Raw genomic sequence first — 56,995 nt, 5'->3', positions numbered from 1 at the left:
TTCGGCTCACCACCCGGTTTGGCCAGATTGGGCCGGTAGAACACGTCGTTCTTCTTGCGGAACACCTTGTCCGGCAGGTTGTCGCCGTTCACATCGGTCAGCGTCGACAGGCCATCGGATTGGCCCGCGCTGAACCCGACCTTCAACCCGACGGAACCCTCCTTGGTCGGCAGCCCCTGCACGTTGTAGCCCGCGAACAGGTGCGCGCCGAAGCCGACCGACGTGTTCGCCGAGATCGCGCTGGCCTCGCCTTCCCGGATGTTCACCCCGAGGTCGTCATCCGGCACCGACCAACCCGCGGCGTCGGCGAAAGCGTTGTAGTTGCCCGACTGGTCGCGCACGTCGTCGAAGTAGTCGAACGTGTGGGTGTTGAACAGCTGGTTGCTCTCGCTGAACTGCGACACCGAGGTGAGCAGCGTCTTGGCGAACGCGCCGGTCCGGTAGTTCAGCTCGTAGGCGCGGATCAGCTGGTCGTCCAGCTTGACCTCGACGCGCCGCAGCAGGTCGGCGGTGACCTTCTTGAGCCCGTACCTGGCGTCGATCCGCACGTCCGCCCGGCGCGGCTCGCCGCGCTCACGGTCCCGGATGAACGTCACCGAGTACCTGCCGTCGGTGTCGCCGCGGCCGGTGTAGGTGATCTTCTGCGGGTACAGGTCGCTGCCCGGCACCGCGGAGCCCTCCGTGCCGCCGTCAGCCACCTTGGCGTACCGGTAGCGCATGACGTTGTCGTTGCCGTCGCGGACCTCCCGCGCCGCCCAGGTGGCGACGCGACCCGTGCCGTCGGCCAGCGTGCTGTCGGCCGTGCCGCCGAAAAGCGTGCGGACACCCTGCTTGTCGGTGACCTCCCACCAGTAGTTCGTGGGGCTGTCGCCATGGCGCACGATCCGGTCGAAGCGGCCCTCCACCCGGGAGTGGAACACCTTCTCCGCAGTGCGCGCCCGCAACGCGCTCCGGTGCGCCACCGGGGTCAGCTGCTCGCCGTTGAGCAGGTAGGTCTCGGACTCCAGTCCGGCGTCGTAGCGCGGCACACCCCACCGCGTGTCGACCGTGACCACCGGGGTGGTGACGTCCCACCCGACGCCGAGCCACCCGTTCGTCCCCGACGAGTTGTAGGTGACGGCCAGCTTCGGCTCCAGGCCCGCGCGGCCCTTCGGCACCTCCAACGGGTACGACAACCGCGCCTCACCACTGTTGTTCGCCGAGGGCGCCTCGACCAGGTTCACCCCGGAGCCGGGGTCGGCCGCCTTGATGTCCTTGATCTGATTCGGGTTGAACGACGTGCCCTCGGGGTGCTCGGGGCCCTTCACCGCCGAGTCGGCACCCGCCTGCGGTCCCGCCGCCATGACCCACCCCGGCGGCGCCACCCCCAGCGCCGGCAAGGCGACGACCAAGGTCACCAGTAAGTTCTTGACGCGCGCACGAGCCGATGCGAGGACAGTCATGCCCCCGACCCCCTCTGGATACCGAATTCGACCTAGGACACGGCACTTTCCGTGGAATCGCAGCCAGTAGATCCACCCCGGCGACCGCTCGCTGAACGTACACGTTCAAAAAAATCACGAGTTAAGGACGGTGATCGACTCACGCCAGGCGGGGGCTCGATCGGCCGGTCCCTGGAATGTCGATGGGCGTGTCGTCACACGTGTGGGCTATCAGGAGTCTCCGGCGGGCCGGGCGGGCTTCGCCTGTCTGTGACGGCGGACTCTATCGGTGCCCGCCGAGCACCGGATCGTCCTGGACGGCTGCGCCGACGTGATCTGGCACCGCGAGAGCAGGACAGTCGCCAAGGAAGGGCCGGGGGTGACCTTCTCCACCAGGGCGGGCTCGGCGGCTCCCGGCAATGGGGCGGCTTGGACAGCACCAGCGGCGGAACTTCATCGACACTCCTCCGGATGGTCATCTCCGCGCAAACAACGGGCAGCGGCCGAGAGCGCAGCCGCCCGACCCCCGGCCCAGTGTGCGCGAGGGGGGCAAGCAATTGAAGCCTTTTTCTAGAAAAATTTTCTAAGCTTCCGCTAATGTCCCTGGTATGGATGACAGCTTCACGACGGTGGTGACAGGTGGTATCCGAGGCATCGGCTACGCAGTGGCCTCCGAACTCGTCAGGCGGGGCTGCCGTGTTGTGCTCGTCGCCCGGGACCGGGAACGAGGTGAGCGGGCGGCCGCGGCACTGGGCGGCTCCGTCGGTCTGGTGGTCGGCGATCTGTCCGTGCTCTCCGAGGTGCGATCGGTGGCAGACGAGTTGATGGAGCGGTACGAGCAGATCGACGTGCTGGTGCACAACGCCGGCGTGTGGCCTGCCCGGTTGGTACGCACCCCAGACGGGTTGGAGCAGGCGTTCGCCGTGAATCATCTGGCGCCGTTTCTGCTCAACCACCTGCTGGAGAAGCGATTCCTGGAGAGCCGTACCAGGGTCGTCCAACTCAGTGCCGGTCTGTACGTCAAAGGGCGGCTCGACATAGATCAGACGCCCGTGGGCGGCGACTTCCACCGGATGCGCACCTACTGCACCACCAAACTCGCCAACCTTCTCATGGTACCGCTGTTCGCCCGTCGTTGGCAGGGCACGGGCGTGACCATCAACGCGATCCACCCGGGCGTGATCAGGACCGACCTTGGAGACCCAGGCGGGATGCTGGGCCTTCTCCTGAAGGTGATGAAGCGTTCCTGGACTGCCCCTGAGCAAGGTGCCGCCCCCGTGACCCGGCTCGCGCTCGAACCCGGCGACGCCTCCGGTCGCTACTTCGATGCCGACCGGCACGTCGCCCTCGAACCCATCGCAGCAGACCAGGCCCTGGCGCAAAGGCTCTGGGAACAGGCCAAGACGCTGACAGGGGTGCGGGGTATCGCCTGAACAGCGGTCACTGGGTTCCGCTCGCCGGTTGGGCGGGGTGGCCCGATGGGGGGCGTATATGAAGCAGGATGCTGGTCTGTCGAACCCTACTGGGGGGAGAGATCGCGTCCGCCACGAAGAGACCTATTCCAAGTCCGGTCGCAGGGACCGCCAGATCCGGTCGGGAAGGATCCGCGCTGCCTGGGCGAGGTCGATGTCGTACGTGTTGGACAGCCAGCGACGCGCAGTCTCGGCAACCGGTCCGATGACCAGGGCCTCGATCAGAGGCTCGGGAGTGGGCAGGATCTCGCCGGCTTCGATCCGTGGCCGCATCCAGTCCACGATGCCTCCCAGCATGACGGCCTTGGCGGCGCGGATTCGGTCGGCGTGAGCCGCGAGATATCCGGAGTACGCGGAGGCGTGGATGAAGAGCGCGGCGGCGGGCCGCTCCTCGGTGAAGCGCAGGTAGGCCCTGACGAGCGCGCGGACACCGGTGTGGGCCGTGCGAGTACGGGTCACGGCAGCAGTCAACTCGTCGAACAACTCCTCCATGCACCTGATGTAAAGGGCTGCTGCGAGACCGTCGAAACTGCCGAAATGGTGGTAGAGGCTGCCGAGGCTGACGCCGCTGGCCTCGGTGACCGCGTTCACCGTGAACCCCTGCTGACCCGATGAGGCGTACACCTCGAGGGCGGCCGTCAAGAGACGGTCGACGGTGACCTCGCCTCGCTGCTGCTTAGGAGACATGGTTCGGTCTCGTTGACGTCATGCCAGACACCCTAATGCACCTGAAGTAGAGAAGTTTTCTAGAAGAGCGCCCTGTTCGTGACGAGCGTGAAATGGATTTCCTGCTGTGGATGGGGATCGAGGGAGGGTTCTGCTCGGCCGTTACCGGTGGACGGGACCGCCGAGCTTCTCCAGGCCGGGGATCGGGTTGCCGTCGGGCGACTGCGTCGGGTGCCGCAGCGTCCAGGACGCGGCGTTCGACGGCCTCACTCATCACGTGCTCTCAGCGGCAGGCCGCGGCGTGAACGTTCTCCCACTCCAGGCCGATGTACGTCGACGAGCAGGCCCTCCGCGAGACGGCGCTTGCGCATCACGCGTGTCGCCAGGTGGCGGCCCTCGCCCGTCAGCTCCAAGTGCCGGTCGCCGGCGACGGACACCAGACCGTCCCGCTCCGTCCGCGCCACCGTGGCTGACCGTCGGGCCGCTCTGGTTCAGGCGCTCGGCGATCCGGGCGGGCAGGGGGCAACATCTGGCCAGGCCGCTGACAGTCCCCGCTCCACCGCCGTCCTAGAGCACATCAAGGTCCGCGGTCCGGTCGGCCGGCCCCGGACCCGCCCTGACACCGTGGCCGCCGACAAGGCCTCCCACGCGGATAAGCGTCAAGCTGCTGCAGCAGTCAGTTGTGCTGTCAGCTGGTTCGGGAAGGCGGTCGTCTCGTCGGAGATCTGGCCGTTCTGAAGGCAGTGGAAGAGCAGCGCTCGCGAAGCGGGTTCGGTCGTCGCCGACCTCCGCCAGGGTGGCCGTGCGCGATGACAGGCGCTTCCGCCAGGCCCTGCGGCTGTCGAGGCTCCCGCACCACAAGACGCTGGACGAGTACGACTTTTCGTTCGCGGCCCTGCTCGGTCCGCCCGGAGTCGGCAAGATAGGTGTACGTAAACTCTCCAACAGCCAAGTGCGGTACGCGCGGGGGACGTGATGGTGTGGGCGGCATGACTCCGCTGGTGAGCCGGGCGGCAGAGCTGTCTCGCCTGGAGGCGGTGCTCGACCGGGTGCCCGGGAGTGGCGGCGGGCCGTCGCTGGTCGACCTCACGGGGGCTGCGGGGATCGGCAAGAGCCGAATCATGGCCGAGTTCTGCCGGCGGGCCGAGGACCGGGGCATGAACTGACCGCCGCACAGCGCCGTACCGCCGAGGCGGTGGCCGTCCTCGGTCACCATGCCACTTCAGCCCTGCTCGCCGTAGTGACCGGCCGGGAAGAGTCCGACGCCGACGGACTTGACGCCGACCTGGCGGTGCTGGCCGGCCGCGATCTGCTGCGCCCCGGCCACGGCGGGCGGTGGACACTGCGCCACCCGGTGCTGCGGGCCGTTGTGCACGAGAGCATGGACCCCGGCCTGCGGACCCGGATGCACCGCCTCGCCGCGGCCGGACTGGCCGAAGCCGGGGCGTCCGCCGCCGAACGCGCCCACCACGTCGAACGGTCGCTGACCGGATGGGACCCGGAGGCCGTAGCCGTACTTGCCGAGGCGGCCGACAGATCCGCCGCCACCGCCCCCGCGAGTTGCGCCCACTGGCTGAAGGTGGCGCTCCGGCATCTGCCGGACACACCGGAGTACGCCGCGCGGCGGCGTGAGCTGATGCTGTGGAGGGCGCGTGCGCTGGGTGTCTGCGGAGGCCTGCGCGAAAGCCGGGACCTGCTGCACGAGGTGATTGCCATGTCACCGCCGGGCGACGCGGGTGCTGCCGGTTTACGGGCTTCCGCCGTGACGCTTTGCGCTGTGATGGAGCGTCATCTCGGCCGCTACACAGAGGCGGTCGCGCTGCTCCGCCGCGAACTCTCCCGTACGCCCGGTCCATCCCCGGCCCAGGCCATCGAACTCGGTCTTGAACTGGGCTCCTCCGCGCCGCACGCCACCGACTACCGGGAGGTGCGTCCCGACCTGTTCCGCGCCCTCGAGCTGGCCAGGTCGCTGGGCGACGAGGTTGCTGAGGCGGGCGCCCTCGCGGTCGCGGCCCTCGGGGAGGCGCACGACGGCGTCATGCCGGCCGCCCGGGACGTCACCGATCGCGCGGCGGCGCTCGTCGACGCACTGACTGACCACGATCTCGCGGGCCTGTGCGAGCCACTGGCCCGCCTCGGCTGGGCGGAGACCTTCCTGGAACGGTACGCCGACGCGGAACGGCACGCCGACAGAGGCCTGGCCATCGCCCGGCGCGGTGGCCAACTCCACGTCCTGCCGCACCTGCTGCTGTGCAAGGCGCATGTCCACATCCAGACCCTCCGACTCACCTCGGCGGTAGAACTCACAGACGAAGCCGAGACCATCGCCCGTGGCATCGGCAGCGACGAACTGCTGGCACTGGTCCTGTCCAAGAAAGCCCATGCCCTGGTCCACACCCTCCCGCCCGGCGACCGGGCAGGACTGGCGGTGGCCGAGGAAGCGGTTACGGCGGCCGGAACGAGCACCAGTTGGTGGGCGTCCATCGCCTGGTGCCTGCTCGGCTACGCGGCGATCCACGTCGGCGATCCCGCGCGCACACGGGCGGCCCTGCTGCGTGCGGGCGGCGACGACCTGAACCGACTCCAGCCGTCCATGCGACCGCTGTTCATCGAGGCGCTGGTGGCTTCCACGGTCGTCTTGGGTGACCCGGCCGCAGCCGTGCCCTGGGCGGAACGTGCCCGGAAGGAGGCCGAGCAGTTGGGACTGCCTGCGCAGCGAGCCTCCGCCCTGCGCAGCGCCGCCCATGTCGCGCTCGGCCACGGTGACACGGCGGCGGCGGCCGAGCTGGCCGACCTCGCGGTGGCCGAGACGGCCCGTGGCGGATCGGCGCTCTGGGAGGCGCGCACCCTGCTGCTCGCCGCCCCCCTGGCAGCGGCCACCGGCCACCCGGAGCGCGCCCGCGTCATGTGGGAGCGCGCCCGGCACCTTGCCGTGGCAGGCGGGGCCCATCAGCTGGTCAACCTGGCGGACGAGGTCAGCGCCGCCATGTCCGCCGCCGCAGGCGACCGGCCGGGCGTCGTGTCCCTGTCCCCGCGCGAACGCGAGATCACCGCCATGGTCACCGAAGGCCTCACCACCCCCGCCATCGCCACCAGGCTCTATCTCAGCCCCCGTACGGTCGAGACCCATCTCGCCCGCATCTACCGCAAGACCGGTGTCACGTCCCGGGCCGCCCTCGCCGAACTCCGCGCCCGCGCCGAACTCCGCGACGAGATTACGTAGTCTCACCGATACCCCCACGACTCCCCGCCCGGAAAGATCGAACCAACGAATGCCGAGAGTTGGGAGTCAGCAAGTGCGGGTCAAGGCGACGATGTCAGTGCTCTTCACAGCGGCTCTCCTGACCGGATGCGGCAGCGGCGGGACCAGCAACGGCGGCACCGGTGCGAAGAGCAACCCTTCCTCCCCGCAGGCATCCGCGACGACCAAGCAGACTCAGACCCAGGCCCCCGCCGACGCCCTCAGCACCGACCGGTTGACGTCCGCCGCACTCTCCGGCGCTGACGCGGACGGCTTCCAGATCACCGACTGGCCGCCCGCGAAGCCCGACGGCGGCTCCATCGCTGAACCTGCCGTCTGCCAGCCGGTCGAGAACGTTCGTGTCGCCGACCTCGACCCGTCTCCCCAAGCCGTTGTCGGCAAGCTGGCCTACGCAACCTCCGGCCCCTCGGCCGGCTCCGCCACCACCATTGGCCTCATGGCATACGAGCAGTCCGACGCCGAGCGCATTCTCTCCGACCTCCGTACCTCTCTCAAAAGGTGCACCTCCTATGACGGCGGTGTGCCCGCCCGCACCGTCGTCAAAGCCATCACCGCCCCGACGCGGGCGACGACGCGGTGGCCTTCCAGCTGACAACCAAGGGCGAATCGCCGGAACCCATCGCGGTCGTACGCAGCGGTGCCACCATCGTGCTGTTCCTCACCGCCAGTGGCACCGGCGCGTCCGTCGAGTTGCCGGACAGCCTGGTGACCGAGCAGATCAATAAGCTGGAGAAGGTCTCCGGGGAATGACCGTCAGAGGACTGATCACCGCCGTTTGCGGCTGGGTTGGGTCGGGCCGGGGCGCGGTACTGGCCTTGCGACCAGCCCGTTTCCCCGACCCGCCCGCCGCACCCGCCGTGCGTGTCTCCACGCAACGGGCGCTCCACGTGCCTTGGCCGATGGTCAGTCGCCGGTACTGGCGACTGCCGGTCGTGGTGTCCACGGAGTCGGGATGTTGCTGCCGCGGTAGCGGTAGCGGATCACTTTGACACTGGGCGCGCCGGTGAACTCGACTCCGTCGTAGATGAGCTTCCAACGGCCCGGTCGGCAGAACCGACGGCGCAGTTCCCTCCAGCTGAGCCGGGAGTGCTTGTGGAAGATCCAGCGGACGATGCGATGCCACGCGTGGTCATCGACCGTGCTGAATACCGCCTTCGACACCCCGTGCCGGAAGTAGTTCGCCCACCCGCGCAAGGTGCGGTTGAGGCTGGCCAGCAGCTCGTCCAAGTCCCTGTGCAGGTCTGATCTGCGTGTTCTGTCTTCACCTTGTCCTTGATCGACTGGATCGCACCGCCGCCGCCTCGGCGGGCGAAAGAGGCCGTGGCGGCCTCCAGCAGGGCCTTGCGGCGGTCGGCGGGTGAACGGCAAGAAGTTCCTCCGGGCGTGGCGTCGGTTCCGGCGTAACGGCCGTACGCAGCTGAGGAGGGCCTCCGCCGTGTGGCGGAGGCCCTCTTTCTCATGCGGCCGGCTTTCTCACGCCGCCGGCTTTCGGACCGGTACCGCTCAGGCGGCCGGGTCCGTGCCGGACTTCGTCTCCGCCGCTTCCAGCCGTGCCCTCAACTCGGCGTTCTCCGCCTCCAGGTGGGCGATGCGCTTGCGGGCGAAGTACAGCTCCATGACGGCGTCGTGGAACTCGGAGATCAGCTCCTCGGGGGTCAGTTGCACTCTCGTCCTCCCCTTACGCCGGCGCGACTTCGGTGACGGTGCCGTTGCCGCCCTTCCAGAACAGCTTGCCGTCCTGGGAGAAGAGGGAGCCGCCGCCGACCGCGGCGGGCGCGTTGGTCGGTGCGGCGGGGACGTTGGCGAGCCGCACTGCGCCCTCGGCGAGGATGGCGGACGGGGCGTCGACCGCCGCGACCACGTGGAGCTGGGACTGGGGCGTGGCGCCGCGGGCGATGCCGATGCCGGTCCGGCCCGTGCCCTTGACGACGAGGTCCTCCACCCCCGGGTTGTTCCGCAGGACGATCAGGGCACCCTTGGTCGGACCGTCGGTCGCGGTGACGAAGATGCCCTGCGCGGCGGTCCCGGCGGTCCTGAGGTCGATCGAGAGACCGGAGGCCCCGGGGTCCGAGCCGTCGGCGTATCCCTTGTGGGAGATCTTCAGTGTGCCGCGCGAGGTCTCCACGCCGGTCAGGTACATGGCCGAGGTGGCCGGGTTGTCGGACGTGACGTTCAGCGCCGCGGTGTCCCCGGAAGGAGCCTTGTGGTTGATGGTGACGGTGTGCGCCGTCGTCGACGCCCCGTAGAACTGGGCCGGCGAGGTGTACAGGGTGTACTCGCTGTCGGCGGCCGCGGCCTCCGAGCCCGCGGCGACGGTGACCGCGCCCGCGGTGAAGGCACCGAGGAACACTCTTCGTCCCACTGCCATGGGTGAACTCGCTTTCGTTGTCGTCGGTTCGTGCCACCGATGCGGTGTGAAGACCATGTGATCATCCATCAGGAGCCGAGCACCAGGGAGTTCCGGACACGGCCGCGCCCCGGCCGTCGCATGTCCTCCACGACGCGGGCGGCCTGTGCCTGTGAGAGGACGGTTCGTTTCGAGGTGACGTTGGGGCAGGGCTGCTGGTCGCGGGCCTTGGTCGGATTACTGCTTCCTGACGAAGCTGCCAGTGTCGATCTCCACGAGGATGCCGAGCTTGACCGGGCGTTTCACCTTGGGGCGGGTGCTGATCCTCGCCGGAGCCGTCCTGGCCATCCTCGTGGTCGTCCCCCGGCTCCGCTCCCGCTCGGCTCTGGAACAGGAGGCCGGCCAGTCCTTCATCTACTTCGGCCACTTGCAGTTCTGGAAGCCGACAGATCTCGAGGCCGCCCTCCAGCAGCAGGACATCCTTCCCGTGCTGTCGAATCAGCTCATCAACATGAGCAAGATCGCGTGGCGCAAGCACCGCTTCGTGCAGCTCTCCTTCTTGCTTGCTGCGGTGGGCGGTGGCTTCGTCTTCCTTGCCGGCCTCGCAGCCTGAAGGTGCAGTGCAGCGCCCTGGCCAGACTCCGGAGGGGCGCTGCAGGGTGCGTTGTGCGGCATGGGTGGTGTCGGCTCAGTTCTTGATCGCGGGGCTCTTCGTGTGACTCCTGGAAGTGCCGGATCGGCTTTCCCGCCAGAGGTGGGTGCAGGATGCGCAGCGGAGCATCCACGGTCACCTGCCGGTGCATTCGGCATGCTGGACTTCTTCGCGGGGGGTGGCGGTCAAAGCCAGGACACGTACTCTCCGCCCGACCATCGTGGCCCCGGCACGTAAAGGGGAGCCCGAAGGTCATACCGAGCTTTGGCGGGCGGGGTACGGCCGAGGACTCCCCAGTGTCGCGCTGAGATCACATCCGCACAGCAAGCAGGCGCCTACTTGATCGGTCCGGCGATGAAACGACTGCCTGATTATGCGCGGCCGCCGGGGATAGAGTGATTCCGAGTAAGGGGGTCCGGGATTGAGCCCACGTGAGGTCGATCGAGAGCAGCCCAGTGGCCGACCGAGGTCCACCTGCACTTCAGAGCCCGCCCGCCCGACCGACTCTGGTGTTTGCGACCGTCAGTTGGTCACCCGGCTGCAGCGGCTGGTCGGCAACCGCAGTGTGGCCGCGCTGATGGCCGGACAGCCGGATGGGATCTTGCCGGTGCAGCGCGACGCCCGAACCCCTGGTGCTGTCGCGGCGATCACCAGCTTCGCTGGGATCGACGATGCGGAGCGGCTGCGGCTGATCAACGTGGTGCTGAACCAGACCTGGGTCGGTCCGAGCGACGAGGCCGCCTTGGAGCGAATTTGGGGCAGCCTGGACGCGGCCGGGCTGGTCCGGTTCGCGGACGCCAACCCGCAGCTCTGGGGCACCTGCATCCGGCGCGGTGCGCACCTGATCGGGATCCGGCCTTACCGGGACCTGCAGAACCAGTTCCGGGCCGACATCACCGCGCTCGGCCAGCACTACCTACGGGTCAACGAGGACCTGGTGAATCGGGAACTCAGCGCACTCGGCCCGGACCTGAGGCCACCGACCGGGGAGCAGGCCGGGCGGATCGCCGGACTGCAGGCGGCCGCCGCGGCGCTGTCCAACCTGCAGCGGGCACAGGACGCAGCCCGGCAGGCCCGGGTCGGCTGGCGGATCGGCGACGGCGGTGACGTCGACCCGGACTGGACCGGCCGCCCGGTCAAGTACCAGGTGCCGTTCCAGGCCGGCCAGCCGCCGCAGCTGACCGAGGAACCGGCCGACGTGCCGCACGGCGACATCCTGCTGCACCCCACCGTGCCGTACGCGGACGTGCATCAGGGCCGGGAGGCGGCCAGCCAGGCGATCGTGCGGCTGACCGCCGTCAACCCGGCGCTGTACGGGCTGGTCCGGGCAGGCTCCAGCATCCGCACCGAGGCCTTCGTCATCGACAACGACGCCGGCTCCGCCCGTACCCGGCTGACTGCGCCGCTGCGCCAGGCCCTGGCCGACATCGCCACCACTCGGGGCAACCTTGGCGCTGCCCTGGACCCTCTGGACCTGGAACCACTGATCCGGCAGCTCTACGCCGGGCAGGCATCGGTCGGCGGCACCCGCTGGGTCGGCGGCTTCGCGCACCGGGCAGCGGAGTCGGCCGCCGTCGGGCACGCCATCGAACGATCCCTGGCCCGGGCCGCATTGCAGAACGTACAGCAGATCGCGGCCCTGCTCGCGCCGTTCACCAGCGGCGCCTCGCTGCTGGCGCTGCTCGCCGTGGGCGCCACCGCGGCCGGCGTAGAGGCCTATGGCAGCCACCGCGAGGCCCAAGTGCTCGCAGCGGCTGAGGGCGCAGCGGTGAGCCCCGGCACCGAACTGGTCACGCCGGGAAGTGCCGAGCACGCCCGGATGAACGCCGAGGCCGACCTAGTCGCGTTCGGTCTGGCGCTGACGGCTCTCGGCGCCGAGGCATTCGCCGCATGGCGGGCCGGCGCGCAGGCCCGGCGGCTGGCGACGGAGGAACGCGTCCGGCTGCACCACGGCACCGATCAGACCGGCTACCAAGGAATCGGTCCCCTGGACCGGGGACGGATCGACGTAACGCACGCTGCCGGCGCGCACCAGGATCTCGGCCAAGGCTTCTACCTCACGCTGGAACAGGACACCGGCGCGGTCTACGGGCTGCGACGGGGCGCGCAGCGCGGCGGCGGGATGCAGCACGTGCTCACCTGGGATGTGCCCAAGGCAGACCTCGGCGTGATCGTGGACGTCCGGCGCGGTGGCCCCCACCGGGCGCAGTGGGAGGCGTTCCTGGCTGAACGCCCGCCGTTTCCCGGCAACCGGCCGTTGCCCGGGTTCGAGACCAACCGGGCGCTGCTGGCCCGGGCGCCGGAGCAACGCGGCGTGATCTTCGACCAGTTCCTGGAGCGGATCGGGATGCGAAGCAGCGCCGACACGGTATTCGCGCCGCTCGGCGACGATGTGTTCACCGGGATCACTGGCGGGTCTGAGGGCACCCAGGTCTGCATCCGCACCCAACGGGTGGCGGACCGGCTGAACCAGCAGATCCTAACCGGGCACTGAAACGGCACCGGGGCGGTCAAGTAGGTACCGAAACAGATGCCGACGGCGGCGCGGGCCGCACGGTGCTTGCGGATGTGGTCGAGGCGGTGCGGCTTCCAGCCGTGCCGTTCACGGTCGCTTTCCATCAGCGTCTACCCAGCTACGGTCGGGTAGCGATCAGCGCCTCGGTGTGGATGGTCTCCTCGTACCGGCCCGAGGAGTCGAACTTCAGCAGCGCCTCGCGCAGGTCCTCCTCGAACGCCTCCCGCCGCTCTCCGAGCTGGGCCGGGGTGGAGTAGGAGTTGCTCAGCTGCAGCCCGATCAGCTCCCCGAGGCTGCGCACCACGACCTGGTCGAACGGCACCACGTCGACGGCCGAGAACGGCGAGCGTTCCACCGTGGCTTGGTAGCTCTCCTCCGGCTCGGGGTACACCCCCCTCCCGGCCCGGCGCACGGCGCCGAGGTAGGCGGCGCGGACCTCGGCGACCACCGGCCCAGGCAGGGGCGTGGTGCCGGGCGGCCCGGCCGAGAGGATGACGACGCCGGCCCGCTCAATGGTGAGTTTGTTCAGGTCGTCCAGGACCTGGACGCGGTCCATCCAGTGGTAGGACTTGCCCATGACCGCTGAGTCGAGCGGCGGAAGGCCCATGGCAAGCAGGGTGCTTGAGTCGCCCTGCTGCCACCAGATGTTGCGCACGCCCCGCTCCTCGGCGAGAGCCCGGCCCTGCTCGAGCATCCCGGCCGCCGGGTCGACGGCGAACACGAAGCCAACCCGGCCGGCCAGTTCCAGGGCCACGGTGCCCGGGCCGCAGCCCACGTCGAGGGCGCGCTGCGTGCCGTCCAGCGCGAACCGGTCGGCGGGCAGCGTGTACAGCTCGGCGGGGTACTGCGGGCGCGAACCCGCCGACGTGCCCGGGGCCCTGGATGTGCACCAGGCGCCCGGAGAGGTGGACGATGTCGCCCTCGCGGAAGGCGCCAGTGTAGGCGCCGAGGTAGCTGCGCAGGGGCGCGATCCGGCGCGCGAACACCTCCGCCTCGTCGATGGTGGACGCGATGCCCGTCTCGACCTCGATGCCGTACAGCGCCGGCGTCGCCAGGCCCCCGCGGTGGTCGGTGATCCGGGCGGCCCGTCCCCTGGTTGTGTCCATCGCCCATGGGGGATCAAGTGTGCAGCAACCGTCGAACAGTCGCGCCCTACGACCAGTGACCAGAGGCTGGCCGTCCAGTACCGGACTTTCTGATCGCGCCATCACTGGTTCTCGAAGATCGACGCCCGGACGAAGCAGGCTCATGGGAAGCGCGCCCCGGACGTCGCGAAGAATCCGGCGACACGGCCGTTCATCTCATGCGGCTGCGCGCCGGAGCTGCCCCGGACGCTGCGCGGCTTCGACCACATCGACGACACATAATCCGTCGTTGGGTAGTGCGTGGATGCTTGCAATGGTGACACGAAGCCCTTGGCGGCCTTGATCAGAGCCTACTGGCCCCCACCTGAGTCTGATGATCACAAAGATGCCGCTGAGCATTGTCGCGCGGACGTGGCTGGTGTCATGCAACGGGCGGTCGGTGTCAGTCGACGTCGCGGTGACCACCGGGATCCTCGCGGTAGCGTCCGCTGTGGTGCTTGACCTCGCCAGGTGAGCGTCTTTGAGTTGTTCGGGGAACCAGTGGTGCGGTGCTGGCGCGCCGCTGCCGGCCGTCAACCGGATTGGCTGCAGGGTAATCACCCGGACGGGCCGGGGAGCAGGCCCGATTCCCCGCCGACGCCTGCGCTGCCTGCGCTGCCTGCGAATGGTGCACAACCTGCGGGATCACGCGACCGGCTCCACCCGTCTACCAGTGGTTCAGCCATGCGGTGTCCGTGCGCCGCATGTGCAGACGCCAGCCGCGATTCGTCAAACGCGCAACTGTCGCATCCCGATGCATGACCAGGCGGACTGCTCGGCTTCCGGATGCGGCGGGCACCGAGGCTTGCGACCGTATGAGTGAGGAGGCAGGTCCAAACGGGCGAGGATGGAGGCGGCCGTCATGCTGAGGGCGCACCCTTCGCTCCTGCGAGAGCTCGTCGAACGCTGCGAGACGCTCAGGCGGCGCGTGGCGTCCCGTGGCAATGCGGAGACCTGGCGCCAGTTTCAGGACGCGTCATACACGCTGTGCGTGGTAACAGGCACACGCCAGTTGGACACGGCACTGTACGTGGCCCGCCAGCAACTGGCCGACGCGATGCGGCGCGAGCAGCCTCTCCGTCACTGACCTGCCGGGCCCCGGGCACACGCCTGGCGGCCAGACCGCCGGCACCATCCGTGCCCGGCCAGGGCGCGGAAAAGCGGCCAGGCCGCGCACGGATGCATGCGGTCAGTCTCCGGCTGTGATCTCGATGCGGCGGAGCTTGGCGGCCTCGGCCTTGGGCACCTTCACGGTCAGCATGCCTTCGTTCAAGTTGGCGTCGACGCCTTCGGCGTTGATCTCGCCGGGCAGCATGGCGCGGTACTCGAACCGGCCGGTCCGGCGCGTGCGGCGGCGCAGGACGCCGCTGCGTTCGCACTCCTTGTACTCGATATCGACGTCAGGACTTCGAAAGAGGGTGAGCCTCCAATAGTTCCTCGATCCGCCCGGCCAGTAGTTCGCGCTGGTCAAGGACCTCGGTGAGCGAGGCGGCCAGGGTCGGGACGATCAACGCGGCCGCCTCGGTCCCCGGAACGATGACGGTCTGTTCGTCCAGGGCGGTGAAGAAGTCCTCGACCAGCCGCTCAGCCATCCTCGGCGCCTTCGGCCGCAGCAGCGTGACCAGCCGCCGCCTGCCGGCCTTGCGTGTCTGGGCCGGAGACCCGAACTGTTCCAGCAGCGTGAGGACGGCCGGGGTGCTGCAACCGCGGCCCCACCACCCATTCCAACGACGGATGGATCTGCGTCAGCAGGCCATGCGGCCGGCTCGCGACCCGGATGGCCTCGCCGGCCAGGTCGTCGTCGAAGCCCACGATCATCTCCAGTTCGGCGTTCGTCTCGTCCTCGCCCATCGATCGCCCGCAACGTGTGAGGCATCGCGCGGGCCGCCTTCGCGATGATGAACGCATCCCCTCGCGTCCGTCTTGGCCTCGCCCGGGTAGAGGTCCGCGATCCGCCGCATCGTCAGCCCCGGCAGAGGGCGACCAGACAGTCCATGTTCCTCGCGCCCACCAGCGGCAAGGCGCCGATCGAGGCCGGCTTGTCCACCACGACCAGCACCGTCCCGTGCTTGGCCTCGAGTTTCGCGAACAGCTCGCGGAGCTTGGGCTCGGTGTTGAGCAGCCGCTTGTGGCGTACTCCTCCCGCTCCATCCGCGAGCACCTGCGCACACGCGGCATCCCCACGGTCATCCCCGTGCCGGCCGACCAGCGGGGCCACCGCCTCCGCAGGGGCAGCCAGGGCGCAGGCCACCCGCCTTCGACCGCGAGACCTACAAGCAGCGGAACACCGTCGAGCGTTGCATCAACTGCCTGAAGCAGTGGCGCGGCATCGCCACCCGCTACGAGAAGACCGCCACGATCTACCTGGCCGGACTCCACATCGCAGGAATCTTCCTGTGGTCAGCCCGCTGATCCAAACGAAACCGCCCAGCCGAAGGAAACGTGATGGCCGTAGCTTCAGACATGCTCGTTTCGGCACTGCGTGAGGTCCGCAAGGCCGAAGCCGCGCTCGCCGACCGCTTCACAGCCCACATCGCGGGCACGCCCGCCGGGGAGTACCGGGAATGCCTGGAGCGCCGCGTCGGCGACGCCCGGGGGTACGTCTACCGCATCGACGAACGTCTCGGAACTATGCAGCCCCGCGGGATGATGGAGTCCGTTCTGGGAAATGCCTGGCGCCTGGCCGGGCAAGCCTCCCGGCTGTCCTTCGGCATGACCATGGCCGTCCCCACTGCCGTGTTCCGCAGCCGAGGAAGGGCAACTGAGCACCAGCTCCTGAAAAACGTCGAAGACGAGTACGCGATCACCGCGTACGCCGTGGCAGTCTGCCGGGCTGCCGAGTGCATCGCCCAGGAGGCCCAGGACGCCGTCAGCTCGGAGCTGCTCAGTTCGATCCGCCGCGATCACGAGGAGGCGCTGGAAGAGCTCGGCAACAGCCTCGAGCAGCGCGCTGAAGCAGCAATGCTGGCCGCCCAGACCACCGAGGGAGCGAAGGCCACGGGCGCCGCGCAGGCGGTCCGCGCCTGGAGCAGCTGGCTCCGGGAGACGGCCGAGCGCATGCCGGGTGCGGACCGGCTCCAGGGAGCATCCGAGGGGGCGTTCATCAGGGACTACGAGTTGCCCATCCCTGACTTCCGCAGGCTCAGCACCAGGGAGATCCTCGAGCGGCTACCGCACCTCTCGCAAAGGGATCTGGACACGGTCGGCGCCTATGAGCGCGCCCACGCCACCCGCCCCGCGATCCTGAACCGGATCGCTGACCTTCTCGGCCCGGAGCCCTGGCCCAGCTACGACAGCATGCACGAGGACGAGATCGTCAAGCGGCTCGCTGACGCCGAGGAGGGCCTCACCCGGCGGGTGCTGACCTACGAGCGTCGCCATCAGGCACGCTCCAGCATCCTCACTGCTGCCGAACGCATCCCTGCCTGACCAGCTTGTCACCGGCGCTTCAGCGGGGACACGTGGCCTTCCAGGGCCGCAGCCACACCCCCCGGCTCACGCGATAGGTTGCGAGACCTGGGGGTGTCGGACCAGCTAGCCAGTTGAAGAGCGGGGCGCGGCCTGGCTGTTCCGGCTGGGGTGCCGGGGGCATCGATCATGAGGCTGACCTCGGTGGCACTTTGCTCCGCCAGCAGGGCCAGGGCCTGGGCCGAGCAACTGGTTGCCCGAGCCACGGTCGCGGTGAGTGGGCCGTGTCTCGATCCAGTACACGGTCGCGGTGCGGTCGGGTCCTCCGCTGACCACGGCTTCTGCGACCGGCTCGGCCGCCTTGCGGACGATCAGCCGCTTGCGGAAGTCGCGGGAGACGACGTCGGACCAGCTTGGCCGAGGGGTGGTCGGCGGACGGCGCGCAGCGCCAATGGCCGGCTCTGGGCGCCGGCCCGTGAAGCCGTTGTGCGCTGGAGAGTCATGGGTGGCGCTGCGGTGGGAGCGGGGCAGGCCGCCCGGTTCTAGCAGACCTGGCGGACCGCCGACGAGTGCCTCGATCAGAGCGCGGCGAGGGCCTGTCCCATCAGGGCCACGCAGGGCAGGCGGATCCTCGTGGGCGTGGACCAGCAGCTCGCCCCTGGTCTGCATATCGGCCCAGGACAGATACGAGGTGACCCCTCAAGGCGGTCCTGGCACCGGCCAGAACACTGATAGGCCATAGGTGTCCCCCGCACAGGTGCTGACGTGTAGTGTTTACCGGCTCTCTTTCAGCGTCCCCCGTTCTGCTCATGCTGTAGGCCAAACGGCGGCCGTGCCGCAGTGCCCCGTCGAGCTATGGAGAGTCGCCTTCCGGGTGACGTGCGGCGAACGCGACCTCGGCCGCGGCCAGCAGCGTGCGCATCTCGTCGATGACCGGTCGGTGGAGGGGTAGCGTCAGATGGCCGACGCCCGGCACCAGTATGTTATGGGCCTTGAGGTCCGGATGGTCGATGCGGCCCCTGGCAGCGGGGATGACGGCCTCGTCCATGTCGCTGTAGAAGGCAACGAACCGAGTACGGCATCTTGCGGCCGGTTCGGCGAGTTCGGTCAGCAACTCGCTTCCTGGGCGCAGCTGGCGCAGTCGCCGATGGGCCGGGGCCAGCAGGGCGGTGGCGGTCCCGCCGTGGGGCGTCGCCAGCGTGATCACCAGCGGTACGTACGCGTCACCGCCGAGCCGCTGCACGTAGTAGCGGGCTATCAGCCCGCCCAGGCTGTACCCGATCACGACCGCGGCCCGTCCCGCACCCCCAGCACACGCCAGCTCCACCTGACGGCTCAGCGACCGGGCCGACTTGCGGATGTCCGGGCCGAACACGTTGCAGCCGATCTGGATGAACGGGCCCACGCCGTCCCCGCGCAGCTCGCGCTCCAACGGCGGGATAACTGACGCCCCGTCGGCCAGCCCATGCACCAACAACACCGGAATCTCGGCATCGGCGGGCAGCGGGTCACCCGGTCCTGCCGGCCGGCCGTATAGGGCACGACCCAACAGCCCGGTCAGCTGCCCCACGCCCTCCGCGGCCATGTCGAGCGGCAGCCGGGCCAGACGCACCACCGCCCTGCTCGCCTCGACACCCGCGCCGCGCGCCGGTGACAGCCCCGGCACCGTCAGCTGCGGACTGAGAGGAATGCCCGTAGCCGTTCACCTTCCCTCCACGTACCGCGCCTGTCCTGCCCGGCGCAAGAGCTGGCCATACAGACCTACACAGGATCCGCTCCGCAGAATTGCTTCGATTCCACCATCCGCTACGGTCCACTCTGGACGCTCCCCGTCACAGATGCACGTCGGCCCCCGCCGACGGCCCCCGAGTCAGGCCAGACGCTTCCAGCCAGGTCAGGATGGCCCGTCGCCCGCAAGGCCCTCGTCCCTGCCGAAGAGGCGGACTGCAGCAGCGCAGACAGCCGCGCAGGCGCCAGCGGCGCCTCGGGCCTACGGTGGTCCTTAAAGGCAGTCTCAAAGGCGGCCCGGCGTTGTGGAGGAGGCTGAGATCGAGATGGATGAGCACTTCGTCTGGGTAACCACACGCCGCCTTCGGCCAGGCACCCTGAAGGAGTTCGAGAGGGCATGGCGTCCCGACCCCTATCCACAGGGATTGCGCCGCGCCTTCGCGTACTGGTCCGAGGACGGACAGGAGATCACCGGGGTGTCCTTCTGGGACTCCAGGGAGTTGTGCGACTCCTGGCGGGACTCCGAGGCTGAGAAGCAGCGGCGTGCGGCCATGGCCCCGCACGTCGTCGAGGAGAGGGAGGCTTTCTACCGCGGCCGCGAACTCGCTGTCCCTCAGCGATAGGTGCCGGTAAACGGGCATGGCCCCGAGTCGCCGCAAGACATGGTGGGCGTCCTACGGCCGCCATCCACGCCCCTCGCGGACACATTCCCACTGGGTCACCGACCGCACGGGACGCTGATGCCGGCCACGATCATCCACGCCGCTAAGGTCGTTACTGAATTCGGCTCGTCAGGGATGCCTACGGCACCCGGCGTTCCATTGGGTCCAGCCCGAGGGGAGCGCACCCGTGATGTCCAGGACGTCACGGACGCTCCTGGGCGAGCCCGGGGAGCTCGGCTTCGGCAGCCTGCGGGGACAAACCCGCTGGAGCCCAGTCAGGCACCTCGCGACGTCAGCCGTCGTCTCCCTTACCAATAACGGCGCCAAGCAAGCCGCTTGCCGCGGAGATGACACTCAACCAGGGATCCATGGGGCCCAGCGTGGCCGTTCAGGGCGCCTGGTGTCCGACAAATCGAGTCGCCGATAAGTCGGCAGGCGCGGCACGTCGTCGAGGTCGGTGCGGCACTTCAGCTCGGTGGCGAGCCAAGGCGTCGTGGACGCCGGCGACGTTGCCGCGGTGCGTCACAGTCGGCAGTTCCTTCGCCCGCAGGTGGGGGATCCGCGTGGCGTCGAGGACCAAGGCGTAGGCGCCCTGTTGGAGGACCGCCAGCGTCGCGGAGCGGACGGCCCGCCCGGGTACGCGAATGATCCCTGGTGGGTGCGCCAGGAACTTCAGTCGGTGACGATGGCCGGGCGGTGGCGTGTGCTCGGCAAGGAGAACGGGCGCCGGGGTCGGGGACGATGTGGCGGGCGGTGGTGCCGCCCGAGCAGCGGGCGCGGATCGGCAGTCTCATCGGCAACGCCGATGAACAGCTCGTCCAGTTGCGCGGCGTGCAGAGGGCCGACCTCCGAGGTCGCCCGGCAGTTGCTGCGCAGTCTCGGTCACAGTGCTGGTCTGATCGCGGCGGCCTGGAAGCGGAGCAGTACCTGATCCGGGCAGAGAGGTACCCATCACGCTCTCGTTGCGTGCACGGGAGAAGAGGTCCAGGTCGAAGGACACGTCGTTCAGGGTAGGCAGCACCGTGCGCTGCACGTCGGTGCCCAGTTCACGAAGTCATTCGTGGTAAGCGTCGTCCTGTCCGAGTGAGAAGAAAGCACCGTCCAGGTCTCGAAGTCCTCTGGCACTGAGGTTTCGGACGGTGCGGTCATGCCGAACCGGCCGATCTTCACCGGGCCGATCTCCCGGACCTCGCCGCCTGCGTCGGCGTAGAGCAGGTCGAAGGTCGTCTTGAAGGGGGCGTCCCAGTTGTCCCTGACGAGGAACGCTTGCCCTGGGCGCGGGGAAGTGGGCCGTGTGCGGACGGGCAGGACGGTGAACTGCACGGTTCCTCCGGAGTACGCCTCGGTATGCGACCGGGCACGTCAGTACAGGCGAACGGCCCAGGGGTCCCTACACGACCGATACCGCTGACGGCGCTCCGGGAGCGGCGCCGTGTGGGCGAGTGTCAGGTGGTGGTGGGCCAGGTCCGCAGCAGGGCAGCGATCTTCGCGGCGGTGCAGTTGGAGTCGAGGAGCAGGTCCTTGAGAGCGACGGCGTCCTCGCGGGCGGGCTTGACGGGGATCCCGGCGGCCTCGAGATACATGACGCCGGTGGCGGCAGCGACGGCCATGTTGGAGCGCTCCAACCAGTGGCACCGGCCCAGTGTGTGCACGAGGGCAGCTGCTTTGGCGTAGGGGCCGTCATAGACCGGCTGCTCGAAGAGTTCGGCCCGGTGGCGGGCGACAGCAGCAACAGGGACGCCGTAGTCGTCGGGAGCCGGATCGTTCGCGCCGGCCGCTTCGGCAACTTGCAGGATCCAAGGGACGTCGATGTGCAGTTCCATCAGGCGGCGCGTGCTCCCTGAGGAGTCTGGGCGTCCTCGGCCTCATCGAAGACGTCCTGGTGCTCGGCGAGGAAGCGGGCGGCGGCGTCCACCGAGCGGGCGCGCAGGCCGCTGGCGTCGTCCTGCACGAGGCGGGCGAGGTAGTCGCCGATGCTCAAGCCCAGGTCGGCGGCGCGCTTCTTCGCAAGTTCCGCGACGTCCGCATCGACACGGGCACCCAGCTGTGTCTTGGCCATACCACGCATGGTAACACTTGTTACCAAGGCGTCCGGGGGGCTGCGGCGGGAGCGGCGGTCTCGTCCGTCCAGTCGCCGTCGAAGAGTGCCGCGACCAGGCGCGTGGTCCTTCCCCGCGCGAATGGACCGGTGGTCGGTTTACTGATTGCTGACGCCGCCGTGCCTGCCGGCGTACCCGGGCAGGTACGGGGCCGCCGGGCGGAGCACGGGGGTCAGGGGCTGATGCTGTCGCGACACGACCGTGCCTTGATCTCTTCGGGGCTCGGCTTGTGGCTGCTGATCCAGGCCCGGTTCTCCTCAGTCAGGGCGGGCAGGGACGTCTCGACGTCCCTGATCCAGGTGCTGGTGCCCACGTGCTTCTTGAGCCAGGCCTCGAGTTTGCGGCAATCCGCCGGATGCCCCTTCGGCAGCCCGATCCCGTAGTACTGCGGTGCTCCTATCGTCACGTCCGGTACCACGCGCAGGCCCTCCTTCTCGTAGTGCCGGGCGAAGCCGTACAGGATGGCCTGGTCGGTCGAGACGGCCATCACCTGGCCGGTGAGGAGCTGCTCGAAGCAATCCGACGCGTCGGTGAGGATGACTGGCTCCGCCCCGGACGTCTCCCTGATGCCGTCCAGCGCTTCCTGCGAGGTGGTTCCCTGCCAGGTGCAGATCCTGGTGCCGCTCAGATCCTCCAACTGCTCGACGTCGGCGCCCTCCGGGCCGACGAGGAATCCCTGCCGGGTCTTGAGATAGGGGCCCACGAAGTCGATCAGGTCCATGCGGTCGGCGGTGATGGAGAACGAGGCGATCGTCATGTCGGCCTTGTGCTCAAGCAGTTGGGTGACCCTGTCGCCGGACGAGACGTCGACGGGATCGCTGAACGTGACGTCGAGTTCCCCCTCGACGTGCTGGAGCATGAGGAAGTCCAGTCCCGAACGGACGTAGTCCTTGGAGTACGAGATACCGGGCAGGTCGTTGTGCATCGCGACCGTGATCCGCTTCACGCCGAGGAACTCCGGATTCGGCTTCTTCGAGGAGCAGGAGGCGAGGTTCGCCAGCAAGGCCACGGCGGCGGCGATCACGAGCAAACGGCCGGGCAGGCGGGGGGCCGAGCGCCCGGTTCTTGAGGTGGCAGCCACGGTGTCCTCTCAGTCGTGAAGTACGGCGTCCTCGACGAGCAGGTTCATCCAGCACCCCTCGTCGGTCAGCAGAGTGATCCGCACGTCGATCTCGCCCTGCAGGCCGCCCAGCGGGAACTCGATCGTCCGGCCGCTCTGCACGTTCTCGACGCGAGTGCTCGCGTTGCCCCGTAGCTGGGCGGAGTAGCTGGTCTCCGGTGCGCAGAACTGCGACGACCGTGCCGCGTCGCGGATCGTGAGCGTCAGCCGCAGCCGTGAGCGGTCGGCGGGGCTGTCGACGATGAGCCGCAGCTGGGAGCCGTTCGTGACCGTGCCGGCGGTGATACCGGTCCGCCCCGTGACGTCGATCTCGCCGTGTTCCGCGAGATGGTCCATGCCGACCGTGCCGGCGACCGCGCAGATCACTGCCGTCGCCGACATCAGGACGCGCCAGTGACGGGCCCGCTTCTCGCCCGCGGGGGAGATCAGCCGCACGAGTGCCAGGCCGACGGCGGCGCCGATGGCGAGGTAGACCCACAGGAACTGGCGCAGCGGCCCGTCGGGTGCGCTGATCAGGGCGTAGCTGCCGAGCGAGACGACCAGCAGGAACGGCGGCCAGTTCCAGCCGCCCCAGCGTTTCGCCTTGTCGGCGAACTCGACGACATCACCGACGAACACGCTGAGAAACAGCTTTCCGACGAAGCCGATCGCCGGTGAGTTGTCCCCGGAGGTGACGGTGCCGCCCTGCGCCGGCGGCTCGGCCCTCAACTACTGCCGCCCTGGTCCGGGCGGGGGTTGAAGTAGAAGTTCGCCGTGTCCAGCTTCCCGATGGCCGGCGAGCCGTCGCCGTGCGACGTCACCTGGATCCGGTCGCCCGCATGGTACTCGCGATGCGCGATTTCGATCTGCGTCCGCAGGGACCGGGCGCTCAGATCGTCGCCGTCGGTCATCCATTCCCCGATCGCGCCTTCCAGGATCTCCCGGTCGTCCGGTGAGAGTTCCTCGATGGTTGCGGCAGCGACGGCGTCCTGCTCGGTCCGCGGCGGGTCGTCGGCACCTCTGTGCAGCACTCTGCCCAGCAGCACCCGCCCCCTCTCCACCGCGCTGTCCGCCAGCCTGCTCTGCGCTGAGTCGACGACAGCGCCGGCGAAGGACGTCGCGGCAGAGCTGACGAATGGCACGATGACAGCCGCGGCTGTCAGTAATTCGGACATGCGAGCCCCCTCAGAACCTCCTTCAACCCTACACAACTGCGGGTGCCGCTAGGGTCACTTCGCGTAACGACAACCACGGCCGAAGCAGCCCTCTCGGCGTACGCCGCGCAGCGCTGGCAGGCGCTCCCGCGCAGATTCGGCCTGGAGCACACCTTCCGGATGGCCAAGCAGACTCTGGGCTGGCCCGCCCGAAGATCCGTACTCCTGAGGTCACGCACCATTGGACCTGGCTGGTCACCGCCCACATAGCTGCGGCTCGGCCGCCCGCTTGTCGAGGACCCCCGCCACCCTTGGTAACGGCCTTCTGAGCTCGGCCGCTCCCCCCGGTCGTTCTCAGCCGCGGGGTCAGGAACGCGCCCGGCCCGCTGCCCCGGCCGTGCACGGAGTCCCACACGGACCCGGCAGAGGGGGCGGGCATGGAGTGGCCGTCGGCGCAGACGTAGCGGCGCGCCTTGGGGTGCCGCCGGGCGAGGTCGCTGGTGGGCGGGTACGGCTCCAGCGAGGCGAAGCGGCGCCGGGTGCCGGTGTGGTCCCGGATCGGGTCGCCGGGGGCGTAGTCGGTCGCCTGGACCAGACGGTGTGGTGCGGCTGGTACTGGCGCCACAGGCGTACCCCGTGGGTGTTGCAGACCTGGGCCAGGGTCTCCAGCAGGGCGAAGTGGTTCTCGTCGTCCATGCCCGGTGCGATGTCGGTCTCGCGGCTGTTGCCGGTGAAGATGCTCGCCCTGCGCCAAGCCCTCCACACCGACGACACCGACCGCGCCCGCCCTTCCTCCTGGAAGCCTCGGATAGCCTGGTTGATAGCAGTTTGCCTCTGAGGATCTTGTGCCTGAGGACCTTGCGTCTGAGGGTGCTGAACCGATGGCCGTGGGGATGGGTCACTGTGGTGGACACGCGCGCGTCGACGAGTGATGTGCCGGACCAGCCGGCGGTCGGGTACGCGGGGGTGCTCCGTGATCTGCTGCCGATCGCGCTGTGGAGGGCCGATGCGGAAGGGCGCATCGTGCAGTGGTCCCTCGCCGCCGAGGATCTGCTCGGCTACGCACCAGAGCAGCTGCTGGGCCGGTACGGGACGCCGATCCTGGTGCCCGAGGCGAACAGGGAGCTGGCCGACGAGCTGACGCGGAAGGTCAAGGTGGGCGAAGCCGTGCTCGGGTGCCTGCCGGTGCGGCACCGTGACGGGCACATCGTGGAGATGGAGATGTGGATCTGCCCGGCTGCGGACGCGCAGGGTCGGACCGGTCTCCTGGCCATCGCCGCCGAGACCTCCGCCGTGGTGCACATGCGGGATTCGCTGGCGGCACTCGAGGGACTGTTCACCCAGTCCCCGATCGGTCTGGCCATGCTCGGCCCCGACTTGCGTTACCTGCGGGTCAACGACGCCCTGGCGCGGATGAACGGCATCCCCGCGGCCGAGCACATCGGCAAGCGGGTGGGCGAAGTGGCGCCAGGGGTCAATGCAGCCGAGCTGGAAACGGTGATGCGGCAGGTACTGGATCGGGGGGAGGCGGTGGTGGACTTCCGCCGCGCCGGCCGCACCCCCGCCGACCCCGATCACGACCGGACCTGGTCCTGCTCCTACGCCCCGCTGCTCGGTGGCCCCGGTCAACCGCTGGGACTGATCGCTTCCCTGATCGACATCACCGAAGGGCAGCAGGCCCACGTCCGGGCCGAGCAGGCGCGCCGGCGCTTCGCCCTCCTGGCCGAGGCCGGCACGCGCATCGGAACGACCCTGGACCTGCGGAAGACCGCCGAGGAAGTGGTGCAGGTCCTGGTGCCCCAGCTTGCCGACTCGGCCGACGTGCACCTGCTGGACAAGGTGCTCGCCCCCGATCAGGCCGCCGCGTCGGCTCACGGCGTGGCGCGTCGTATGGCAGTTCTCTACACCGATCCGGCCGCACCGGCCGAGGAACTGGCGGTGGGCAAGACCTACCAGGTCCCGCCTGGCTCGGTGTACGAGCGGGTCATCGACGAGGGGTGTCCCCTGAACCTCTACCTGACCGACATCGACCCCCTGGTCACCGATCCGGGCAGCGAGCAGTTGCGTGACTACCTTCGCACCCGTGTGGGCTCGGCGCGCATGGTCCCCCTGCTCGCACGCGGCAGTCCGCTGGGGGCGGTGCTGGTGACGCGTACCCGTGACCGAGAGCCGTTCGACGACCAGGACATCGTGCTCATCGACGAGCTGGTCGCCCGCGCGGCACTGAACATCGACAACGCACGTATGTACACCAGCCAGCGACATGCGGCGCTCACCCTGCAGCGCAGCCTGATGAACGCCTCGTTGCCGACAGTGACGGGGCTGGAGCTCACCGGGCGCTACCTGCCCGCCAGCGATCATGAGGTCGGCGGGGACTGGTTCGATGTCATCGCGCTGCCGCGCGGCAGGACAGGGCTGGTCATAGGAGACGTGATGGGGCACGGAATCCATGCCGCTGCCGTCATGGGGCAGCTGCGCACCACTGTGCGAACGCTGGCTCGCAGCGACATCGCACCGGCCCAGCTGCTCTACTCCCTGGACGCCACCGTGGCCGACCTGGGCGAGAACGCGATGGCGACCTGCGTCTACGCCGTCCACGACCCAGCTACCAGTAGTTGTCTGATCGCCAGGGCCGGCCATCCACCGCCGGCCGTGGCCGACGCTCAGGGGACGGTCACCTTCCTGGAAGGCCCCTCGGGCACGGCGCTAGGGGCGGGCGGACAGGGCGGCTTCACCGACGAACGTGTTTCGCTGCCCCCGCACAGCCTGCTGGTGATGTACACCGATGGACTCATCGAGACCCGCGACAAAGACCTCGACCAGGGCATGCAACAGCTGTCCCAGACCCTACGGAGCCCCCACCTCCCGCTGGAGGAAATCTGCGACCACCTCCTCCGCCGATTGCTGCCACCCATGGTCCACGACGACGTGGCGCTGCTTCTCGTCAGGCCCCAGCCCGAGTCCCGTCAACCTCCGGCCAACCCAGACGAACCGCCGAACCGCACGTCAACCCAATTCCCTTCTAGATGATCGATTCCAAGGGGTCAGTGGTCATAGGCGGTCAGTGAGCGCAGGACGGGCTGTCCTGTGTGGTCGTTGTGCCAGATCGCGGCGGTTATTGCGAGGATTCGCTGCATGACGCGGGCGACGACACCGCCGGGCGTGCGTCCTCGGTGCTGTTCGAGATCGAGCTGTCCCTTGAAGGTCTCGTTGACCGACTCGATGATCTGTCGCAAGGGCTTGAACAGCCGGGACGTTCCGGCTCGCCTTTGCGGGCTGGCCGCAGGACCGGATGTCCTGCTCGGCCAGTTCGTGTTCGAAGCCCCGGCCGAAGTAGTTCTTGTCGCCGATCAGCGTCTGGGCAGGACGTGCGGCGACCAGGCCGGGTTCGGCCGCGAGGAGGTGCAGCAGGGTCTCTGGTTCGTCGGCCTTGGCCCCGGTCAGGGCGAAGGCGACGGGCAGGCCCTGGAGGGTGCACACCATGTGCGGGCGCAGGCCCCAGCAGAAGCGGCTGTGGCTGGCGCAGTACCCGTACTCGGCCCATCCGGCCAGGTCGGGACGTTTGACGGTCTCGCGGGAGCGGCCGCATTCCACTGGCGTGGAGTCCACGATCCACACGTCGTCGCCCCATACGGAGGTCTCGGTGGCGAGCAGCCGGGTGACTCGCCGGAGCAGGTTGGCGGCCTTGCGCAGCCGCTTGTTGTAACCGGGCTGCTTGGCAGGTACGGAAAGAGATGCCTCAGGTGGTAACGGGCGTGGCGAAGCCACCTGGCCTCGGAGGTGAAGCCGAGCATGGCCTGCATCATCGCCAGTGTGACCAGCTCGGCGTCGGTGAGCTGCGGGGCGATCCCCACGGCCGGCCGCCATGGCGCCAGATGCGGAGACGCCTTCAGCAGGTCGTCGGTCTTCACGTAGAGTGCGGTCGCGAGGGTGTCCAACTCCGCCTTCACACACCGACGTTGGACGCCCTCGTCCCATACGCACAGCCGATGTCTTGGAATCGGTCACCTAATATCCCATGTCATGGCGATGTTCGTGCACTTGACCTCAGCGGCGAACGCGCCGCGCATCCGGCGGTCCGGGATCCGGGCAGCCAGCCACGGACAGGGCAGCGCGCGCGGGGTCTACTGCTTCCCGGTGCTGCCGTCGTACACCCTCACCCACCAATGGCTGCGCGAGCTGGCTCGTTTCGGCAGTCGGGGCGGGCTTGTGGCAGTCCACGTGCGGCTCGACGACGCCCAGGACGTGCTCGTCGGACGCTATTCCGACCGGGCGCGGGACGCTCAGGCCACCGTTTCTGCGTCAGAGGCAGTGCGGCGGGTCGCGGCACTTGAGGACCCGCGCGGGTGGGAGGTGTTCATACCCCGGGCGATCCGGCCGCGTGAAGTGCACCGGCTCCGCACCGCGCCGCAGGTGGCGGGCTGGCGGTACCTGCCGGACGCACACGGTGTGCGCCCCTGCACCTGTTTCGGGTGCCGCGTGCGCGGCGGGTACGGGGCGCGACGCCTGCGCGAGCGGTTGCCGCATCCGCTGGATGGTCCGCCGCCTCCCGCCAGGGTGCTGCTCGCCCGGGTCGCAGCAGCCGGTGACCCCGGGGACCCAGCCGCGCTGCGGGAGGCACTGCACTGGTTCGGAATGCGTCGGCGGGGGCCGCTCGCCCAGTTGAGCCGCCTCGCCACCCACCCCGACCCCGGGGTGCGGGAGGAGCTGGTGTGGGCGGTCGCCCGTTGGTCCACCCCTGGGGTCACCGAACTGCTGGACGGCCTCGCCGATGACCCGCACTCGGACGTCCGGGAGGCAGTGGAGGCAGCCCGCGACCCGCAATGACCACCGACCCCTTGGAATCGATCATCTAGGAGCGGGCCCGCCGGGGGAAGTCGATCGGCACCGTTCGAACGAGTGGTGGTGGCCAGGTGGGCGCCGATCGGATGCCTTACGCCAACCAGGGCAGAAAGTACTTTTAGGAGACTGGCGACGATCGGCGTCTCCCTGGCTACCACCACTTGATCAAGCGTGGTGTGCTGCGTGGGCACCGGGCGGACATCTCACGTCGACCGGGCCTCGCATGCCTCCATTGAGATCGGTGGCGCCCCGTGACCTCGGAGCACACCACGGCTTGGTGGGTGTTGGCGCTCGCGGGCGTCGGGCGGACGGCTTTGCTTCACGCGTCCCTCTGAGGGCTGATAGGAAGAGCCATCGCCGCGCGGCGCCTCCGGACGTCAACACCCGCCACTTGATCAGTGTGTTTGCGAAGCAGACGCTGGCGGTTTCCGGTCCCACATGGCACGGGTTGTAACGACCGTCTATTGGAGTCCAGCCACTCCAGAGCGTGGACGAAACTCGTTGTAGAGCGCGGATGCGGCCACCGCGTTCTCGTACAAGGCTTCTGTGTGCACCGAACCCCAGGTGCCGTCCGTACGCTGGGCTTTGACCGACAGAAGGAGATGGTCATGGAGCAGCGGCATCCCGGAACGCGCCTCGTAGTGACGGAACCGCGCGGCGACCAGACCGTGCACCGGCGAACCCGGTGACCTTCGCCCGGCGCCCGAGCGCCCCGGCCCGGCGCGCGGCCCGCTTCCCGGCAGCGAGCTGGTCGGCGTGCGGATGCCGGCCCTCGCCGAAGAGGTTCCGCCGCTGCGCCTCGGTGACGACGCGCCGCCAGACCGAGGACGGCAAGGCCCCTGCCCATCCATCGCCCCGCCGGGACACCGACCTCCTCCTGGGCTTGCGCGAGCGGCGTACGGACAGCACGGAGGCCGTCACTCACGACGACTTGGCGCAGGTAGTAGCGATACATCTGCCCGGCGGTGATCTTCCCGATATCCATCATGCAGACCACGCCACACCGCGCTGACCTGCAATAGAAGGCCGATCAGCCTCACCTCCCCCCAGGCGGGAGCAGCAGTCGAACTTTCTTCCCGGGTGCCCGCCAGACGGGAAAGGGCTCCGACAGGCGAGCCAGTGTCATCGCTCTCCGGCCGACAACCACGAAGCACACAAGCCCACGCCTATGAACAGATTCCACTCACCAGCTGAAGATGTATCAGTGGGGCGGCCTACGGTTCGTGCGCATGACACGTCGCATCCGTTTCCGTTCCAGCAATCGCCGCTCAGGGGCACTTGGCCTTGAACGCGCACGCGCACGCGCTCGCCGTCCTCCTGCTGCCGGCTCACGGGGCAGCGGCGTTCGACCACCGGCATGCCTCACCCGCCCCTGCAGCTTCGGGTCGGCCAGAACCCGGTCCAAGCGGCCGGCCTCGACCTGCCCGCGCCGGCTGAGGCCCCGCCAAGGCGCGGCCTGCGCGCAGATCCCGCTGCTGTGAGCGCCGGGCCCTGAGCTGTTTGGCCAGCGGGCTGGGGGCGCGAGCGCCCTCGCGCTTGCTGACTCGCCTCGGACGGCGTCTTCCTTGCAGCGCGGCCTGCGCGCCTTGGTGCGCTGCCGCGGCCGGGCACGGCGACGAGGGCATGGCGGGGGCCTACTTCGCCGGCTTCGACGAGCCGCCCGCGTCCTGACGCGGCGCAAGGACAGGGAGTCGGATGACCGAGCCGCCCCTCCCGTCCGATATGCTCGCCCTGTCGGCCCACCTCCGGGACGCGCGCGTGAGTGGGCTGAGCGCGAGCGTCCCGTACCCTTTGTCTCGACCGTGATGGTGGGGAGCAGCGGCGCCGGGTGAAGTCACAGGCGGGTCATCGCTGTTCGGAGACCACCTGCCCGGGGATATCTCCATTGTCGACGACATTGCATTGTGTGGGTCAGGTGCCGCCGGTGACGCAGAAGTGGAACGGCACGGTGAGCCTGGAACCCGGGCGGCTCACGTTCCGGGGACAGATCGGGACAACTCATGCGCATGCTCATGCCGCTGTGCAGATCGTGATCGTCACGTCCGGCACGGTCGAGTTGATCGACGGCTACGGTCACGGCCGTTCGGTCCGTGGTGCGGTGATTCCCACTCGGGCGGTGCACGAAGTCCGCGCTGTCGACGCTTGGGGAACTCTCGTGTACTGCGACGCGGATTCCCTTGTCGGCCGCGTCGTACAGTCCCATCCGGCTGTGGGTGACCGGGTCGCCGACTGGGTATGGGCTGAGCCGCCGGGAGAACCGGGAGAGGAAGGTGCCGCGCGTCGGCTGGGAGATCTGTCACCGGCACTGGTCAGGCGCCATGCGGTCGGTGACACTCATCCCGCCGTGCGTGCGGCGATCGCCCACACTCAGTCGCTTCTCGGCGGACCGGTCCGTCTGGAGGAAGTGGCCGCTGCCGCAATGATCTCCCCCAGCCGGCTCGGGCACCTCTTCGCGCAGGAGGTCGGCATGTCCTTCCCGACCTACCTGCGTTGGGCGCGCCTGCGCCGCGCCATCGAACTCGTCCGTGCCGGGGCGACACTGACCCGAGCCGCGAACGACTCGGGATTCTCCGACAGTTCGCACCTCACCCGGGTCATGCACGAGATGTTCGGGCTGGCGCCCTCGGAGCTGCTGCGCGGCGTTCGATGGCAGGATTCCGCCACGGCGACAACGCCGGAGGCCGGACTCGGGGAAAGATAGCGGATTCGTCCAAGCCGGTGGCGGCGCGGGGAGCGCACGCTGGTGGCATGGTCAGCCTCCTCATCCAGTACGCATACGCCCCGCTGCTGCTGGTCGGCGTGAACGGGGCAGGTATCGTGCTGGCGGGCGCCGGCGCGTCGAAGGCGTGGCTGCTCGCTCTGTTGGCTGTCGCCGTGACGGCCTCGTTCATGGCGGAACGGCTGTTGCCCTATGCGGTGGAGTGGAACTCCCCCATGGCCGATCGCCGCCGAGATGTCGCCCACGCGTTCGTGAACGAGACGCTCATCCTCGCGAGCGTCGCATCGTTGCCGCTGCTTGCCGGTCTCGTCACGGCCGTGGACGTGTGGCCCTCCTCGTGGCCCTTCGTACTTCAGGTGCTGCTGGCGGTGCTGGTGGCCGATGCCGGCATCACCCTGGTGCACTTCGCGAGCCACAAGGTAGGCCTGCTGTGGCGGTTCCACGCGGTGCACCACTCGGTGAAGCGCTTCTACGGCTTCAACGGTCTGATGAAGCATCCCGTGCACCAGAGCGTGGAGCTGGCCGTCGGGGTCGCTCCTCTCCTCGTCATCGGGATGCCGGTTGACGTCGCCGCGGCCCTGGCACTGGCCGTCGCCGTCCAGCTGCTCCTGCAGCACTCCAACGCCGACTATCGCGTGGGGCCGCTGCGGTCCGTGCTGTCGTTGAACGAAGGCCACCGCTTCCACCACCTGAAGTGGGCCGGTGTCGGCGACGTGAACTTCGGCCTCTTCACCCTGATGTGGGACCGGATGCTCGGTACGTACTCCTTCGACCCCGGCCGGCGGTTCTCCACGCGGGACCTGGGCATCGCAGCCAAGCCCGGCTATCCGTCGGAGTACCTGGCGCAGCTGTCGGAGCCGTTCCGGCGCCGAGGCGCATGCACCGCGGAAACGGACGGTCGATGAAACTGTCTGGAGCCCGGGACACCGCCGGAGTCAAACCGGTTGGCCAGCCGGGAGCGCACGGCGAACGAATTCGGCTTCGCCGACCTGAAGAATTGGCGAATCCCCACCAAGGTCCGCATGAATGCCCCACCTGTCGCACATGCCTGCGCGCGCTCCTCGTGCCGACGAGGCCGAGGTCCGGCGCTGACCGACATCACCTCCCGGCGATCACGCTCGCAACCGGTACGAACCCTCCATTCCCCACCCACTCCGGCACTATGACCTGCGACTTCACGCTAAAACCTGCTTTTCCGGCATGTGCGTCCGTCCGACACCCGTCCCTGAACCGCTCGATGTGCCAGAGGAACATGCGCACGAACTCCAGGGCGTACGACCGCGAACAGCCGGGCATCCTCTTCGATCGATCTCTACAGCCAGGGGCTGAACGCCGCCTGTTGAGAGCGCCGGGGGGCCCGGCCTTGAATCGTCGACAGTCGATGAACGTGTGCCCTAATCGCGATCAGACCGGTAGCATTCGGGCGTTGCGTGAGCGGTCAGGGGGACGGCTCCACTGCAACCGGGGGTGCAGAGATGCAGGTGCTCGTGGTGGAAGATGACACGCGGATCGCCGAGGCACTGACAGAGGCGTTACAGCGGTTCGGCCATGCCGTCGACTGGGTCGGCAGCGGGACCGAGGCGCTGAAGGCCGCGCTGTGCACCGAGTTCGTCCTACTGGATCTGGGACTGCCCGACCTGGACGGGCAGGAGGTCTGCCGGCGCATCCGGGAGAAGTCGACCGTGCCGATCATCGCGGTGACGGCCCGGGCCCAGGAGCTCGACCGGGTTCTGCTGTTCCAGGCGGGCGCGGACGACTACCTGGTCAAGCCGTACAGCATGCGTGAGTTGTTGGCGCGGATGGACGCGGTCGCCCGCCGGGTACACGCGTCCGCTCCCGCACGGGCGCACAGCGGCGCCGGGGGTGCGGGTGAGCTCTACGTGTTCGGGCCGCTGTCAGTGGACATGCGGACGCGCCAGGTGCAGATGGACGGAAGGCCGGTACACCTGACGCGCCGTGAGTTCGATCTGCTGGCAGCTCTTCTGGTGGATGCCGGCGCGGTACACGGGAGGGAGGACCTGATCAACGAGGTGTGGGATTCCAATTGGCACGGTTCGACCCGCACGCTGGATGTCCACATAGGTTCGTTGCGGTCCAAGCTCGGCGGGCGGGAGTGGATCCACTCGGTGCGGGGCGTGGGTTTCCGGCTGGCCCTGCCCGTCTAGCAGTGATCAGCACACCGATGTGACCGGCGGGGGCCACAGGGCAGGAACCAGGGCGGGGACAGGGTGGGATTGATGGGGGGAATCTGGTGTGCGGCGTCATCTGGTGGCTGCGTTGGTCGCGTTACCGGTCGTGGTGGTCACCGTCCTGGGACTGCCACTGGCCGTGCAGCGCAGCGACGAGGCGCTGCGGGAACTGGCGCATACGCGGGCCTCGGAAGCACGTGAGCTCGCCCCCGCCGCGGTGGAGGCCCTCACGCATGGTGAACGGGCGGGGCTGCGCCAGCGGATCGCCGAGTATCAGGACCGTACCGGTGCCCGCGCACACATCCTCGACGCCCAGGGGCAGTCGGTGGGGGGGGCGCTGTGCCGGCTGTCACCGGGAGAACTCGCGCAGCACAAGGTGGTTCGGGCGGCCCTGGAGGGTCAGTCCACGGACTCCTCCGACCGGCAGTTGTCCACGTTCACCCAGGAACTGATCGTGGCGGTGCCCGCCATCGACCACGGCACACTCGTCGGCATCGTCGTGGTGTGCTCGGCCCTGGACGATCTGGAGCTGAAGCAGTGGACGATCTGGGTCGTGGTCGCTGTGATCGGGGCCCTTGCACTGGCGACGAGCGGGTTCCTGGCCGAGCCGCTGGCGCGCTGGATTCTGCGCCCCGTGCGTTATCTGGAGGCCGCGGCGCGCCGGTTCGCCGCCGGGGACCACACCGCTCGCGTGCCGGTCCATCTTGGCCCGCCGGATCTCCGGGTCCTCGCGGAGACCTTCAACCACCTGGCCGAACAGGTTCAGCACCAGGTCACGGTGCAGAAGTCGTTCGTCTCCGACGCCGCCCACCAACTCAGGTCCCCGCTGGTGGCGCTGCGGCTACGCCTGGAGAACCTGGAACCCCACATCGAGCCGGATGGAAGTCGCGGGCTGGAGCAGGCGCTCGGCGAGGTGGACCGGATGGCCGGCATCCTCAACGCTCTGCTGCTCCTGGCCCGGTCGGAGTCCGGCGCCCAGGCCGCCGAAGCCGTGGACGTGCTGGCGGTCGCCGAGGAACGGGTGGCGTCCTGGCGGCTGGTGGCGGAGCCCAGGGGCATCGCCCTGACCATCGACGGCGAGGGGGACCTCGTGGCGTCGGCGGCCGCCAGCACCGTCGATCAGATCCTCGACGTGTTTCTCGACAACGCCCTGCGCATGGCGCCAGCCGGCACGACGGTCCGCGTGCGCGTGGTCGAGGACGGGGGGATGGTGGCGGTGCAGTGCATCGACGCCGGTCCCGGAATGAGCCCTGCGGAAAGGGGGCGTGCCTGCGGCCGCTTCTGGCGCGGGGCCAAGGTCGCCACCGGTGAGGGATCCGGACTGGGACTGGCCATCGCCGCCAGTCTCGCCCGGGCGAACAACGGTCACGTCCTCCTGCAGGAGGCTCCTGGCGGGGGGCTGCACGCCGAGGTGCGCCTGCCGGCCTGGGGGCACCTCCCATCCGTGGCCCTGCCCAGCAGGCGGGGGTGATCTCACTTCCGGGCCTGCATCTCCTCTGCATCCGCCCTGCCTGACCGCTGCAGCGGGCGTTCCTACGCTGACGCGCGGCACCGCCATGCGCGGTACGCCCGTCCGGCCGCCGTTTTTCCGGCCTTTATCCCCTTATGCACGCGGCTCCAGGGGGCCGCTCCCCTTATCTCACCTCCGAGGAGGAGACGTGAGTTCCCAATCCACTGTCCGCATCGAGACGCCGCCCAAGACCACAGCGCCGGTTCCCCCGAAGGGCTTGGCCGCGTTGGGCCGCTGGCTGGCCCGGCGCCGGATTCTGGTCCTTCTGGTCACGTTGGCGGCGCTGGTTGTCGCTGTACCTTTCGGTTCCGATGTGGAGAGCCGCCTGTCGGAGGGCGGCATCACCGTCCCGTCCTCGGAGTCGGCCCGCGCCGACGAACTGCTCAACACCCGCTTCGAGGGCGGATCCCCGCACCTGGTGTTCATCGCTGCCGTCGGCACCAGCATCGACAGCCCTGAAGTCACGAGCGAGGCGACGGCGCTGACCGAACGCCTGGCCAAGGAGCCGGGCGTGGTGCAGGCAGCGTCGTACTGGACGCTCGACAAGGCACCCACGCTCCGTTCGCAGGATGGCCGCACCGGTCTGATCATGGTGCGGCTGGCCGGGGACGAGGACCAGATCCGCAAGGCCGCGGCGCGGATCGTGCCGGACGCGGTCGGCGAGCAGGGCCCGCTGAAGGTCACCGCGACCGGCGTGACCGCCGTACGAATGGAGATCGAGAAGCTCAGCGAGGAAGATCTCACGAGGGCCGAGATGCTGTCCGGCCCGCTGGTGCTGATCATCCTGCTGCTCGTGTTCGGCAGCGTGGTGGCCGCCAGCGCACCCCTCGCGGTCGGCATCCTGGCCGTGATCGGTTCCTTCGTCATCCTGCGGCTGCTCGACATGGTCGTCCAGGTCTCGGTGTTCTCGGTCAACATCACCACCGCCCTCGGCCTGGGCCTGGCCATCGACTACAGCCTGTTCATCGTTACCCGCTACCGTGAGGAACTCGCCCGTGGCCGCAGCGTCCACGACGCGGTCGCCGAATCCGTGCGCACCGCGGGCCGGACGGTGCTGTTCTCCGCGCTGACGGTCGCGGTGTCGCTGTCGGCGATGCTCATCTTCCCCATGTACCACCTGCGGTCCTTCGCCTACTCCGGCATCGCCGTGGTGATCCTCGCCGCGCTCGGCTCCGTCGTCGTGCTGCCCGCGCTGCTGGCCGTGCTCGGCCACCGCATCGACGCCCTCAACGTCCGGCGCCTCTTCCGCCGCAACGCCAAGGCAGCCGCTGCCACCACCGACACGGCAGGGTTCTGGCACAAGCTGGCCATGGCGGTCATGCGTCGGCCTCTGCCGTTCGCGCTCGCGGTCGCGGCTGTTCTCGTGGCGCTGGGACTGCCGTTCATGCGGGCGGCGTTCGGTGACAGCGACGACCGGGTGCTGCCCGCGAGCTCCCCCGCGTACCAGGGTGCCCAGGTGCTGCGCGAGGAGTTCGACAACCGGGAAGGCTCCCCCCTGAACGTGGTCCTGCCCGACATCGACCCGGTCTCGGCAGCCGGCAAGGTGGCGGACTACGCCAAGAAGCTGTCCACCGTGCCCGGCATCACGCGAGTCGACGCGCTGACCGGCTCCTACAGTGAAGGAACCCAGGTCGCTCCGCCCGGCCCGGCCGCCGAGCGGTTCAAGGCCGACAGTGGCACCTGGCTGTCGGTGGTCTCCGACACCGAGCCGTACTCCGCGCGGGGCATGGACCTGGTCGATACCCTGCGCGGGCAGCCGGCGCCGGACACCGTGCTCGTCGGCGGGCAGGCCGCGCTGCTGGTGGACTCCAAGGCGACCCTCGGTGAGAAACTGCCCTGGGCCCTGGCCATCATCGCGCTGGCGACGATGGTGCTGCTGTTCCTGTTCACCGGCAGCCTCCTCATCCCCGTCAAGGCCATCGTGCTGAACCTGCTCAGCCTGACGGCCACCTTTGGTGCGATGGTGTACATCTTTCAGGACGGACACCTGCGCTGGCTGGTCGGCGACTTCACCGTCACCGGCATGCTCGACATCGACACCCCGATCCTGATGTTCTGTGTCGCCTTCGGCCTGTCCATGGACTACGAGGTCTTCCTCCTGTCCAGGATCAAGGAGGAGTACCACCGCACCGGCGACAACATCTCCGCCGTCGCCTGGGGCCTGGAGCGGACCGGACGGCTGGTCACCGCGGCCGCCGCCCTGATCGCCACCGTCCTGCTTTCCTTCGCCACTTCCTCTCTGACCCCGCTCAAGCTGCTCGGCATCGGCTTGGCGCTCGCCGTGATCGTCGACGCCACCCTGGTGCGCGGCATCCTCGTCCCGGCGTTCATGCGCCTGGCCGGCCGTGCCAACTGGTGGGCCCCACAGCCGCTCGCCCGCCTGCACAAGAAGATCGGCCTCGACGACTGACGCACAGCACGAATCCGGCGGGGCGGGGGCCGACACGGCCCGCGCCCCGCCGGCGTCCCGCGCCCGACGGCTTCGTAGGTGTGCTGCGGCCACACGCTCGTTTCGACCGCGTGGAAGGATTGGCCCTGGTCGCAACTGACGTTCGGGGACGAGTTACGTACCGGGCTGGGATCACCCAGGTGCTTTCGCAGGCTGGACAGCAGCCCGCGCTCGCGTGTGTGGCGCGTCGAGCGGTTCGGAGGTCCAGGACGGCCTCGCCGACCCGTGCGCCGGCTCGGTGTCGTGTGCCGGATGACCGCCGCCCACACCGCTCTCAGCGGCGTGAGCGGCCTCACCACCGGCCTGCCGACGGGAGCGATCCGGTGCGCCCTGATCAGTGACGTCGACTCTGTGGGGTTGCCGGCGTGACTTGTGCGAGCAGTCCGTCGACCAAGGCGCGGAGCGCCATGGGGTAGGTGTCCTGCCCGGCCAGCCGCGCCCACTGATCGCTGAGGGCGGCCAGGTTCGGCAGTTGGGTTGTGCCGAGGGTGCCGAAATCCCGGGGGACGGGTAGCTCGCCGGCCGCCCTCGCGCGGGCGGAGTGCGCGCGGACGAGGATCTCGCCGACCGTGTAGTACCAGATGCTCCGGAAGACGTAGACGGATTGTGCGGGCGTGCATCCGTGATCGACGGCTCCGGCCAGGATGACTTCGACCAACCACAGGGCCGAGTCGCCGAGTCGGAGGATGAACCCGTCGGTGGTGAGGACCTCCGCGGCCCACGGCCATGCCGCGAGGGAGTCGTGCATCGCCGTGCTTGCGGCGATGATGCGCTCCCGCGGCTCACTGGGCAGGTCGGGGCGCTCGATCTGCTCCGCGTATTCGTGGATCAGCAGAAGCAACAAGTCCTCCTTGTCCCGCACGTGGTGGTACAGGGTCGTCGCCCCGACGCCGATCTCGGCGGCCAGCCGACGAATGGTCAGCTTGTCCCAGCCGTCCCGGTCGATGAGCTGACGGGCCGCAGCCAGGATCTGCGGGCGGGAGGTCAGAGGGGGTCGGCCGACGCGGCCGTGCGGAGCGCTGGAAGGCATCACCCCATCATGCCCTAAGGGCTCTCCCCGTAACTGCTGGTCACGGGCCGGATGATGTCGCGGTGGATGGCGTGATCACGGCGTCGGGACCGTCCAACACCTGCTACTTCTACCGCTGTGCTCGACATCGAGCTGGTCCTGGTGTTAATTTCAGAACGAGTTCGAAAACTCTACTGGCGCGAGTGCACACAGAGGGACTGGGTTGCTGTGACCAATACGGAGTTAGCAAACGGAACGTCACCCACCGATCGCGGCGCCCGGCCGGGGCTCACCCTTGCCGCAGTAGCCGTCGTGCAGTTCATGGTGTCCCTGGACCTGTCGGTCGTGAACGTCGGACTCCCGGAGATCGGCGCCAGTCTCGCCTTCAGCGAGTTGGGCCTGACCTGGGTGATCCACGCCTACGCCCTCACTTTCGGCGGGCTGCTCCTCCTGGGCGGCAAGGTCGCCGACCTGTTCGGCCACAAGCGACTCATGATGAGCGGCCTGCCCCTGTTCGGACTCGCCTCTCTCGTGGGCGGGTTCGCGACGGAACCCGGCCATCTGGTGGCCGCCCGCGCTGTGCAGGGCCTCGGGGCCGCCGCTCTCGCACCGGCCGCGCTGGCGCTGCTGACCGCGACCTTCCCGTCCGGCAAGGAACGTGTGAAGGCGTTCGGCGTGTGGAGCGCGATGAACGCCGCCGGCGCCGCCTTCGGTGTTCTGATCGGCGGCCTACTCACCGAGTACGCCGGCTGGGAATGGGTGATGTTCGTCAACGTGCCGATGGTCGCCGTCGCGCTGGCCCTGACCTGGCGCGTCGCCGCCGACGGGCCCGCGGTCCGCCGCGGCCGCCCCGACGTACTAGGTGCCCTCCTGGCCACTGCGGGAATGAGCCTGCTCGTGTTCGGCATCGTCCGTACCGACCAGCACCCGTGGTCCTCGTCGGAAACCCTGACGACGCTGGCGATCGCCGTCGTCCTGCTGGCCGTGTTCCTCTACGTCGAGAAGACCACCCGCCGCGACCCGCTCATCCGGCTCGGCCTGTTCAGCAACCGCTCGGTCGCCGGCGCCAACATCTTCATCCTCCTGCTCGGCGGCGCCATGGCGTCGGCCTTCTACTTCGTGTCCCTCTACCTCCAGCGTGTTCTGGGAAGTGGTCCGGCGCGGACCGGTGTCGAGTTCCTGCCGTTCGCGATCAGTGTCGTCGTCGGATCGGTGCTCGCCATCAAGCTCGGCAGCCGGCTCGCTCCCCGGGTCATCCTGGTGATCGGTGGGCTGCTGACCGGGGCCGGGTTCGCCTGGTTCAGCCTGATGAGTGCCGACGGCTCCTTCACCGCCGACGTCCTGGGCCAGTCGATCGTCGCCGGCATCGGAATCGGGCTCTGCCTCGCGCCCATGGTCTCCCTCGCCACCGTGGGTGTCGCGGCCCACGAGGCGGGCACCGCCTCGGGCCTGCTCAACAGCTCACGCCAGGTCGGCGCCGCCCTGGGACTGGCCGCCCTCGGCACCGCCGCCAACGAACGTACCGGCGACACCGGCACCCTCGAAGCCCTCAACGACGGATACGCACTCGGCATGACGATCGGCGCCGTGGTCGTTGTCGGCGGCGTCCTCGTCGCCCTCGCCGTCCTCCCCCGCAACACCGGTCCGGCAACGACGGAGCAGGACAATCGTGAGGCAGTAGCCGGCCGGGACTGACCGGCCATGCCGTACCAGCACGCGCGCCGCCAACTGACATGACCTGTCACAGGACGAGCCGGGTCACCCCCCGGCCCTGGACGAAACGCGACCTCTGATCACGAACAGGGGTCGCGTTCGCGCGTCGCCTGGCAGCAACCCAGTTGGATCGACGACCCGCAGCTCCAAGTAGCACGTGAACTGAACTGGACGTGCCCGATCTCGTTCTCGCCCAGAGGGTGACCGTCGCCGTCGACAGACGGATCTCCGTGCCCAACGATGGAGTCGAACGCGAACGGCGATTCCGGGCATGTGCGGGTGAGAGCCAGGGTGGCGAGGAGTTCAGCGCCGTATCGCCACGGCCAACGAGAGATGCGCCTCCGAGTGAACCCACACCCGTACCGACTCGCCGCCGTACGAGGCGGTCAACGCGGCTCTGGACACGTGAAGTTCGATCCGCCAGAACAGGAACTCGCCCAGCATGACGAGGCCGTTCAGCGCCTTGAAAGCCGCCTCCTTGGCCACGAACAGATCGCGCGGGGTGTACTCCCCGGCCGGCGGGAGCAACATGTGCCGCTCGCGCTCGCGAAGGACGAACGCGGCCATGCGAGGAGTGACGGTCGCGGTCTCGATGTCGACCCCGACCGCCTCGGCACCGGGGACCACCACCGCGACCGCCAGGTGATCGGTGTGGGAGATCGACCCCGTGAATCCGCGGGGGAAGCGCGGCCGCCCATCGGGTTCACGGGGCACGGTCCGATCAGCCGATCCGGCAGAGGCCAGCGCCGCGGCGGCCGCGCGACGGCCCGCCGTGGACTGTTGGGCCGGTCCGTGGGGCCACGGCACCGGACGGAACGCGATCGATGCGTCCGGTGCGACGTCCTCGGGAGCTACCGGCTCGACAGCCACCAGGTGTCCTTGGAGGTTCAGCTGCGGAGCGCCAGGACGTGACCCGCCAGGGAATCGATCGAGCGGAGCACCTCCGGCTGGACGTCGTCGTCCCATTCGAACCCGAACACGTCCTCCATCGCCACCAGCAGGCTGACCAGTCCGGTGGAGGGCAGCCCCGCCTCGCGGAGTGACACGGAATCCGAGACGCCGCTGGTGAAGCGGTCACCGCCGAACAGTTCGACCAGCAGTTCGCGAATCCGCTGCCGGACTTCGACTTCTGTGTCAGACACGTGCTTCCACTTCTTCGACCAACTTGTGGATCACCGTCTGGAAGCCCTCGGGGTCGTCGAGGAACGGCACGTGGCCGGCGTTCGGCACGATCTCGCAACGACCGTTCTGGAACAGTGCGGCCACGTCGTGGCCGCGCTGCGGGCTCAGCAGGATGTCGTCGTCACCGAGGTAGATCACCGTCGGCGCGGTGACGCGCGACAGCAGCCCGGAGCTGGGATCACCCGTCTGGACGAGGGTCAGACCGTTGACGAGCTCCTCGGGGGTGGACATCGCCAGGAAGCTCTCCCGGAACCCCAGGAATCCCGGCGTGCCGCCCTCCTCGTTCATCTCCCCGCTGACCACCTCGGCGTAAATCTGGCTGTACAGCTGGGCCATGCCGTGGGTCTGCAGCGTCAGCAGCCACGATCGGTTCAGCATCCGGTGGCGCCGCATGTTCCGGAGGCCGAAGACCGGGCCCGCCATCACCATGCCCTTGACCCTGTCCGGGTGCGCCAGCGCCACGTCCCTGGCGAGCTGGCTGGAGGCCGACGTGGCGACCAGATAGGTCGACTCGATCTCCAGCCCGTCGAGCAGTCCGATCACATCCGCCGCGTGCTCCTCCCAGGTCGGCTCCCGGTCGAGACGCGAGGACTTGCCGTGGTTGGCCAGGTCGTAGCTCACGACACGGTGGTTCTCCACGAGCGCCTCGGTGTGCGCCCGCCAGAACGGGGCGGTGATGAAGAAGTTGTTCAGCAGCGTGATGGCGGGACCCTCACCGCTGGACTCGTAGTAGAGCTCGACGCCCTCCCTGGTACGGATGCGCGGAGTGTCCTCGCGGTACGACAGGTCGTAGGGGCCCTGCACTTCACTGTCCGACATTGTTTTCCGTCCTCTTCTCGTTCTTGGCGAGTTCGGCGCCCGGAAGGACACTCGCGAACTCGGCGACGACACCGGCCGCCGACATCTCCTGGGCAATGGCGCTGCAGGACTTGCCGCAGTACAGCGCCATCTCCTCGATCCGACCGGTGGTCGCGGTGGTCGGCACCGCCGAGCTGAACCGCGGCACCAGGTACGGCTGCCCCTCGACCACCGTTCGGCCGATGAACTTCTTGGGCTGCACCGGGTCGGCGGTCACGGCCGTGGCCAGCACGCGGTGGCGGCGGCCCGTCCAGCCGATCTCGTAGACGTCGGTGATCACGGTGTCGGTCTCGTCGGCGGCGGTGACCGCCGACTTGAAGTAACCGTGGGCTCGTGATTCGTGTGCGACGACGAAGGCGGTGCCGAGCAGCACGCCGTCGGCTCCGGCGGCGAGTGCCCGCTCGGCCTCGGCCGGCGAGCCGATCCCGCCCGAGGCGACGAGGCAGGCGCCGGGCAGCCGGTCGCGCAGCGCGGCGACCAGCTCGTCGCGCCGCGAGGCACCGAGGAGATGACCGCCGGCCTCGATGCCCTGTGCCACCACGACGGCGCCCCGCTCGGCGGCGTGTACACCGTCCTCGACGGTCCCGATCTGGACCACCAGCTTCCGGCCCGCCGCGACGACCCGGTCGAGGACCGCGTCGTCGGGCATGCCGAACAGGGACAGGTGTATGTGCTCGGGGGTCTCGGCGAGCACCTGCGCCACCTGGCGGTCGAGCTCCTCCGGCCCGACCACCTCCGGGATCAGGTTCACGCCGACGGGCCGGTCGGTGCCCTTGGCCAGTCGGTCGAGCATGGCCGACAGCGCGTCGTCGACCAGCTTGTAGCCGCCCGCACAGCCTGCCGCGCCGGCGTTGGACACCGCGCATGCCAGCTCCGCGCCGGCGACGCCGCCCATGCCCGACTGGAGCAGGCTCACGTCCAGGCCGAGCACCCCTGCCAGGCTGGCACGCATCAGCGCAGGCCTTCGAGCGCCGACACCGCCGCGGCGGCGCTGCCGAACCGCTCTGTCAGGGTGTGCACCCAGCGCTCCAGGCCGAAGGCGAGGCAACTGGTGTGCGCCGTGTCGTCGCCGGCCTGGATCTCGCAGCGTTCGCCGAAGAAGTTCCGGTGGTAGTTGACCGAGCCGATCGCCAGGTCGTTGACTACGAACTCCTCCTTCACCGGGAACAGCCGCTGCATCTTCGCCTTGCCGCCGTTCTTGTCGAAGAACGGGTCGGTGGCGACCTCGACCTTGAGGTCAAGACCGAGTTCGGCGCAGAGGGTGATCACGGCGTCCTTGGCGCAGATCAGGTGGTTCTTCGCCGCGTTCTCCGGTCCGACGCAGACGATCTCCCGCATGGAGAAGCCGAGCAGCCGCTGGAGGCCCTGGTAATGCTCCTCGTTGCGAAAACACGTGCCGACCGTGGTCCGCAGTGTTCCCTCGGCCGGGAGTGTGGAGCCCGCCAAATCGAGATAGATCGAGTAGCAGGCCGCCGAGGGCAGCGCGAACGCGGTCGGCTCCATCACCTCGGTCGGCATCTTCTCGACCGGCCGGGGCGTCTCGGCCAGATGGGCGCCGAGGCGCTCCGGGTCGAGGCGGGTGGCGGCGAGGCCCAGGTGCGGGAAGTTGTCGTAGTAGTCGAAGGTGTCGAGGTCCTTGCAGCGCATCAGGAACGGGAACCGGAACTCCGGCGCGTCCCAGGCCTCGGCCCAGCGCAGGACCAGCGCGTCGAAGGCCCGCAGCAGCCGCAGCTGGCTGCCGTCGAGAACGCCCAGGCCGTTGTCGGTTGCTGTGGTCATCACGCCGCTTCCTTCTTGAAGAATCGTGCTTCGAGCGCATCGAGGGTGCGGAAGTCGTCCAGATCCAGGTCTTCCGGATCTATCGCCTCGCCGGTCAACTCCTCCAGGAGGAAGATGAACTCGACGAAGGCCAGCGAGTTGATGGCCCGACTGTCGATCAGGTCCAGATCGCTGGACAGCTGGTCGAGCTTGGGGTTGCGGCCCAGGATGAACTCCTGGACCGCCCGCATCGGGTCGGTCATCGCTTGATCGTTTCCCTGCCTACGCCTGCCTTGGACAGGAACTTCCGCGTGCGCTTCAGCACCTGCTCGTGGGCCTCCGCCCGGGCGGGGTGCTCCAGTGCGCGCCGGCGCAGCGCGAGTGCGTCCGGGATACCCGCGTCGCGGTAGGCGGCCGGGTTGTAGAGGGTGCAGATGCTGTACTGCAGGTAGTTCTCGAGGTATTCGGCGACCATCGGAGCCTCGTCCGGGTCACGCTCGACCACCTGGCCGAGCAGGTTGGTGAAGATCAGCCGGCCGAACGCGACGTGCCGGCTCTCGTCCTGGTGGTGGACCCGGTTGATCTCACGGGCGATGTGCGGCAGCGTCTCGTCGGTCGCCATGGACGCGTTGTAGTAGTCGACGATCTCCTCGAAAATGAGGATGCGCGCGAACACGATCAGCTCGCGGGCCACCGTCGACAGGTGTTCCACGGAGTCGGCCTTCAGCGTGGGCTGCGCCGGGTACAGCTTGCCGCCGTATCGCAGACAGAACTGCGCGAAGAACCACATGTGCTCGTTTTCCTCACCGATGAAGTGGTGCAGGAACTCCGAGACGTCCGCATAGGTTCGGTCGTGGATACGCATCACGACCTCGCTCATCAGCTCACGGATACCGTGGATGTTGAGGCTGAAGAAATTGATCGCCTCGTACCTGGTCAGCGCGATCTGCTGCTCGCGCGTCAGCTCGTCCCACATCGGTGTGTCGGCCAGAGTGGTCAGGTTCTCGCTCATCCACGGCATGTCCGGCTCGATCGCGTCGGGCCAGTCGAACATCGTGTACGGGTTGTAGTAGCCGGATTCGGCCATGTTCTCCAACCGGTCCAGTTTGAGCACCACCGGTTCGATTTCGCGTACAGCCATTTTCTATTCGTCCTTCCAAACGCAGTGGTGCAGGAATCCAACTTCAACGAGACGATCGAATGTCCGCGCGCACGTGGACCGGCAGCCGTGACCCACATTCGTGATAACCGAAGGACGCATTACCGGGCGCCGTGGACGGAATCACCTTGTTGTAGGTCGACCCGAGGCACAGTTCCTGGAAATCCTCGGTGTTTGACGACAGCCGCGCGGCCAGCTGCGCCTTGGCGATGTCGACCGTCTTGAACACCCCGTCCTCGTCCTCGACCTCGACGCACGCGTGCGGCAGGTCGAGGGCACCGCCGAGCACTCCGCAGAACCAGCCCCGCTTGGCCTCGGCCCGGTAGCCGGCCGCACGGAAACGCTCGGCCAGGAGAAGGCTCGCCGCGATACAGCTCGTCGCGCCCAGAGCGTGCACCAGCTCGTGGTCGGCCTGCATGGCGACCGGGATCATCTGCCAGCGATAGCCGGCGTCAAGGTACTCGCGGGCCAGGCGCCGCAGTGCGGGGGCGACCAGAGGAGTCCGTGCGCCCGTCGTGGTGATCGTGGCCGCGTACTCGGCCGAACCCGAGCTCGGCTCCGGCGCCGCCCCGCCGACGACACTTCCGCCGAAGCGGTCCACATCGGGAGCCTCGAAACGCCATGGCGCGACCCCGTCGCACTCGACGCAGTCCAGTCGGACGCTGAAGTCCCAGGACTTCGGGCGCAACAGATCCTCGACCGAACGGCCGGCGAATCGGAAGAGCATGCGGAACGTGAGTTCCGGCTGTGTATTCGACTTCTGTGAATACATTCCGAGGTTGTACAGATCGTTCGCGTCGAAGTGGCGCACACCCGCCCGGGATTCAAACGGCAAACCCGCGTCGACAAGCCTGTCGAGGTCAGCCGGGTCACAACGCAGCATTTCCTGCGCGACTGATTCCGACTGGGTCTTACTGGAGTACTCGACGGGAATGAATTCGATGGAATTCGCCACCTTCTCCCAGGGCGTACCTGTCATTGCGACCATTCCTTCGATAGCTCCCTGCTGAATCTGTGGAACGAACTCGAACGTACCAGCCGGATATCGCATCGCAACAGATTGTCTTCACATGCGTACCCATGTGTTTTGCATATGCGGGAACACCCGTCTAATTCGGCACCGGTACCGACGTCAACGTCCGTTCCAGCGCCGTCAGTACTTCGCCTGTCGCCTCCGCCGCCGCGGGCACGACGTCGGCCAGGAGGAGATAGCCGTGCACCAGGCCCGGCGCCGGAACGTGTCGGACCGCAACGCCGCCGGCGGCCAGCCGTGCGGCCAGTTCGACGCCCTCGTCGTGCAGCGCGTCGAATTCGGCGGTTCCGATCACCGTCGGCGGCAGCCCGCGATGGTCGGCGTTGAGCAGATCGATCGCCGGGTCGGTGCTGCGTTCCGGATCGTGCACGTACTGCTCGTAGTACCACCGCAGATCATCGGCGTCCGCCAGATAGCCCGACCCGTAGGCGCGCATGGACTCCGACTTCATCTCTGGATCGGCCGGTGGGTACACCAGCAGTTGCGCGGCGAATCCGATATCGCCGAGGTCACGCCGGTGCATCGCTATCCCCATGGCCAGGCCTGCCCCCGCGCTGTCACCGGCGATCACGTGGTCACGCCCGGGGAACGCGCCGGCTGCCCACTCGGCCGCGACGATCCCGTCCTGGAGCGGGCCGGGATACGGATGCTCCGGCGCACGGCGGTAGTCGACGGAGACGACGACTGCTCCCAAGGCGACGGAGACGCGACGGCACACCCCGTCGTGGGTGTCGACATCGCCGAGCACCCAGCCCCCGCCATGCAGGTACGTCACGAGGCGGCCCCGGTCGGCGACCGGCAGATATGTCCGCACACGGAAGCTGCCACCCTGTCCACCGATCAGCTGATCCGCCACCGAGGCGACCGGTTCCGGCGCGGCACCACCGCGTGTGCCGGCCGCGCTGTCGGCGTACCGACGGCGTACCTCTGCCACGGTGAGTGTGCGCGCCGGGGCCGGTCGGTCGACAGCCTGCCACCGGATCAGGGCGCGGATGAAACGGTCCATGGGCACGAGACTCTCCTCGGCCGCCGTCGGTGACGTTATTCCGTGACGTCGGAGGGCAGGGCGAAGTCCGTGGTGACCTCGGTCCAGTCGGGAACGCTCTCGATCTCGACCACCGCAGCGGTCAGCGAGTACCCACCGCCGGCACCGACCAGGAGCACGTGGTCGCCCGGGCTGACTTCCTTCTTCTCCACCAGGCGGGCCAGACCTGCGGTCAGGTCGCCCGCACCCAGGTGCCCGGTGTGGCGGCCCCAGTTCCACAGCGTGCGCTCGGCCGGGATACCCAGCGGGTGGAAGAACTGGACCTGCATCAGCAAGTTGCCCATGTTGGGCAGCAGGATCTTGGCGAAGTCGTCGAGCCTGTGGCCGGTCTTCTCCAGCACCGAACGGACGACGGCCAGCAGGGCCTCCTCGGCGCGCTTCAGCACCGACTCCCTCCCGACCTCCTCCAGATACGACTTCTTGGCCGTGCGCAGATTCTCGTCGACGACCACCCCGTAGGCGTTGGTGAACGGGTCGGTGCCCCGGTGCAGCGGTTCGAGGGAGGCATCGGTGAGCGACGCGATGGCGTGAACGCGGGCGAAGCCACCGGTCCTGGAGAGCACCATGGCCGTGGAACCGTCACCGAAGACGATCCCGTACGAACCCCGCCACCGGTCGAAGCCGGGCGGGCAGAACCGGTCCGCGGTGGTGACCATGGCACTGGTCGCCCGACCCGCCTCGATCTGAGCCATCGCCAGATCGAATGCCGCCATGCCGCCGTTCGACATTCCCTCGATGTTCACCGCGAAGGCGTCGGTGATCCCCAGCTCACGCTGGATGTAGGGCGCCGAGTTCCAGTGGTGATCGCGACCCTGGTGATATATCGATGCGTGCACGATCAGATCGACCTGGTCTCCGACCACGCCGGCGGCTCGATCGAGAGCCCTGCGTCCCGCTATCACGCCCATGTCCGGAACCGAGATCTCGTCCGTGGCGACCGGCAGGCACGGGATGTCATTGAGGCTCGAGTCTTCGGCCGGGTACCTGCCGGCGGCTATCGCTTCCTTCGCCGACTCCGCGGGCGGAATCCAGGCCGCAGCCGACGTGATGTAGACAGGGATGCTCATTGTCTGACTTCCTCCGAGTTTGATGCCCGTCGAGAACAGTTGGATCCGATCGCGAACGTTTCATCGGAATGCGGCCCACGCTACAACGCCCTCCCGATTATTCGCATATGAGTTTCTCACGACTTGCGGTTGATGCTGCACAGCCGAACCGGTCGCGAAAATCACGCATTCGATGAGATGCGAGTTCGTGGAACTTTGCGCTGATGTCGCTCCGGTGGTAGACCTTGGTTCCACGTCGGCGATGGCGACACATCAGACCCAGTGGGAATCCCGCGCAATCCGCAGCGCGTCAATTCGGTTACGCGCTCCCAGCTTTGTCACCATGGATGAAAGGTAATTGCGCACAGTCCCCTGGGAGAGGTGCAACCGCGCCGCGATCTCGACCACCGTGTCGCCTCGCGAGGCGTGCTCGAGCACGGAGAACTCCCGCAGGGTCAACGGGCAATCCTCGTTGACCAGCGCGGCGACCGTCAGCTCCGCGTCGAAGACCCTCTCACCCTGATGCACCCGGTGGATCGCCTCGAAGAACTGGCGCGGAGGCACGCTGCGTGTCACCATGCCGCCGATGCCGGCGGCGAAGGCCTGGCGTACGACCGACCGCGTGAACGCCGTGGCGAGCAATACGCTCCGGCAACCCGGAAGGGTCGAAATCTTCTCGGCAATCGCGATCGCGTTGTCGTCGGCGCCTTCGAAGCTGATGACCGCCACATCCGGCCTGTGCGACTCGGCGAACTCGAGTGCATCAAGATTGCTGTCCGTCACCCCCGCGACTCGGAACCCGTCGTGTCGCTCCAGTAATGCAGCGAGCCCGAGACGGGACAGGTGCAGATCGTCCGACACCAATACGCTGATTTCCACTTGATCCCCCAGTGTGATTCCAGGCTCGAGTCAGCCGTGACCGAAGGGGCATTCGCCCTTTCCGCGGGCCTTGGCGTCCTCGTCGATGTAGAAGTTGGGGCGCTGGTCGGTCTCGTCGTAGTAGCGGTGGAAGACCGGGGTGGTGCCTCCGGAGACGGGAGGCACAATCCAACTCCAGTCCGCGGGCACGGTGCGGCCCTCCTTCTCTTCCTTCGCCAGGTGGGTGATGAAGTGCCGGGACTCGGTGTGGTGGTCACTGATCTTGACGCCGGCTCGGTTGAAGGAGTGCAGCACGGCGACGTTGAGCTCGACCAGGGCGCGATCGCGCCACAGGGTGGTCTCGCTGCTGGTGTCGAGCCCGAGGTGTGCGGCGATGATGGGCAGCAGGTCGTACCGGTCGCTGTCGACGAGGTTGCGGGCGCCGATCTCGGTCCCCATGTACCAGCCGTTGAACGGGGCCAGGGGGTAGTTGATGCCCCCGATTCGCAGCCGCATGTTGGAGATCGCCGGGACGGCGTGCCAACGCAGGCCGAGGTCGGCGAAGTCGGGGCGGTCGGGGTGAGTGAGGTGGACTTCGAGAACGAGGTCCGAGGGGACGTCGAAGAGCTGCGGCTTGTCCTCGTCGGTGTCGATGACCCAGGGCAGCACGTCCCACGCGCCGCCGGGGGCCTGCCAGCCCAGGCGCCGGACGGTGTCGGTGAAGTCCGCGTAGAGGGGGTCGCCGACGATTACGCCGTTGTCCTGGCGGTGGCCGGCGTAGCGGATGAGCTGGTCGTTCCACACCCGAGGGGCCCGGCTTTCGGGCGTCTCGGGGGCGAAGACGGAGATGACCGGCCGGATACGGCCGCCGTTGGTGGCTTGACGCAGGTGCTCGCACAGCCGCTGGTGGATGTCCTCGGCCGTGGTGGCTTCGCGACGGTCCAGGACGCGAAGACTCTTCCAGTACAGGCGGCCGATGCACCGGCTGGAGTTGCGCCAGGCGACACGGGCTCCGAAGACGAGCTCGTCGGCGGTATGGGTGTAGGTGCCGGTCTCGTCGATCTCTGTGCGTATCTGCGGCAGTCGTGCGGTGAGCGGGACCGCCTGATCGGGGTACTCACCGTGGTGGAGGCGTACGAACTCCTCCGCTTCGTCCCAGTCGGCTTCGGCGGGATGCGACTGGCCGACCGGCGCGGGTCGAGGAGCCGGCATGTCGATGTCGTCGGTCCGGGTGTCGAGGGTGTAGATGCGAGCCAGAAGCGTTTCGGAGTTCATGGGTTCCTCGCGGATGGCGTTCGGCTCCGGCATCCGGCCGGTGTGGCGGGCCGGTGTGCCGGGTGAGCTGTTGCGCGACGGAGGCACGGGCACCCGCGGGGGCATCGACGACTCGGGGCGGTCGTCGCCGCGGGGTGCCCGCACCGGCCAGGGGCCGGCCGCTGAACCGGCGGGATCAGGCGGCCACGTCATGGGACCGGGACTGCCGCGCGATCGAGGTTCCGAACAGCTCGTCCCAGTACGGGGCCGAGATGCCGAAGCCCTTGGTGTCGTCGCGGAAGTGATGACGCATGTGGAGCGACCTCAGGTGCCGCATGAGCCGGTTCTTCGGGGTGGCGAGGTGCAGGTACAGGTGGAACAGGTCGTACGTGAGGTAGCCGAAGGTGTATCCGGCCCCGAAGATCAGCGGCAGCGAGCCCAGCCCGGAAGCCAGGTAGATCGTGCCGCCGACCATCGGAATGCTGAGCAGCGGGCTGAGGATGGAGCGTCGCGGATCTGTCGGGTAGTCGTGGTGGATGCCGTGCAGCACGTAGTGCAGGCGCGCACCGAAACCCTTCTCGGGCTCGTAGTGCAGCACGATCCGGTGACCCCAGTACTCCGACAGCGTCCACGTCAGATAGCCCGCGGCCGCCCATCCGAGGAAAGCCCAGCCGCCGGTCTGCTCGCGAGCGACGGAGAACCAGACACAGACGGCGATCACCGGCGTGAACATGGCGACCGTGGTGAGCGGGTGGACGTGGATGAGGTGGTCCAGCCAGCGCCGTCGGACGACGGCCGGCGCCTTGCCCCGGCGAGCGGCGCCCTTGTAGTTGCTCGGGCGGGCGGGTGTTGCGGAGGTCACGCCCCAGCCCCTTCCGCGGTGGGGACCTTCACCCGCGCCTCGTAGGAGATGCGGGCCTGGTAGTCGGTGGTACGCAGCAGCTGGTCCGCCTTGAGGAAGCGGCCCATCGCGTCCCGCCACGGCTGCGGCAGCAGGAACAGGGAACGGGTGACCGGGTTGGTCCAGCCGGGCACGTACCGGTTGTAGACAGGCCGGCGTGCGGTGCGCACGACCGACTTGGCGATGTCGTCCGGAGTGAGCAGGGGCACGAAGCGGCCCTTGCCGACACCCGAGGTCAGCTCGGTCTGCGCGGGGATGGGCAGGATGATCGACAGGTCCACGCCGGATCCGCGCAACTCGGCGCGCACGCCCTCGGAGAGGCCGACGACGCCGTGCTTGGCGGCGGAGTACGTGGCACAGCCGGGCAGGCCGATCATGCCCACGGCCGAGACCATGTTGATGACGTGGCCGTGGCCGCGTCGGCGCATCGGTCCGATGGCGGTCTTCATCCCGTTGAGGGTGCCCAGCAGATTGACGCCGAGCTGATGGGCGGTGTCCTCGGCGGACTCCTTCTCGAAGGGTCCGACGATCATCTCGCCCGCGTTGTTGACGAAGATGTCGATCGCGCCGAGGTCGGACTCGACCGCGTCCCAGAACGCCTGGACGCTCGCCGGGGCGGTGACGTCCAGCGGGTAGGCGCGGGCGCCGATCTCGGCGGCGACCTTGGCGGCGAGGTCGTGGTTACGGGCGCCGATGGCGACCTTCGCACCCGCGGCAATGAACTGCTCTGCCGTGGCGCGGCCGATACCGCGGCTGCCGCCGGTGATGGCAACGATCTTGTTGTTGATGTCCCTGGGCACGTGGGGAAGCCTCCAGAAGAGTCGCGGCCCGCTCGGGGCGGTGGTCAGGCGAGGTTGCGGAAGGTGCGGTTGTGCCAGAGCAGCGGGTGCCCGCCGCCCAGGCCGAGCCGGCGGACTTCGGCGGTGAGGATCGTGTGGTCCCCGCCGGGGTAGGCGGCCTGAAGGGTGCAGGTCAGCCAGGCCAGCGCGTCGTCGAGGACCGGCAGACCGTCCACGAGCCGGTGGGCGCTGCCGGCGAAGCGGGCGTCCTGGTCGAGCTTCGGGTCGGCGAACCGCCGGGCGAGATGGGCCTGGTCCTCGCGCAGCACGTTGACGGCCAGCACCCCGGTGGAACGGATCCGGGTCAGGGTGCGGCTGCTGTTGGCCGCGCAGGCCATGACCAGCGGCGGATCGAGGGAAAGGGAGCAGACTGCGCTCGCCGTCATGCCCGCCACACCGGTGCCGTCGGGGCCGCTGGTAGTCAGCACGGTGACGCCGGAGGGCAGGTGCGCGAGGACGTCCTTGAACTCCCGGGCGGTCACCGGCGGCGGAACCGGGCTCCGTTGGGCGTAGGCGGTGGCACTCGTGAGTGCTCCCGTCACGGCGCGTCCGCTGCCGACGTGACGCCGACCGGCTCGGCCTCGGGGGCGGTGAGGGTGATGTGCTCTCCCAGCAGGCCGCGCAGGATGAGGCTGATCGCCTCGACAAGGGCCTCGCAGGCGATCGGGTCGATGATCGCGGAGAGGCTGGGCATACCGAGGTCGAAGCGGGCCTGGAACCGTATGGTGGTCGCGCCGTCTTCGTGGCCGTGTACGGTCCAGGCGCCGTCGAACTGGTCGAAGTCGCCCTCGGTCTGGGTGAATTCGATGGTCAGGGCGGCCTCGTCGATGCTGTCGCGTTCGGACCAGCACAGGACGCCGTTGCGGAAGTTCACCGACCAGTCCGAGTCCAGGGTGTCGCCGCCGGTGTCGGTGACGTTCACCTCGCGGACGGCGTCGGTGTACTTCGGATAGGAGGCGAAGTCACGCAGTCGTTCAAAGACGTCCGGTGCGGTCGCGTCGGGTATGAGGGCGTCGAGAGTCACCTCGGGCATGTCAGTGTGTCCCCTTCGTGGAAGCGGTGGTGCGGAGCAGGGTGGTGGCGGCGGAAGTGAAGGTGTCGGTGATCCGGTCCAGGTCGGCCGGTGTGAGCACCGCGGGCGGGGTCAGGCGCACTACCCGTTGGGCGTTGAGGGAGTGGTTGACCAACAGCCCCGACTCCATGAGGTTCAGTACGAGTTCGCCGGCGGCGCCTTCGTCGCGCATCTCGATGCCCAGGAGCAGGCCGCGGCCCCGGATGTCCACCACGGTGTCGCCGAGCAGCGGGGCAAGCGCCGAGTGGAGGCGGTCCAGCAGCTCCTCGCCCAGGGTGCGGGCCCGCTCCACCAGGTCCTCGTCGCGAATCGCGGCGACGGCGGCCGCGGCGGCCGCCATCGCCACCGGGGAGGCGGCGAAGGTGGAGGTGTGCAGGAACGGATCCTTGTCGAACGGCGCGTACGCCTGGGGTGTGGCGACGGCGGCGGCCACCGGGATCACGCCGCCGCTCAGGTTCTTGCCGACCAGCAGCACATCCGGCCGCACGCCTTCGATGTCGGCGCCCCACCAGGTGCCCAGACGGCCGAGACCGGTCTGGATCTCGTCCAGGACGAACATCGCCCCGTGTTCGGCGCACAGCCGCTGCACCCGGGCAAGGTAGCCGGGGGGCGGCAGGACGGCGCCGCCCTCGCCCTGCATGGGTTCGAGGATCACGCAGGCCGGGTCCCCGCCGGCGAGCACCCGCTCCAGGGCGTCGGCGTCGCCGTAGGGCACGTGCTCGGCCGGCAGGAGCGGCCTGAACGGGTCCTGATACAGGGGCTTCGCCGTGACGGCGAGCGCACCGGTGGTCTTGCCGTGATATCCGCCGATCGCGGAGATCAGCCGGTGCTTGCCGTGGGCGCGGGCCAACTTGATCGCGGTCTCGGTCGCCTCGGCCCCGGAGTTGACGAAGTGGACCCGCTCCAGGCCGCGCGGCGTGACGGCGGCGAGCGCCGCCGCCGCCTTCGCGGCGATCGGCTCCAGCAGCAGCCGGGTCGCCATGGGGTGCCGGCGGATCTGCTCGATGACGGCATCCACCACCCGTGGGTGGCGGTGGCCGAGGATGAACACCCCGTACCCGCCGCAGTCCAGGTACTCGTTGCCTTCCGCGTCCCACACCCGGCTGCCCTCAGAGGCGACCTCCATGGCGGCGCCGGTCAGCGAGGCCAGTCGTGCCCGGCCTTTGCTCAAGTGGCGACGGTAGATGTTCAGCACTTCCGCGGTCGACGCCTCGGCGGTCGCCGGGGCGGGGGCGGGGGCGGGGGGTGTCACACTCACGCCGACACCTGCTCTGCCGTGAACGCCGGCTCCGGCAGGTGACGGAGCATGCCCTTCGCGCGGGCCATGTAGGCGACCGACGTCCGCAGAGCGGCCTCGAGGTCCGTCGCGCTCGGGGCCTTCGGGATTCCGGCGAGCTGGCCCAGGCTGGAGGGGAACACGTGGCCATGGGCGAACAGTGCCGTCATGGCGAGCATGTCGTCGAAGCGGCGACGCGCCCTGGGGTGGAGGTTCGCGATGAACACCGGACGTATGAGCCGGTCGACCATCTCCGGGCCGACCATGCGCGGACGCATTGGGGTGAGGCCGAGTTCGTCCGCGGTGTCGCCGATGACCTGAAGGAGCCGCTCGGTGCTCAGTGCGTTGGTCCCCGCGGTGATCCAGACCTCGCCCTCACGCCGCCCCTGACGGATCAGGCTGGCTATGGTGCCGGCGACCAGGTCCTGCGGTACGAAGTCGACGGGCGAGGCGGCGGGCAGCGGAACCAGCGGGAGCAGTCCGCGCAGCAGCCCGTTCACGATGCCGTGTATGCCCTGGAACGCGGAGATCTCACCGGTGGCGGCGTCCCCGATCACCACCGACGGGCGGATGATCACCGCCGGTACTCCCGAGGAGCGTACGACGTCCTCGCCGGCGCGCTTGGAATCCAGGTAGTCCTCGGGCCGTGCGGTGGCCTCCCCTTGGTCCTGCCCGAGTTGTGCCCGGGTCAGGTCGGTGCGGTCCACGAATGCCGTGGACACGTGGTAAAGCACAGAGCCCGCGTCCTCGGCGAGCCGCGCCATCTGCCGGGTGCCGGCCTCGTTGAGCGCGTGGGTGGCCGAGGGGCCCATGGTGAAACCGGTGATGGCCGCGCAGTGCACGATGGCGTCGACGCGTGCGACGAGACGCCGGTAGGCATCCGCGTCGAGGCCGAGGCGCGGCGCGGTCAGGTCGCCGGCCAGTTGCTCGGCGACGCCGGCGACGGGGTTGCGGTGGGTCAGGGCGATGGTGTGGCAGTCGGACAGCTGGGGAAGCAGAGCGCTGCCCACGACACCGGACGCGCCGGTGAGAAGAACGGTGGGATGGCTGGGCACGATCGAGCACCTCACGGGCAGTCAGCGGACGTACAGGAGTCGAAGCCAGGGGGGAGCGGGGCCGGTGGCCGCGCGGGAAGGGCGCCCCTAGGGGATACGCAGGGGCGAGTCTCCGGTGAAGTACTCGGTCAGTGGGATGGCCATGCGGGCACGCGACGGCGGGTGGAAGGACAGCGCGCGACACGCGGAATTGAGGTAGGCGACGTCCCCGGAGCCGATGAAGGCCATGCCGCCCAGCGCCTCCACGCTCAGGTCCAGGACCCGGCTGATCGCGTCCTGCGCGGCGTACCGGCACGTCAGGGACCGGGGCAGGGTGCCCTCGGTGACGCCGCTCGTGGTCACCTCGGCGGCAAGTCCCTCCAGCGCCAGGGCAACGGACTCGACGCGGGTCACCGCCTCGGTGGTGACGGCCGCGTCCCCGCGCGGGTTGCCGAGGACGCGCTCGACCAGGGCGGAGGCGGCCCCGAGGTAGCTGGCGGTCATGAGGGCCTCGAACCAGACGAAGCCGACGGTCTGCAGCTGGTCCAGCCGCCCGTCCGCGGTGACGTCCGTACGCACCAGCAGTTCGGCCGGAACCTCGACATCGTCCAGGACGACCTCGTGGCTCTCTGTACCGGCGAGGACCAGGCTGCCCCAGAACGGCTTGACGGACACCCCGGGGGCATCGGCGGGAACCAGGGCGAATGCCAGCTGATTCACACCGTCCGGTCCGGGCAAGGGCAGGGACACGGTGAGCAGGTCCATGGAGTGGGCGAGGCTGCACGGCTTCTTCGACCCGCTCAGGAACACCTTGTCGCCGTCGGTACGAGCGCTCAGGGCCGGGTTGAGGATGCCCTGGCCGGTGCGTCCCTCGGCGAATCCGGAGGCGAGCAGCAGATTGTCCTTCGCGATGGCGGCGAGCAGCAGCCACTCCATGCCGCTGCTGGTGGTGGCCGTTTCGACCAGGGACGCCACCGAGAAGTGGTGCATGGTGGTCGCCACGGCCAGGGACGGGGAGCGGGAGCCGATGGCTCGCTGCACACGAAGGGCTGTCACCAGGTCCGCACCGCGGCCGCCGTGCTCAGCGGACACGAGCAGGCCGGGACCGCCGACCTCGCGGAACAGTTTCAGACCGGGGCCGCCGGCGGCCTCCAGATCGGCCAGGGAGACCGAGGCCAGCTCCTGGTCCAGGCCGGGCAGCAACTCCTCGACGACGGCACGTTCCTGCTGCAGAAACCGCATGGACCGGGGTCCCCTCCTTGGAATTTCGACAGATGTCTGGTCGCTTGGGCGCCGCGCAGGTGGATCCGTTCGGGCGTCCCAACGGCAGGGCTCACGCTATGAGCCACAGATGCAGCACCCGTGCAACGGACCTCAAGGTTCCGATCATGAGTTCGATACGGCTTCCTGTGAGGGATCCTGCACGTATGAGGGGAAACTGTGAGATGTGTGAGGGAAATGTGTGAGATCTGCGGCTGCCGACTGCGCTCTCACCACCGCTCCCCACGCTTCCAGGCTGAGGGCGCGGACAGTCAGCTTGCTGGCGTCATCGACGAGCGCGACGTCGTGGTGTCGCGGGGCCGCACGGCGCACTAGGGTCCGTCTTCAAAGAGCATCCGGGTGGTAGATCATGGTGTCGT

General features: G+C 68.7%; 52 protein-coding genes and 6 pseudogenes (1 of these 58 cut by a window edge). 20 read left to right on the top strand and 38 right to left on the bottom strand.

Annotated elements, in window-relative coordinates:
- A protein-coding gene (locus HW130_RS29195) for a SpvB/TcaC N-terminal domain-containing protein (RefSeq protein WP_177152745.1) crosses the window boundary here: on the bottom strand, positions 1–1,442 show its 5' end (the start). 6,790 nt of this gene lie to the left of the window's left edge; only the first 1,442 of its 8,232 coding nucleotides appear in the window; the start codon lies at positions 1,440–1,442; its stop codon lies off the left edge, out of view.
- 587 nt (positions 1,443–2,029) lie between these two features.
- Here HW130_RS29195 and HW130_RS29190 point away from each other — a divergent pair.
- Positions 2,030–2,854 (top strand): SDR family NAD(P)-dependent oxidoreductase, encoded by an 825-nt coding sequence (locus tag HW130_RS29190; RefSeq protein WP_177152744.1) that lies wholly within the window; start codon positions 2,030–2,032, stop codon positions 2,852–2,854.
- Positions 2,855–2,977: 123 nt separating this feature from the next.
- Here HW130_RS29190 and HW130_RS29185 read toward each other — a convergent pair whose 3' ends face one another.
- Together HW130_RS29185 and HW130_RS29180 are read right to left on the bottom strand one after the other, a co-directional pair.
- Positions 2,978–3,580 (bottom strand): TetR/AcrR family transcriptional regulator, encoded by a 603-nt coding sequence (locus HW130_RS29185; protein ID WP_177152743.1) that lies wholly within the window; start codon positions 3,578–3,580, stop codon positions 2,978–2,980.
- Between the two features lie 159 nt (positions 3,581–3,739).
- A pseudogene (locus HW130_RS29180) lies at positions 3,740–4,081 on the bottom strand (metal-dependent transcriptional regulator); the annotation flags it as partial.
- A gap of 265 nt (positions 4,082–4,346) precedes the next feature.
- Between HW130_RS29180 and HW130_RS36835 the strand changes: the two are divergent.
- The 5 genes and pseudogenes from HW130_RS36835 to HW130_RS36310 all read left to right on the top strand — a co-directional run.
- Positions 4,347–4,481, top strand: a pseudogene (locus HW130_RS36835) (ATP-binding protein); the annotation flags it as partial.
- Positions 4,482–4,548: 67 nt separating this feature from the next.
- Entirely contained in the window at positions 4,549–4,725 is a 177-nt protein-coding gene (locus HW130_RS29170) for an ATP-binding protein (protein ID WP_177152742.1), read from the top strand.
- Positions 4,722–6,782 (top strand): annotated as a pseudogene (locus HW130_RS29165) (LuxR C-terminal-related transcriptional regulator); the annotation flags it as partial. The gene HW130_RS29170 and the pseudogene HW130_RS29165, both read left to right, overlap by 4 nt.
- Positions 6,783–6,855: 73 nt before the next feature.
- Positions 6,856–7,413 (top strand): hypothetical protein, encoded by a 558-nt coding sequence (locus HW130_RS29160; RefSeq protein ID WP_256356408.1) that lies wholly within the window; start codon positions 6,856–6,858, stop codon positions 7,411–7,413.
- The gene (locus tag HW130_RS36310) at positions 7,398–7,571 is read left to right on the top strand and encodes a hypothetical protein (RefSeq protein ID WP_256356407.1); all 174 of its coding nucleotides are present in this window, start codon (positions 7,398–7,400) and stop codon (positions 7,569–7,571) included. Before HW130_RS29160 ends, HW130_RS36310 begins: the two co-directional genes overlap by 16 nt.
- A gap of 153 nt (positions 7,572–7,724) precedes the next feature.
- Here HW130_RS36310 and HW130_RS29155 read toward each other — a convergent pair whose 3' ends face one another.
- The 3 genes from HW130_RS29155 to HW130_RS29145 form a co-directional block, all read right to left on the bottom strand.
- Positions 7,725–8,189, bottom strand: a complete 465-nt coding sequence (locus HW130_RS29155) for a group II intron maturase-specific domain-containing protein (protein WP_256356406.1) — start codon at positions 8,187–8,189, stop codon at positions 7,725–7,727.
- Between the two features lie 135 nt (positions 8,190–8,324).
- The gene (locus HW130_RS29150) at positions 8,325–8,486 is read right to left on the bottom strand and encodes a hypothetical protein (protein ID WP_177152740.1); all 162 of its coding nucleotides are present in this window, start codon (positions 8,484–8,486) and stop codon (positions 8,325–8,327) included.
- Positions 8,487–8,499: 13 nt separating this feature from the next.
- A complete protein-coding gene (locus HW130_RS29145; protein ID WP_177152739.1) occupies positions 8,500–9,189 on the bottom strand; it encodes a hyaluronoglucosaminidase in 690 nt (229 codons plus the stop codon).
- Between the two features lie 268 nt (positions 9,190–9,457).
- Here HW130_RS29145 and HW130_RS29140 point away from each other — a divergent pair, with 268 nt between their 5' ends.
- Both HW130_RS29140 and HW130_RS29135 read left to right on the top strand, forming a co-directional pair.
- Entirely contained in the window at positions 9,458–9,781 is a 324-nt protein-coding gene (locus HW130_RS29140) for a Pycsar system effector family protein (protein WP_177152738.1), read from the top strand.
- A gap of 565 nt (positions 9,782–10,346) precedes the next feature.
- Positions 10,347–12,314, top strand: a complete 1,968-nt coding sequence (locus HW130_RS29135; protein ID WP_177152737.1) for a hypothetical protein — start codon at positions 10,347–10,349, stop codon at positions 12,312–12,314.
- A gap of 139 nt (positions 12,315–12,453) precedes the next feature.
- Here the strand turns inward: HW130_RS29135 and HW130_RS36595 are convergent, their stop codons facing one another.
- Complete coding sequence (locus tag HW130_RS36595) at positions 12,454–13,458, bottom strand: class I SAM-dependent methyltransferase (protein WP_305737812.1); 1,005 nt, start codon at positions 13,456–13,458, stop codon at positions 12,454–12,456.
- An 848-nt stretch (positions 13,459–14,306) separates the two neighbouring features.
- Here HW130_RS36595 and HW130_RS29125 point away from each other — a divergent pair.
- Positions 14,307–14,546, top strand: coding sequence for a DUF5133 domain-containing protein (locus HW130_RS29125; RefSeq protein WP_309140617.1), 240 nt, complete (start codon positions 14,307–14,309; stop codon positions 14,544–14,546).
- Positions 14,547–14,648: 102 nt separating this feature from the next.
- On the opposite strand, the gene HW130_RS36830 is transcribed toward HW130_RS29125, so the two are convergent.
- Both HW130_RS36830 and HW130_RS29115 read right to left on the bottom strand, forming a co-directional pair.
- Positions 14,649–14,774 carry an Hsp20 family protein gene (locus HW130_RS36830; protein ID WP_309140616.1) on the bottom strand — a complete coding sequence of 42 codons (126 nt, stop codon included), beginning with the start codon at positions 14,772–14,774 and terminating at the stop codon, positions 14,649–14,651.
- Between the two features lie 91 nt (positions 14,775–14,865).
- Positions 14,866–15,587: pseudogene (locus HW130_RS29115) on the bottom strand (IS110 family transposase); the annotation flags it as partial.
- A gap of 3 nt (positions 15,588–15,590) precedes the next feature.
- On the opposite strand from HW130_RS29115, the pseudogene HW130_RS37120 reads away from it, so the two are divergent.
- Positions 15,591–15,871: pseudogene (locus tag HW130_RS37120) on the top strand (transposase); the annotation flags it as partial.
- Positions 15,872–15,904: 33 nt separating this feature from the next.
- Entirely contained in the window at positions 15,905–16,888 is a 984-nt protein-coding gene (locus HW130_RS29105) for a hypothetical protein (protein WP_177152735.1), read from the top strand.
- 832 nt (positions 16,889–17,720) lie between these two features.
- On the opposite strand, the gene HW130_RS29100 is transcribed toward HW130_RS29105, so the two are convergent.
- Positions 17,721–18,482, bottom strand: coding sequence for a lipase (locus HW130_RS29100; RefSeq protein WP_177152734.1), 762 nt, complete (start codon positions 18,480–18,482; stop codon positions 17,721–17,723).
- 439 nt (positions 18,483–18,921) lie between these two features.
- On the opposite strand from HW130_RS29100, the gene HW130_RS29095 reads away from it, so the two are divergent.
- On the top strand, positions 18,922–19,218 hold the full coding sequence (locus HW130_RS29095) for a hypothetical protein (RefSeq protein WP_177152733.1): 297 nt from the start codon (positions 18,922–18,924) through the stop codon (positions 19,216–19,218).
- A gap of 1,044 nt (positions 19,219–20,262) precedes the next feature.
- Here the strand turns inward: HW130_RS29095 and HW130_RS29090 are convergent.
- The 6 genes from HW130_RS29090 to HW130_RS29065 form a co-directional block, all read right to left on the bottom strand.
- Complete coding sequence (locus HW130_RS29090) at positions 20,263–20,580, bottom strand: hypothetical protein (protein WP_177152732.1); 318 nt, start codon at positions 20,578–20,580, stop codon at positions 20,263–20,265.
- A gap of 122 nt (positions 20,581–20,702) precedes the next feature.
- A complete protein-coding gene (locus HW130_RS29085; protein ID WP_177152731.1) occupies positions 20,703–21,080 on the bottom strand; it encodes a fic family toxin-antitoxin system, toxin component in 378 nt (125 codons plus the stop codon).
- Positions 21,080–21,316 carry a hypothetical protein gene (locus HW130_RS29080; protein WP_177152730.1) on the bottom strand — a complete coding sequence of 79 codons (237 nt, stop codon included), beginning with the start codon at positions 21,314–21,316 and terminating at the stop codon, positions 21,080–21,082. Before HW130_RS29080 ends, HW130_RS29085 begins: the two co-directional genes overlap by 1 nt.
- A gap of 212 nt (positions 21,317–21,528) precedes the next feature.
- Entirely contained in the window at positions 21,529–22,437 is a 909-nt protein-coding gene (locus tag HW130_RS29075; protein ID WP_177152729.1) for a transporter substrate-binding domain-containing protein, read from the bottom strand.
- A gap of 9 nt (positions 22,438–22,446) precedes the next feature.
- Positions 22,447–23,184 carry a hypothetical protein gene (locus tag HW130_RS29070; RefSeq protein WP_177152728.1) on the bottom strand — a complete coding sequence of 246 codons (738 nt, stop codon included), beginning with the start codon at positions 23,182–23,184 and terminating at the stop codon, positions 22,447–22,449.
- Positions 23,181–23,630 (bottom strand): hypothetical protein, encoded by a 450-nt coding sequence (locus HW130_RS29065; RefSeq protein ID WP_177152727.1) that lies wholly within the window; start codon positions 23,628–23,630, stop codon positions 23,181–23,183. The genes HW130_RS29070 and HW130_RS29065 overlap by 4 nt, the downstream gene beginning before the upstream one ends.
- Before the next feature lie 615 nt (positions 23,631–24,245).
- Between HW130_RS29065 and HW130_RS29060 the strand changes: the two genes are divergently transcribed.
- The gene (locus tag HW130_RS29060; protein WP_309140615.1) at positions 24,246–26,639 is read left to right on the top strand and encodes a SpoIIE family protein phosphatase; all 2,394 of its coding nucleotides are present in this window, start codon (positions 24,246–24,248) and stop codon (positions 26,637–26,639) included.
- Positions 26,640–26,653: 14 nt separating this feature from the next.
- Here the strand turns inward: HW130_RS29060 and HW130_RS36825 are convergent.
- A pseudogene (locus HW130_RS36825) lies at positions 26,654–27,559 on the bottom strand (IS982 family transposase).
- A 73-nt stretch (positions 27,560–27,632) separates the two neighbouring features.
- On the opposite strand from HW130_RS36825, the gene HW130_RS29050 reads away from it, so the two are divergent.
- Positions 27,633–28,436: a HEAT repeat domain-containing protein gene (locus tag HW130_RS29050; protein WP_177152726.1), complete on the top strand. Its 804-nt coding sequence runs from the start codon at positions 27,633–27,635 to the stop codon at positions 28,434–28,436.
- Between the two features lie 476 nt (positions 28,437–28,912).
- On the opposite strand, the gene HW130_RS36295 is transcribed toward HW130_RS29050, so the two are convergent.
- Positions 28,913–29,302 carry a relaxase domain-containing protein gene (locus HW130_RS36295; protein ID WP_256356405.1) on the bottom strand — a complete coding sequence of 130 codons (390 nt, stop codon included), beginning with the start codon at positions 29,300–29,302 and terminating at the stop codon, positions 28,913–28,915.
- A gap of 1,073 nt (positions 29,303–30,375) precedes the next feature.
- Here HW130_RS36295 and HW130_RS29040 point away from each other — a divergent pair.
- From HW130_RS29040 to HW130_RS29020, 5 genes are all read left to right on the top strand, one after another.
- On the top strand, positions 30,376–31,152 hold the full coding sequence (locus HW130_RS29040; protein WP_177152724.1) for an AraC family transcriptional regulator: 777 nt from the start codon (positions 30,376–30,378) through the stop codon (positions 31,150–31,152).
- 47 nt (positions 31,153–31,199) lie between these two features.
- Positions 31,200–32,075 carry a sterol desaturase family protein gene (locus HW130_RS29035; protein WP_177152723.1) on the top strand — a complete coding sequence of 292 codons (876 nt, stop codon included), beginning with the start codon at positions 31,200–31,202 and terminating at the stop codon, positions 32,073–32,075.
- 570 nt (positions 32,076–32,645) lie between these two features.
- Positions 32,646–33,335, top strand: a complete 690-nt coding sequence (locus HW130_RS29030; RefSeq protein WP_177152722.1) for a response regulator transcription factor — start codon at positions 32,646–32,648, stop codon at positions 33,333–33,335.
- Between the two features lie 103 nt (positions 33,336–33,438).
- Positions 33,439–34,830 (top strand): HAMP domain-containing sensor histidine kinase, encoded by a 1,392-nt coding sequence (locus tag HW130_RS29025; protein WP_177152721.1) that lies wholly within the window; start codon positions 33,439–33,441, stop codon positions 34,828–34,830.
- Between the two features lie 187 nt (positions 34,831–35,017).
- Positions 35,018–37,279, top strand: a complete 2,262-nt coding sequence (locus HW130_RS29020; RefSeq protein WP_309140614.1) for an MMPL family transporter — start codon at positions 35,018–35,020, stop codon at positions 37,277–37,279.
- A 373-nt stretch (positions 37,280–37,652) separates the two neighbouring features.
- Here the strand turns inward: HW130_RS29020 and HW130_RS29015 are convergent, their stop codons facing one another.
- A complete protein-coding gene (locus tag HW130_RS29015) occupies positions 37,653–38,348 on the bottom strand; it encodes a TetR/AcrR family transcriptional regulator (protein WP_177152719.1) in 696 nt (231 codons plus the stop codon).
- Positions 38,349–38,465: 117 nt separating this feature from the next.
- Between HW130_RS29015 and HW130_RS29010 the strand changes: the two genes are divergently transcribed.
- Entirely contained in the window at positions 38,466–40,022 is a 1,557-nt protein-coding gene (locus HW130_RS29010) for an MFS transporter (RefSeq protein ID WP_309140613.1), read from the top strand.
- A 321-nt stretch (positions 40,023–40,343) separates the two neighbouring features.
- On the opposite strand, the gene HW130_RS29005 is transcribed toward HW130_RS29010, so the two are convergent.
- From HW130_RS29005 to HW130_RS28915, 19 genes are all read right to left on the bottom strand, one after another.
- Entirely contained in the window at positions 40,344–40,910 is a 567-nt protein-coding gene (locus HW130_RS29005) for a 4'-phosphopantetheinyl transferase superfamily protein (RefSeq protein WP_177152718.1), read from the bottom strand.
- A gap of 17 nt (positions 40,911–40,927) precedes the next feature.
- Positions 40,928–41,182 (bottom strand): phosphopantetheine-binding protein, encoded by a 255-nt coding sequence (locus HW130_RS29000; RefSeq protein ID WP_177152717.1) that lies wholly within the window; start codon positions 41,180–41,182, stop codon positions 40,928–40,930.
- On the bottom strand, positions 41,175–42,041 hold the full coding sequence (locus tag HW130_RS28995) for an alpha/beta fold hydrolase (RefSeq protein ID WP_177152716.1): 867 nt from the start codon (positions 42,039–42,041) through the stop codon (positions 41,175–41,177). The genes HW130_RS29000 and HW130_RS28995 overlap by 8 nt, the downstream gene beginning before the upstream one ends.
- The gene (locus HW130_RS28990) at positions 42,028–43,032 is read right to left on the bottom strand and encodes a nitronate monooxygenase family protein (RefSeq protein WP_177152715.1); all 1,005 of its coding nucleotides are present in this window, start codon (positions 43,030–43,032) and stop codon (positions 42,028–42,030) included. Before HW130_RS28990 ends, HW130_RS28995 begins: the two co-directional genes overlap by 14 nt.
- Positions 43,032–43,859 carry a hypothetical protein gene (locus HW130_RS28985; protein WP_177152714.1) on the bottom strand — a complete coding sequence of 276 codons (828 nt, stop codon included), beginning with the start codon at positions 43,857–43,859 and terminating at the stop codon, positions 43,032–43,034. The genes HW130_RS28990 and HW130_RS28985 overlap by 1 nt, the downstream gene beginning before the upstream one ends.
- Complete coding sequence (locus HW130_RS28980; RefSeq protein ID WP_177152713.1) at positions 43,859–44,101, bottom strand: acyl carrier protein; 243 nt, start codon at positions 44,099–44,101, stop codon at positions 43,859–43,861. Before HW130_RS28980 ends, HW130_RS28985 begins: the two co-directional genes overlap by 1 nt.
- Positions 44,098–44,979 (bottom strand): diiron oxygenase, encoded by an 882-nt coding sequence (locus tag HW130_RS28975; RefSeq protein WP_177152712.1) that lies wholly within the window; start codon positions 44,977–44,979, stop codon positions 44,098–44,100. Before HW130_RS28975 ends, HW130_RS28980 begins: the two co-directional genes overlap by 4 nt.
- 43 nt (positions 44,980–45,022) lie before the next feature.
- Positions 45,023–45,976: a hypothetical protein gene (locus HW130_RS28970; protein WP_177152711.1), complete on the bottom strand. Its 954-nt coding sequence runs from the start codon at positions 45,974–45,976 to the stop codon at positions 45,023–45,025.
- 130 nt (positions 45,977–46,106) lie between these two features.
- Positions 46,107–47,036 carry an alpha/beta hydrolase gene (locus HW130_RS28965; protein ID WP_256356416.1) on the bottom strand — a complete coding sequence of 310 codons (930 nt, stop codon included), beginning with the start codon at positions 47,034–47,036 and terminating at the stop codon, positions 46,107–46,109.
- Between the two features lie 35 nt (positions 47,037–47,071).
- Positions 47,072–48,142: a ketoacyl-ACP synthase III family protein gene (locus tag HW130_RS28960; protein ID WP_177152709.1), complete on the bottom strand. Its 1,071-nt coding sequence runs from the start codon at positions 48,140–48,142 to the stop codon at positions 47,072–47,074.
- Positions 48,143–48,394: 252 nt separating this feature from the next.
- Positions 48,395–49,000 carry a response regulator transcription factor gene (locus HW130_RS36820; RefSeq protein ID WP_177152708.1) on the bottom strand — a complete coding sequence of 202 codons (606 nt, stop codon included), beginning with the start codon at positions 48,998–49,000 and terminating at the stop codon, positions 48,395–48,397.
- Between the two features lie 30 nt (positions 49,001–49,030).
- A complete protein-coding gene (locus tag HW130_RS28950) occupies positions 49,031–50,191 on the bottom strand; it encodes a nitric oxide synthase oxygenase (protein WP_177152761.1) in 1,161 nt (386 codons plus the stop codon).
- A 238-nt stretch (positions 50,192–50,429) separates the two neighbouring features.
- The gene (locus tag HW130_RS28945) at positions 50,430–51,095 is read right to left on the bottom strand and encodes a sterol desaturase family protein (RefSeq protein WP_177152707.1); all 666 of its coding nucleotides are present in this window, start codon (positions 51,093–51,095) and stop codon (positions 50,430–50,432) included.
- Positions 51,092–51,934 (bottom strand): SDR family oxidoreductase, encoded by an 843-nt coding sequence (locus HW130_RS28940; protein ID WP_177152706.1) that lies wholly within the window; start codon positions 51,932–51,934, stop codon positions 51,092–51,094. The genes HW130_RS28945 and HW130_RS28940 overlap by 4 nt, the downstream gene beginning before the upstream one ends.
- Positions 51,935–51,978: 44 nt before the next feature.
- On the bottom strand, positions 51,979–52,515 hold the full coding sequence (locus HW130_RS28935; RefSeq protein WP_218184089.1) for a flavin reductase family protein: 537 nt from the start codon (positions 52,513–52,515) through the stop codon (positions 51,979–51,981).
- Complete coding sequence (locus HW130_RS28930; RefSeq protein ID WP_177152705.1) at positions 52,512–53,006, bottom strand: type II toxin-antitoxin system RatA family toxin; 495 nt, start codon at positions 53,004–53,006, stop codon at positions 52,512–52,514. Before HW130_RS28930 ends, HW130_RS28935 begins: the two co-directional genes overlap by 4 nt.
- A 1-nt stretch (position 53,007) precedes the next feature.
- Positions 53,008–54,303, bottom strand: a complete 1,296-nt coding sequence (locus tag HW130_RS28925; protein WP_309140612.1) for an aminotransferase class III-fold pyridoxal phosphate-dependent enzyme — start codon at positions 54,301–54,303, stop codon at positions 53,008–53,010.
- Positions 54,300–55,376, bottom strand: a complete 1,077-nt coding sequence (locus HW130_RS28920; protein ID WP_177152704.1) for an SDR family oxidoreductase — start codon at positions 55,374–55,376, stop codon at positions 54,300–54,302. The genes HW130_RS28925 and HW130_RS28920 overlap by 4 nt, the downstream gene beginning before the upstream one ends.
- An 87-nt stretch (positions 55,377–55,463) precedes the next feature.
- Entirely contained in the window at positions 55,464–56,597 is a 1,134-nt protein-coding gene (locus HW130_RS28915; RefSeq protein ID WP_177152703.1) for an acyl-CoA dehydrogenase family protein, read from the bottom strand.
- Positions 56,598–56,995: the final 398 nt, after the last annotated feature.

The organism is Streptomyces sp. PKU-EA00015 (assembly GCF_013387495.1).
Lineage (GTDB): Bacteria > Actinomycetota > Actinomycetes > Streptomycetales > Streptomycetaceae > Streptomyces.
The sequence above is the reverse complement of the archived record's forward strand: the minus strand, read 5'-3'. Positions and strand labels throughout refer to the sequence as shown.

Excerpts from the sequence above, each read along its gene's own strand:
- HW130_RS28985 (WP_177152714.1), bottom strand. The coding sequence starts at position 43,859 with ATGACCACAGCAACCGACAACGGCCTGGGCGTTCTCGACGGCAGCCAG.
- HW130_RS29125 (WP_309140617.1), top strand. The coding sequence starts at position 14,307 with ATGGAGGCGGCCGTCATGCTGAGGGCGCACCCTTCGCTCCTGCGAGAG.
- HW130_RS29190 (WP_177152744.1), top strand. The coding sequence starts at position 2,030 with ATGGATGACAGCTTCACGACGGTGGTGACAGGTGGTATCCGAGGCATC.
- HW130_RS29050 (WP_177152726.1), top strand. The coding sequence starts at position 27,633 with ATGGCGATGTTCGTGCACTTGACCTCAGCGGCGAACGCGCCGCGCATC.
- HW130_RS36295 (WP_256356405.1), bottom strand. The coding sequence starts at position 29,302 with ATGGATGGGCAGGGGCCTTGCCGTCCTCGGTCTGGCGGCGCGTCGTCA.
- HW130_RS28950 (WP_177152761.1), bottom strand. The coding sequence starts at position 50,191 with ATGCCGGCTCCTCGACCCGCGCCGGTCGGCCAGTCGCATCCCGCCGAA.
- HW130_RS36830 (WP_309140616.1), bottom strand. The coding sequence starts at position 14,774 with ATGCTGCCCGGCGAGATCAACGCCGAAGGCGTCGACGCCAACTTGAAC.
- HW130_RS29065 (WP_177152727.1), bottom strand. The coding sequence starts at position 23,630 with ATGTCCGAATTACTGACAGCCGCGGCTGTCATCGTGCCATTCGTCAGC.
- HW130_RS29080 (WP_177152730.1), bottom strand. The coding sequence starts at position 21,316 with ATGGCCAAGACACAGCTGGGTGCCCGTGTCGATGCGGACGTCGCGGAA.
- HW130_RS29145 (WP_177152739.1), bottom strand. The coding sequence starts at position 9,189 with ATGGCAGTGGGACGAAGAGTGTTCCTCGGTGCCTTCACCGCGGGCGCG.
- HW130_RS29085 (WP_177152731.1), bottom strand. The coding sequence starts at position 21,080 with ATGGAACTGCACATCGACGTCCCTTGGATCCTGCAAGTTGCCGAAGCG.
- HW130_RS28990 (WP_177152715.1), bottom strand. The coding sequence starts at position 43,032 with ATGCGTGCCAGCCTGGCAGGGGTGCTCGGCCTGGACGTGAGCCTGCTC.
- HW130_RS28975 (WP_177152712.1), bottom strand. The coding sequence starts at position 44,979 with ATGGCTGTACGCGAAATCGAACCGGTGGTGCTCAAACTGGACCGGTTG.
- HW130_RS29015 (WP_177152719.1), bottom strand. The coding sequence starts at position 38,348 with ATGCCTTCCAGCGCTCCGCACGGCCGCGTCGGCCGACCCCCTCTGACC.
- HW130_RS28970 (WP_177152711.1), bottom strand. The coding sequence starts at position 45,976 with ATGACAGGTACGCCCTGGGAGAAGGTGGCGAATTCCATCGAATTCATT.
- HW130_RS28915 (WP_177152703.1), bottom strand. The coding sequence starts at position 56,597 with ATGCGGTTTCTGCAGCAGGAACGTGCCGTCGTCGAGGAGTTGCTGCCC.
- HW130_RS29105 (WP_177152735.1), top strand. The coding sequence starts at position 15,905 with ATGGCCGTAGCTTCAGACATGCTCGTTTCGGCACTGCGTGAGGTCCGC.
- HW130_RS28965 (WP_256356416.1), bottom strand. The coding sequence starts at position 47,036 with ATGGACCGTTTCATCCGCGCCCTGATCCGGTGGCAGGCTGTCGACCGA.
- HW130_RS28980 (WP_177152713.1), bottom strand. The coding sequence starts at position 44,101 with ATGACCGACCCGATGCGGGCGGTCCAGGAGTTCATCCTGGGCCGCAAC.
- HW130_RS28995 (WP_177152716.1), bottom strand. The coding sequence starts at position 42,041 with ATGTCGGACAGTGAAGTGCAGGGCCCCTACGACCTGTCGTACCGCGAG.
- HW130_RS29170 (WP_177152742.1), top strand. The coding sequence starts at position 4,549 with ATGACTCCGCTGGTGAGCCGGGCGGCAGAGCTGTCTCGCCTGGAGGCG.
- HW130_RS29035 (WP_177152723.1), top strand. The coding sequence starts at position 31,200 with ATGGTCAGCCTCCTCATCCAGTACGCATACGCCCCGCTGCTGCTGGTC.
- HW130_RS28960 (WP_177152709.1), bottom strand. The coding sequence starts at position 48,142 with ATGAGCATCCCTGTCTACATCACGTCGGCTGCGGCCTGGATTCCGCCC.
- HW130_RS29185 (WP_177152743.1), bottom strand. The coding sequence starts at position 3,580 with ATGTCTCCTAAGCAGCAGCGAGGCGAGGTCACCGTCGACCGTCTCTTG.
- HW130_RS28930 (WP_177152705.1), bottom strand. The coding sequence starts at position 53,006 with ATGCCCGAGGTGACTCTCGACGCCCTCATACCCGACGCGACCGCACCG.
- HW130_RS29030 (WP_177152722.1), top strand. The coding sequence starts at position 32,646 with ATGCAGGTGCTCGTGGTGGAAGATGACACGCGGATCGCCGAGGCACTG.
- HW130_RS29095 (WP_177152733.1), top strand. The coding sequence starts at position 18,922 with ATGGATGAGCACTTCGTCTGGGTAACCACACGCCGCCTTCGGCCAGGC.